Annotated in this window: 49 protein-coding genes and 1 pseudogene; 24 read left to right on the top strand and 26 right to left on the bottom strand. The window is 65.1% G+C overall.

Features of this window, described 5'->3' with window-relative positions; translation table 11 throughout:
* The first annotated feature begins 37 nt into the window (after positions 1 to 37).
* The 3 genes from MVA01S_RS06270 to MVA01S_RS06260 are packed head-to-tail and all read left to right on the top strand — an operon-like array spanning position 38 to position 4,290.
* A complete protein-coding gene (locus MVA01S_RS06270) occupies positions 38 to 799 on the top strand; it encodes an ABC transporter permease (RefSeq protein WP_255251677.1) in 762 nt (253 codons plus the stop codon).
* Between the two features lie 60 nt (positions 800 to 859).
* Complete coding sequence (locus MVA01S_RS06265) at positions 860 to 1,603, top strand: ABC transporter ATP-binding protein (RefSeq protein WP_003928501.1); 744 nt, start codon at positions 860 to 862, stop codon at positions 1,601 to 1,603.
* Entirely contained in the window at positions 1,603 to 4,290 is a 2,688-nt protein-coding gene (locus tag MVA01S_RS06260; RefSeq protein ID WP_003928500.1) for a fumarate reductase/succinate dehydrogenase flavoprotein subunit, read from the top strand. Before MVA01S_RS06265 ends, MVA01S_RS06260 begins: the two co-directional genes overlap by 1 nt.
* A 3-nt stretch (positions 4,291 to 4,293) precedes the next feature.
* Here the strand turns inward: MVA01S_RS06260 and MVA01S_RS06255 are convergent, their stop codons facing one another.
* Positions 4,294 to 4,998 carry a sensor domain-containing protein gene (locus MVA01S_RS06255; RefSeq protein WP_003928499.1) on the bottom strand — a complete coding sequence of 235 codons (705 nt, stop codon included), beginning with the start codon at positions 4,996 to 4,998 and terminating at the stop codon, positions 4,294 to 4,296.
* Positions 4,995 to 6,911: a translation elongation factor 4 gene (gene lepA / locus MVA01S_RS06250; RefSeq protein WP_081528956.1), complete on the bottom strand. Its 1,917-nt coding sequence runs from the start codon at positions 6,909 to 6,911 to the stop codon at positions 4,995 to 4,997. Before lepA ends, MVA01S_RS06255 begins: the two co-directional genes overlap by 4 nt.
* Before the next feature lie 72 nt (positions 6,912 to 6,983).
* Here lepA and MVA01S_RS06245 point away from each other — a divergent pair, with 72 nt between their 5' ends.
* A complete protein-coding gene (locus MVA01S_RS06245; protein ID WP_040539791.1) occupies positions 6,984 to 7,595 on the top strand; it encodes a type II toxin-antitoxin system PemK/MazF family toxin in 612 nt (203 codons plus the stop codon).
* 18 nt (positions 7,596 to 7,613) lie between these two features.
* Here the strand turns inward: MVA01S_RS06245 and MVA01S_RS06240 are convergent, their stop codons facing one another.
* Positions 7,614 to 8,225, bottom strand: a complete 612-nt coding sequence (locus MVA01S_RS06240) for a GNAT family N-acetyltransferase (protein ID WP_003928496.1) — start codon at positions 8,223 to 8,225, stop codon at positions 7,614 to 7,616.
* Entirely contained in the window at positions 8,225 to 8,653 is a 429-nt protein-coding gene (locus MVA01S_RS06235) for a CBS domain-containing protein (RefSeq protein WP_003928495.1), read from the bottom strand. The genes MVA01S_RS06240 and MVA01S_RS06235 overlap by 1 nt, the downstream gene beginning before the upstream one ends.
* 184 nt (positions 8,654 to 8,837) lie before the next feature.
* On the opposite strand from MVA01S_RS06235, the gene MVA01S_RS06230 reads away from it, so the two are divergent.
* Positions 8,838 to 9,698 carry a ribonuclease Z gene (locus MVA01S_RS06230; RefSeq protein ID WP_003928494.1) on the top strand — a complete coding sequence of 287 codons (861 nt, stop codon included), beginning with the start codon at positions 8,838 to 8,840 and terminating at the stop codon, positions 9,696 to 9,698.
* On the opposite strand, the gene MVA01S_RS06225 is transcribed toward MVA01S_RS06230, so the two are convergent.
* Genes MVA01S_RS06225 through MVA01S_RS06215 form a run of 3 tightly spaced genes read right to left on the bottom strand, consistent with a single transcriptional unit; the run spans position 9,682 to position 13,168 of the window.
* On the bottom strand, positions 9,682 to 10,521 hold the full coding sequence (locus tag MVA01S_RS06225; RefSeq protein WP_003928493.1) for a transglutaminase family protein: 840 nt from the start codon (positions 10,519 to 10,521) through the stop codon (positions 9,682 to 9,684). The genes MVA01S_RS06230 and MVA01S_RS06225 overlap by 17 nt on opposite strands.
* Positions 10,522 to 11,490 (bottom strand): alpha-E domain-containing protein, encoded by a 969-nt coding sequence (locus MVA01S_RS06220; RefSeq protein ID WP_003928492.1) that lies wholly within the window; start codon positions 11,488 to 11,490, stop codon positions 10,522 to 10,524.
* A 13-nt stretch (positions 11,491 to 11,503) separates the two neighbouring features.
* The gene (locus MVA01S_RS06215; protein WP_081528950.1) at positions 11,504 to 13,168 is read right to left on the bottom strand and encodes a circularly permuted type 2 ATP-grasp protein; all 1,665 of its coding nucleotides are present in this window, start codon (positions 13,166 to 13,168) and stop codon (positions 11,504 to 11,506) included.
* A 148-nt stretch (positions 13,169 to 13,316) separates the two neighbouring features.
* Here MVA01S_RS06215 and rpsT point away from each other — a divergent pair, with 148 nt between their 5' ends.
* Complete coding sequence (rpsT, locus tag MVA01S_RS06210) at positions 13,317 to 13,577, top strand: 30S ribosomal protein S20 (RefSeq protein WP_003928490.1); 261 nt, start codon at positions 13,317 to 13,319, stop codon at positions 13,575 to 13,577.
* Positions 13,578 to 14,160: 583 nt separating this feature from the next.
* Here the strand turns inward: rpsT and MVA01S_RS31255 are convergent.
* A complete protein-coding gene (locus MVA01S_RS31255) occupies positions 14,161 to 14,757 on the bottom strand; it encodes a hypothetical protein (RefSeq protein WP_144033025.1) in 597 nt (198 codons plus the stop codon).
* Positions 14,758 to 14,943: 186 nt separating this feature from the next.
* On the opposite strand from MVA01S_RS31255, the gene MVA01S_RS06205 reads away from it, so the two are divergent.
* Complete coding sequence (locus MVA01S_RS06205) at positions 14,944 to 15,720, top strand: SDR family NAD(P)-dependent oxidoreductase (RefSeq protein ID WP_003928489.1); 777 nt, start codon at positions 14,944 to 14,946, stop codon at positions 15,718 to 15,720.
* 29 nt (positions 15,721 to 15,749) lie between these two features.
* The gene (locus MVA01S_RS06200; protein ID WP_040539789.1) at positions 15,750 to 16,643 is read left to right on the top strand and encodes a mycofactocin-coupled SDR family oxidoreductase; all 894 of its coding nucleotides are present in this window, start codon (positions 15,750 to 15,752) and stop codon (positions 16,641 to 16,643) included.
* 71 nt (positions 16,644 to 16,714) lie between these two features.
* Here the strand turns inward: MVA01S_RS06200 and MVA01S_RS06195 are convergent, their stop codons facing one another.
* Positions 16,715 to 17,686 carry an NADPH:quinone oxidoreductase family protein gene (locus MVA01S_RS06195; RefSeq protein WP_003928487.1) on the bottom strand — a complete coding sequence of 324 codons (972 nt, stop codon included), beginning with the start codon at positions 17,684 to 17,686 and terminating at the stop codon, positions 16,715 to 16,717.
* Between the two features lie 64 nt (positions 17,687 to 17,750).
* On the bottom strand, positions 17,751 to 18,809 hold the full coding sequence (locus tag MVA01S_RS06190) for an LLM class flavin-dependent oxidoreductase (protein WP_003928486.1): 1,059 nt from the start codon (positions 18,807 to 18,809) through the stop codon (positions 17,751 to 17,753).
* Positions 18,810 to 18,995: 186 nt separating this feature from the next.
* On the opposite strand from MVA01S_RS06190, the gene MVA01S_RS06185 reads away from it, so the two are divergent.
* Positions 18,996 to 19,742, top strand: a complete 747-nt coding sequence (locus MVA01S_RS06185) for a TetR/AcrR family transcriptional regulator (protein WP_204249572.1) — start codon at positions 18,996 to 18,998, stop codon at positions 19,740 to 19,742.
* A 25-nt stretch (positions 19,743 to 19,767) separates the two neighbouring features.
* Here MVA01S_RS06185 and MVA01S_RS06180 read toward each other — a convergent pair whose 3' ends face one another.
* Positions 19,768 to 20,637, bottom strand: a complete 870-nt coding sequence (locus tag MVA01S_RS06180) for an SDR family NAD(P)-dependent oxidoreductase (RefSeq protein WP_003928484.1) — start codon at positions 20,635 to 20,637, stop codon at positions 19,768 to 19,770.
* An 89-nt stretch (positions 20,638 to 20,726) separates the two neighbouring features.
* Between MVA01S_RS06180 and MVA01S_RS06175 the strand changes: the two genes are divergently transcribed.
* From MVA01S_RS06175 to MVA01S_RS06165, 3 genes are read left to right on the top strand one after another with little or no spacing between them, the layout of a single operon-like run.
* Positions 20,727 to 21,920, top strand: coding sequence for an acyl-CoA dehydrogenase family protein (locus MVA01S_RS06175; RefSeq protein ID WP_003928483.1), 1,194 nt, complete (start codon positions 20,727 to 20,729; stop codon positions 21,918 to 21,920).
* Positions 21,921 to 21,949: 29 nt separating this feature from the next.
* Positions 21,950 to 22,561 carry a TetR/AcrR family transcriptional regulator gene (locus MVA01S_RS06170; RefSeq protein ID WP_040539784.1) on the top strand — a complete coding sequence of 204 codons (612 nt, stop codon included), beginning with the start codon at positions 21,950 to 21,952 and terminating at the stop codon, positions 22,559 to 22,561.
* The gene (locus tag MVA01S_RS06165; protein WP_003928481.1) at positions 22,558 to 23,580 is read left to right on the top strand and encodes an LLM class flavin-dependent oxidoreductase; all 1,023 of its coding nucleotides are present in this window, start codon (positions 22,558 to 22,560) and stop codon (positions 23,578 to 23,580) included. The genes MVA01S_RS06170 and MVA01S_RS06165 overlap by 4 nt, the downstream gene beginning before the upstream one ends.
* Before the next feature lie 27 nt (positions 23,581 to 23,607).
* Here MVA01S_RS06165 and MVA01S_RS06160 read toward each other — a convergent pair whose 3' ends face one another.
* From MVA01S_RS06160 to MVA01S_RS06150, 3 genes are all read right to left on the bottom strand, one after another.
* Entirely contained in the window at positions 23,608 to 24,801 is a 1,194-nt protein-coding gene (locus MVA01S_RS06160; RefSeq protein WP_003928480.1) for a cytochrome P450, read from the bottom strand.
* 117 nt (positions 24,802 to 24,918) lie between these two features.
* A complete protein-coding gene (locus tag MVA01S_RS06155) occupies positions 24,919 to 25,335 on the bottom strand; it encodes a nuclear transport factor 2 family protein (protein ID WP_003928479.1) in 417 nt (138 codons plus the stop codon).
* 21 nt (positions 25,336 to 25,356) lie between these two features.
* On the bottom strand, positions 25,357 to 26,871 hold the full coding sequence (locus MVA01S_RS06150; protein ID WP_110765551.1) for an aldehyde dehydrogenase family protein: 1,515 nt from the start codon (positions 26,869 to 26,871) through the stop codon (positions 25,357 to 25,359).
* 145 nt (positions 26,872 to 27,016) lie between these two features.
* On the opposite strand from MVA01S_RS06150, the gene MVA01S_RS06145 reads away from it, so the two are divergent.
* Both MVA01S_RS06145 and MVA01S_RS06140 read left to right on the top strand, forming a co-directional pair.
* Complete coding sequence (locus MVA01S_RS06145) at positions 27,017 to 28,318, top strand: acyl-CoA dehydrogenase family protein (RefSeq protein WP_003928477.1); 1,302 nt, start codon at positions 27,017 to 27,019, stop codon at positions 28,316 to 28,318.
* Positions 28,319 to 28,360: 42 nt separating this feature from the next.
* Positions 28,361 to 29,725 carry a cytochrome P450 gene (locus MVA01S_RS06140; RefSeq protein WP_003928476.1) on the top strand — a complete coding sequence of 455 codons (1,365 nt, stop codon included), beginning with the start codon at positions 28,361 to 28,363 and terminating at the stop codon, positions 29,723 to 29,725.
* Between the two features lie 274 nt (positions 29,726 to 29,999).
* On the opposite strand, the gene MVA01S_RS06135 is transcribed toward MVA01S_RS06140, so the two are convergent.
* The 6 genes from MVA01S_RS06135 to MVA01S_RS06110 are packed head-to-tail and all read right to left on the bottom strand — an operon-like array spanning position 30,000 to position 37,474.
* Entirely contained in the window at positions 30,000 to 31,511 is a 1,512-nt protein-coding gene (locus MVA01S_RS06135; protein ID WP_040539780.1) for an MCE family protein, read from the bottom strand.
* Entirely contained in the window at positions 31,512 to 32,690 is a 1,179-nt protein-coding gene (locus tag MVA01S_RS06130) for an MCE family protein (protein ID WP_237024187.1), read from the bottom strand.
* Positions 32,691 to 32,734: 44 nt separating this feature from the next.
* Positions 32,735 to 34,183 carry an MCE family protein gene (locus MVA01S_RS06125; RefSeq protein ID WP_040539777.1) on the bottom strand — a complete coding sequence of 483 codons (1,449 nt, stop codon included), beginning with the start codon at positions 34,181 to 34,183 and terminating at the stop codon, positions 32,735 to 32,737.
* Complete coding sequence (locus MVA01S_RS06120) at positions 34,180 to 35,262, bottom strand: MCE family protein (RefSeq protein ID WP_003928472.1); 1,083 nt, start codon at positions 35,260 to 35,262, stop codon at positions 34,180 to 34,182. Before MVA01S_RS06120 ends, MVA01S_RS06125 begins: the two co-directional genes overlap by 4 nt.
* Positions 35,262 to 36,290: an MCE family protein gene (locus MVA01S_RS06115; protein WP_040539775.1), complete on the bottom strand. Its 1,029-nt coding sequence runs from the start codon at positions 36,288 to 36,290 to the stop codon at positions 35,262 to 35,264. Before MVA01S_RS06115 ends, MVA01S_RS06120 begins: the two co-directional genes overlap by 1 nt.
* Positions 36,287 to 37,474: an MCE family protein gene (locus MVA01S_RS06110; protein ID WP_003928470.1), complete on the bottom strand. Its 1,188-nt coding sequence runs from the start codon at positions 37,472 to 37,474 to the stop codon at positions 36,287 to 36,289. Before MVA01S_RS06110 ends, MVA01S_RS06115 begins: the two co-directional genes overlap by 4 nt.
* 265 nt (positions 37,475 to 37,739) lie before the next feature.
* On the opposite strand from MVA01S_RS06110, the gene MVA01S_RS06105 reads away from it, so the two are divergent.
* On the top strand, positions 37,740 to 38,246 hold the full coding sequence (locus MVA01S_RS06105; RefSeq protein WP_003928469.1) for an Rv2253/PknI dimerization domain-containing protein: 507 nt from the start codon (positions 37,740 to 37,742) through the stop codon (positions 38,244 to 38,246).
* A gap of 68 nt (positions 38,247 to 38,314) precedes the next feature.
* Here the strand turns inward: MVA01S_RS06105 and MVA01S_RS31720 are convergent.
* The 4 genes and pseudogenes from MVA01S_RS31720 to MVA01S_RS06080 form a co-directional block, all read right to left on the bottom strand.
* A pseudogene (locus MVA01S_RS31720) lies at positions 38,315 to 38,996 on the bottom strand (zinc-binding dehydrogenase); the annotation flags it as partial.
* Between the two features lie 167 nt (positions 38,997 to 39,163).
* A complete protein-coding gene (locus MVA01S_RS06090) occupies positions 39,164 to 40,702 on the bottom strand; it encodes an acyl-CoA synthetase (RefSeq protein ID WP_040539772.1) in 1,539 nt (512 codons plus the stop codon).
* Positions 40,703 to 40,781: 79 nt separating this feature from the next.
* A complete protein-coding gene (locus MVA01S_RS06085; protein WP_040539770.1) occupies positions 40,782 to 41,987 on the bottom strand; it encodes a CaiB/BaiF CoA transferase family protein in 1,206 nt (401 codons plus the stop codon).
* Positions 41,984 to 43,480 (bottom strand): aldehyde dehydrogenase family protein, encoded by a 1,497-nt coding sequence (locus MVA01S_RS06080; protein ID WP_040539769.1) that lies wholly within the window; start codon positions 43,478 to 43,480, stop codon positions 41,984 to 41,986. Before MVA01S_RS06080 ends, MVA01S_RS06085 begins: the two co-directional genes overlap by 4 nt.
* A gap of 158 nt (positions 43,481 to 43,638) precedes the next feature.
* Between MVA01S_RS06080 and MVA01S_RS06075 the strand changes: the two genes are divergently transcribed.
* The 9 genes from MVA01S_RS06075 to MVA01S_RS06035 all read left to right on the top strand — a co-directional run bounded on the left by MVA01S_RS06075 (position 43,639) and on the right by MVA01S_RS06035 (position 51,808).
* Complete coding sequence (locus tag MVA01S_RS06075; RefSeq protein WP_003928465.1) at positions 43,639 to 43,881, top strand: ferredoxin; 243 nt, start codon at positions 43,639 to 43,641, stop codon at positions 43,879 to 43,881.
* A 54-nt stretch (positions 43,882 to 43,935) separates the two neighbouring features.
* On the top strand, positions 43,936 to 45,081 hold the full coding sequence (locus MVA01S_RS06070; protein ID WP_040539766.1) for an amidohydrolase family protein: 1,146 nt from the start codon (positions 43,936 to 43,938) through the stop codon (positions 45,079 to 45,081).
* Positions 45,078 to 45,518, top strand: coding sequence for a Zn-ribbon domain-containing OB-fold protein (locus tag MVA01S_RS06065; protein ID WP_040539764.1), 441 nt, complete (start codon positions 45,078 to 45,080; stop codon positions 45,516 to 45,518). The genes MVA01S_RS06070 and MVA01S_RS06065 overlap by 4 nt, the downstream gene beginning before the upstream one ends.
* A complete protein-coding gene (locus MVA01S_RS06060) occupies positions 45,515 to 46,672 on the top strand; it encodes a thiolase C-terminal domain-containing protein (RefSeq protein ID WP_003928462.1) in 1,158 nt (385 codons plus the stop codon). Before MVA01S_RS06065 ends, MVA01S_RS06060 begins: the two co-directional genes overlap by 4 nt.
* Positions 46,669 to 48,255: a FadR/GntR family transcriptional regulator gene (locus MVA01S_RS06055; RefSeq protein WP_003928461.1), complete on the top strand. Its 1,587-nt coding sequence runs from the start codon at positions 46,669 to 46,671 to the stop codon at positions 48,253 to 48,255. Before MVA01S_RS06060 ends, MVA01S_RS06055 begins: the two co-directional genes overlap by 4 nt.
* A 48-nt stretch (positions 48,256 to 48,303) precedes the next feature.
* Positions 48,304 to 49,548, top strand: a complete 1,245-nt coding sequence (locus MVA01S_RS06050) for an amidohydrolase family protein (protein ID WP_003928460.1) — start codon at positions 48,304 to 48,306, stop codon at positions 49,546 to 49,548.
* Positions 49,549 to 50,304, top strand: a complete 756-nt coding sequence (locus MVA01S_RS06045) for an SDR family NAD(P)-dependent oxidoreductase (protein WP_003928459.1) — start codon at positions 49,549 to 49,551, stop codon at positions 50,302 to 50,304.
* A 71-nt stretch (positions 50,305 to 50,375) separates the two neighbouring features.
* On the top strand, positions 50,376 to 50,726 hold the full coding sequence (locus MVA01S_RS06040) for a DUF4286 family protein (RefSeq protein WP_003928458.1): 351 nt from the start codon (positions 50,376 to 50,378) through the stop codon (positions 50,724 to 50,726).
* A 41-nt stretch (positions 50,727 to 50,767) separates the two neighbouring features.
* The gene (locus MVA01S_RS06035) at positions 50,768 to 51,808 is read left to right on the top strand and encodes a phosphotransferase family protein (RefSeq protein WP_003928457.1); all 1,041 of its coding nucleotides are present in this window, start codon (positions 50,768 to 50,770) and stop codon (positions 51,806 to 51,808) included.
* Positions 51,809 to 51,890: 82 nt separating this feature from the next.
* Here the strand turns inward: MVA01S_RS06035 and holA are convergent, their stop codons facing one another.
* Together holA and MVA01S_RS06025 are read right to left on the bottom strand one after the other, a co-directional pair.
* Positions 51,891 to 52,841: a DNA polymerase III subunit delta gene (gene holA, locus MVA01S_RS06030; RefSeq protein ID WP_174538851.1), complete on the bottom strand. Its 951-nt coding sequence runs from the start codon at positions 52,839 to 52,841 to the stop codon at positions 51,891 to 51,893.
* Between the two features lie 5 nt (positions 52,842 to 52,846).
* Positions 52,847 to 53,713, bottom strand: an 867-nt coding sequence (locus MVA01S_RS06025; RefSeq protein ID WP_169801743.1) for a ComEC/Rec2 family competence protein, incomplete at its 5' end; no start/stop codon positions are given.

Here is a 53,713-nt window from a genome sequence, read left to right as displayed (position 1 = left end):
GGCCCCGCCTGCGCGCCGCCCGCCCTGGCGGTCGTGGCTGGTCCGACTGGCCTCGGTCGCCGCGGCCATCATGCTCTGGCAGCTGCTGACCGCCAACGACGTGCGTGGCTGGCTGCGGTTCGACACGTTGCCGACCGTCACCGAGATCGTCGCCGCGTTCAGCCACCGGGCGCAGACCCCGGAGTACTGGCTGGACCTGGGACAGTCCCTGATCCGGATCCTCACCGGGTTCGCGATCGCCGCGGTCGCCGGCGTCGTCACCGGGATCCTGCTGGGCCGTTCGGCGAAGTTCGCCAACGTCTTCGGCCCGCTCACCGAACTCGCGCGGCCGATCCCGGCGATCGCCATCGTGCCGGTGGCGATCCTGTTGTTCCCGACCGACGAGGCGGGAATCGTGTTCATCACGTTCCTGGCCGCGTACTTCCCGATCATGGTCAGCACCCGGCACGCTGTTCGGGCCCTCCCGACGCTGTGGGAGGACTCGGTGCGCACCCTCGGTGGCAGCCGCTGGGACGTGATCGCGCGGGTCGTGCTGCCGGGCATCCTGCCCGGCGTGTTCGGCGGGCTGTCGGTCGGCATCGGGGTGGCCTGGATCTGCGTGATCTCCGCCGAGATGATCTCCGGGCGCCTCGGCGTCGGATACCGCACCTGGCAGGCCTACACCGTGCTCGCCTACCCCGACGTGTTCGTCGGCATCATCACCATCGGCGTGCTCGGCTTCGTCACCTCCGCAGCGGTGGAACTCGTCGGCCGCAGGGTCACCCGCTGGCTGCCCCGCGGTGAGGAGGGCTCCCGATGAGCGCTCGCGCGAAGAGGAGACGATCCCGATGAGCGCTCGCGCGAAGAGGAGACGATCCCGATGAGCGGCATGAATCTGACACTGCGAGACCTGGTGCTCAGTTACGGCGGGTCGCCGGTGGTCGACGGCCTCGACCTCGACGTCGCGCCCGGCGAGATCCTGGTGCTCACCGGCCCGTCCGGGTGCGGTAAGTCCACGGTGCTGCGCGCGCTGGCCGGCCTGCTCGCCCCGGATGCCGGTGAGGTGCTGGCCGACGGCGTGCGCGTCACCACCACCTCCAGGGACCGGGCCATGGTGTTCCAGGACAACGCGCTGCTGCCCTGGCGCACAGTGCGATCCAACGTCGAGCTGGCCCTCAAGCTGGCCGGTCGGCCGAGGCAGGGCCGCCGCGAGGAGGCGCTGAAGTGGATCGCCGACGTCGGGCTGACCGGTTTCGAGGACTACCTGCCCAAGAGCTTGTCCGGCGGCATGCGGCAACGCGTGCAGCTGGCCCGCGGACTGGCCGGGGCCCCGCGCGCGGTGATGATGGACGAACCGTTCGGCGCCCTGGACACCCAGACCCGCGCCACGATGCAGCGCCTGCTCATCGACACCTGGCGGGCCCACCCGACCACCGTGGTGTTCGTCACCCACGACGTCGACGAGGCCCTGCTGATCGGCGACCGGATCGCGGTGCTCGGGCGCGCCGGCCGGCCGCTGCGCGCGCTGCTCGACGTCCCGTCACCGCGTGACCCATCTCTGGTGCGCACCGCATTGCGCGCCGAAGTGATTGCCGCCCTCGATGATTCGGAGCTCGTTCCCTGATGCAGATCCCCTCTCTCACCGACGCCGTCCGCCTCGACTGCGACGTGCTGGTCATCGGCGGCGGCACCGCGGGCACCATGGCAGCGCTGACCGCCGCCGAGCACGGCGCCCAGGTGCTGCTGCTGGAGAAGGCCCACGTGCGGCACTCGGGTGCGCTGGCGATGGGGATGGACGGCGTGAACAACGCCGTGATCCCTGGCAAGGCCACCCCGGAGGACTACGTCGCCGAGATCACCCGCGCGAACGACGGAATCGTCAACCAGCGCACCATCTATCAGACCGCCACCCGTGGGTTCGCGATGGTCCAGCGGCTGGAACGCTACGGCGTGAAGTTCGAGAAGGACGAACATGGTGAGTATGCGGTGCGCCGCGTGCACCGCTCCGGCTCCTACGTGCTGCCGATGCCCGAAGGCAAGGACGTCAAGAAGGCCCTCTACCGCGTGCTGCGGCAGCGCGCCATGCGCGAGAAGATCCGCATCGAGAACCGGCTGGTGCCGGTGCGGGTGCTGACCGACGACACGGGCAGAGCGGTCGGCGCGGCGGCGCTCAACAGCCGCACCGGCGAGTTCGTCGTCGTGGGCGCCAAGACCGTCATCCTGGCCACCGGCGCGTGCGGGCGGCTCGGGTTGCCCGCCTCGGGTTACCTGTACGGCACCTACGAGAACCCCACCAACGCCGGTGACGGCTACTCGATGGCCTTCCACGCCGGCGCCGAACTCTCCGGCATCGAGTGCTTCCAGATCAACCCGCTGATCAAGGATTACAACGGACCCGCGTGCGCGTACGTGGCCAACCCGTTCGGCGGCTACCAGGTCAACGCGCACGGCGAGCGGTTCGTCGACTCCGACTACTGGTCGGGCCAGATGATGGCCGAGGTCAAGAACGAGATCGAGTCCGCGCGCGGCCCGATCTACCTCAAGGTCAGTCACCTGCCCGACGAGACGCTCACCGCGCTGGAGAACATCCTGCACACCACTGAGCGCCCGACCCGCGGCACGTTCCACGCCAACCGCGGCCACGACTACCGCACCCACGACATCGAGATGCACATCTCCGAGATCGGCTTGTGCAGTGGGCATTCGGCGTCCGGAGTCTGGGTGGACGAGAACGCCCGCACCACGGTGCCCGGCCTGTACGCCGCGGGCGATCTGGCCTGCGTGCCGCACAACTACATGATCGGCGCATTCGTCTACGGCGATCTGGCGGGCGCGCACGCCGCCGCGACCTCCGCCGATCTTCCTGCGCCGCAGCAGCTTCCGGAAAACCAGGTGGCGGCCGCACACGAACTGATCTACCGGCCGCTGCGCAACCCGGAGGGTCCGCCGCAGCCGCAGGTGGAGTACAAGCTGCGCCGGTTCGTCAACGACTACGTGGCACCGCCGAAGACCGCGACGAAGTTGTCGCTGGCGGTCGAGGCGTTCGACCGGATGCGCGAGGAGGTCGCCGGTATCGGTGCCACCACGCCGCACGAACTGATGCGTGCGGTCGAGGTGGCGTTCATCCGCGACTGCGCCGAGATGGCCGCGCGGTCGTCGCTGACCCGCACGGAATCGCGCTGGGGGCTGTACCACGACCGCAGCGACCTGCCCGAGCGCGACGACGTCGAATGGCGCTACCACCTGAACCTGCGCAAGACCGCCGACGGCGACATGGAGTTCCTCAAGCGTCCGGTCGCGCCGTACTTCGTGCCGGTCCCCGGCCTCGACGGGTTGCCCAGCGGGGAGACCGAACCCGTGCCGGTGGCCGAGCCCGGCCTGGTCGGCGGGCGTCCGCCGGTGTCGGAGATCTCGCGGGTGCCCGCCCCGGCAACCCAACCGCCGTCGCCGCGGATCGCGTCGGTGCTGGCCCTCGACGAGCCCTCGGTGCAGGATCTGGCGCCGTTCCTGCGCGATGACGACGCCGGGGTGCGCCGCACCGCGGTCGACGTGCTCACCGAGCATCTGTGTGACGGCTATTCCGGTCCCCTCGTCGCGGCGCTCGGCGATCCCGATGTGGAGGTGCGGCACGTCGCCGCCGACGGGATCCGGGAGCTCGTCGAGGTGCTGCCCGACCCGGAAACCATTCGCCCGTACGTCGATTCGGCTGATCCGGTGGTGCGCGGTGCGGCCACCTACGTGCTGGCCGCCCGCCGGGCCGGCGACCGCGACCGGTACCGGGTGCTCAGCGAGGACCCCGATCACCGGGTGCGGATCGAGGCGGTACGGGCGCTGGTATCGGTCGACGACGTCGACGGAGTCGCCGCCGCGCACACCGACGCCAACCGCGAGGTGCGCATCGCCGTCGCCAACGGCCTGGGCGTGCTACGTGCCGGCGCGTCGACGGTGCGCGTGCTGATCGACGACGCCGATCCGCTGGTGCGGGCCGCCGCGCTGGCGGCGATGGGTGAGATCGGCTGGGAGGACAGCGACGGCTCGGTGGTGGAGAAGGCGCTCGCGGCCTCGGCGTGGCAGATCCGTCAGGGCGCGGCCCGGGCGCTGGCCGGTGCCCCGTCCCCCGCGGCCGCGGTGCCTCCACTGTCGCAGGCGCTGGCCGACCCGCACCTCGATGTCCGCAAGGCCGCGGTGCTGAGCCTGACCCGCTGGGCGGCTTCGGAGGACACAGCCCGGCAGGCGCTGGCCGGGGCGCTCGACGACGGCGACGCTGACGTGCGCGCCTACGCGCGCCGGGCGTTGGAGTCGGCCTACTAGCAGCTACCGGGCAGACGCCTTCTCGATCATCTCGGTCAGCACCGCGGTCGCCTCGTCGTCGATGCGCTCGGCACACACCGACGCCTCGACGACCATGTTCGCCGCCGCGGCCACGGTGTGTTGACACTGCCACGGGGCCGATTCCAGCGCGGTCGAGGACTGGCTCACGACACCGCCGTCGCGGACCACGTCGCGCAGTTCCCAGTCGAACCATTCCTCGCCGTCGCTGATCGCGACCTCCCGGCCCGCGCAGTCCGCCCATTCCCGGCCCGAGCGCTCGACGAACTCCTCGGCGGCGACGGCCGAGGGCATCAGCACCACGGTCTCCTCCACCCAGTGCTCGTAGACGTCGCCCGGTTCACTGGCCAGGCGGGTGAGCACGGCGGTGTAGCCGCTGCCGGCGTACACCGGTTCCTCGGCGCTGTAGAGCGCCCCGAGGCATTCGGGGTCCGAGACGTCGGCCGAGTCGTCGGTCATCTCGGCGACTTCGTCGACGACCTCGATGTCGGGGCTGTCCAGCAGCCCGGCCAGTTCTGCGCCGTCGAGCAGGACCGCTGACAGGTCCTGCTCGGTCAGCGCCCCGTCGGCCATCGGTGATCCGGCGTCCGGACGGACCGCGGTGCCGTCCACGGTGGCGCTGCACGCCGAGGTGCCCAGTGACAACACCATCACGGTCAGAGCCGCTCCGGTGCGCCACCTCGGGGTCATTTCTTCGGCTTGTCCGCGGCGGACTCGGTGGACAGTGCGGCGACGAAGGCCTCCTGCGGGACCTCGACCCGGCCGATGGTCTTCATCCGCTTCTTGCCCTCCTTCTGCTTCTCCAGCAGTTTGCGCTTGCGGGTGATGTCACCGCCGTAGCACTTGGACAGCACATCCTTGCGGATGGCCCGGATGTTCTCGCGGGCAATGATTCTCGAACCGATCGCGGCCTGCACCGGCACCTCGAACTGCTGGCGCGGGATCAGCTCCTTGAGCTTGGTGGTCATCTTGTTGCCGTAGGCCGAAGCACTGTCCTTGTGCACGATCGCACTGAACGCGTCGACGGCCTCGCCCTGCAGCAGGATGTCGACCTTGACCAGATCGGCCTCCTGCTCGCCGGCCTCCTCGTAGTCGAGGCTGGCGTAGCCGCGGGTGCGGGACTTCAGCGAGTCGAAGAAGTCGAAGATGATCTCGCCCAACGGCATCGTGTAGCGCAGCTCGACACGTTCCGGGGACAGGTAGTCCATGCCGCCGAGCTCGCCACGCCTGGACTGGCACAGCTCCATGATGGTGCCGATGAACTCGCTGGGCGCGATCACCGTGGTCTTCACGATCGGCTCGAAGACGCTGCGCACCTTGCCTTCCGGCCAGTCCGACGGGTTGGTCACGACCAATTCGGTGCCGTCGTCCTTCACCACGCGGTAGACGACGTTCGGCGCGGTCGAGATCAGGTCGAGGTTGAACTCGCGCTCGAGACGTTCACGGGTGATCTCCATGTGCAGCAGCCCCAGGAACCCGCAGCGGAACCCGAATCCGAGCGCCACCGACGTCTCGGGCTCGTAGGTCAGCGCGGCGTCGTTGAGTTGCAGCTTGTCCAGCGCTTCGCGCAGCACCGGGTAGTCCGACCCGTCGACCGGGTAGAGGCCCGAGTACACCATCGGCCTGGGCTCGCGGTAACCGGTCAGCGCCTCCTTGGCGCCGTGCCGGGCGGTCGTCACCGTGTCGCCGACCTTGGACTGGCGCACATCCTTCACGCCCGTGATGAGGTAGCCGACCTCGCCGACGCCGAGGCCGACGGACGGCTTGGGGTCGGGCGAGACGATGCCGACCTCGAGGAGTTCGTGGGTGGCGCCGGTCGACATCATCGCGATGCGCTCGCGCGGGGTGATCTTGCCGTCCACCACGCGCACGTAGGTCACCACGCCGCGGTAGATGTCGTAGACCGAGTCGAAGATCATCGCCCGCGCCGGCGCGTCCGGGTCGCCCTGCGGCGCCGGGATCAGCCGCACCACCTGGTCGAGCAGCTCGGTCACCCCGGCCCCGGTCTTGCCGGACACCCGCAGCACATCCTCGGGTTCGCAGCCGATGATGTGGGCGATCTCGGCGGCGTACCGGTCTGGGTCGGCGGCGGGCAGGTCGATCTTGTTCAGCACCGGGATGATCGTCAGATCGCGGTCCAGCGCCAGGTACAGGTTGGCCAGCGTCTGCGCCTCGATGCCCTGGGCGGCGTCGACCAGCAGCACCGCGCCCTCGCAGGCCTCCAGCGCCCGGGACACCTCGTAGGTGAAATCGACGTGGCCGGGGGTGTCGATCAGGTGCAGGACGAACTCCTGTTCAACCCCACCTACCGTGCTGGTCCAAGGCAGGCGAACGTTCTGCGCCTTGATCGTGATCCCGCGCTCGCGCTCGATGTCCATCCGGTCCAGGTACTGCGCCCGCATGTCTCTGTCCGCGACCACGCCGGTGAGCTGCAGCATCCGGTCGGCCAGGGTGGACTTGCCATGGTCGATGTGGGCGATGATGCAGAAGTTCCTGATCTGCGCCGGCGCAGTGAACGTCTTGTCGGCGAAGCTAGCGATGGGAATCTCCTGGTGAACGCGGTGTGGCTGCCGAAACAGGCCTGTCCAGAGTATCGAGAGCAGACCTCCCCGACACAATCGAGCCGACTTCGGGGCACCTTCGGGGCACCGGGGCACCGCCTATGCTTGGCGGGTATGGCGTCCTCGTCGTCGTATGTGAAGGCGTTTCAACGTCTCTTGGTGAAAGGCACCGAGAACCTCGTGTTCAACGAGGCCCCCAAGCTCGTCCGCCAGCTGCAGAAGTCCGAAGCCCTGCAGCGGGGCATCCAGCAGGGCATCCGCATCGGTCTCGATGTGCTGTCGGGGCCGGCGGAGTCGGCCGCTCCCGCGCTGCCCGCCGGCCGGCCGGTGTCGAGCCGGTTCGTGCCGACGGCCCACCGCGCCCGCAGGGTGTCCTACGCCCCCGACCTGGACGGCCGGGCCGACCCCGGCGAGATCGTGTGGACCTGGGTGGCGTTCGAAGACGACCCCACCCGCGGCAAGGACCGTCCCGTGCTGGTCGTCGGGCGCGACCGCAGCATTCTGCTCGGGCTGATGCTCTCCAGCCGGGACCATCACCGCGACGACCCCAACTGGATCGGCATCGGCAGCGGCAGCTGGGACTACGACGGCCGGCCCAGCTGGGTCCGGCTGGACCGGGTGCTCGACGTGCCCGAAGAGGGCATCAGGCGGGAGGGCGCCGTGCTGGCCCGCGAGGTCTTCGACGTCGTCGCGGCGCGCTTGCGCTCCGACTACTCCTGGAGCTGAGCCGCGGCTCGACTCCCATTAGGACGCGTTGCGCCACATCGGCCATATTCGCGGCCCGCCCCCGGGAATCGTGAGCTCTGCCGTGACGTCGAAGCCGAACCGCAGGTAGTACGGCAGGTTCGACTCCTTGGTGGACTCCAGATAGGCCGGCGCACCCTCGGCGTCGCAGCGGTCCAGCCGGGACCGCAGCAAAGCGTGCGCGAGGCCGGTGCCGCGCATGTCGGGGTCGCTGCCGATCACCCCCAGATACCAGTGGGGTTCCTCCGGGTGGTGACGCTTCATCACGTCGACCATCTCCTGGCCGCGGCCCATGTGACGCCCGACCGCCAGCAGCATCGCCGGCAGCATCCGCAGTTCCTCGCGCGGCGTCTGCTTCCACCGGCCGGGCGGATCCCACAGCGCCGCGGCGCCGACGGTGCCGTTGCGCGCCGCGATCTCGACCGCGTCGCCGGCCAGGAAGTGGTGCCGGGTCATCGCGGCGAAGATACGGGGCAACGCCCTGGCCCGCCGGGCGTCGTCGGGGATCATCCACGCCATCACCGGATCGTCGTGGAACGCCCGGCCGAGCACGCGCGCCAGCGCCTTCACGTCCGGCTTCCCCGCGCAGCGGACCTCGACGTCTGCCGGCATCAACCCTGGGTGATGTAGGCCTGGAGGTGCTCGTGCTCGCGCTCGAGTTCTTCCATCCTGGTCTTGACGACGTCGCCGATGCTGACGATCCCGGTCAGCCGGCCGTCGACCACCACCGGGACGTGCCGCACCCGGTTGTTGGTCATCAACGCGCTCAGGCTGTCCACCGAGTCCTCCGGAGTGCACGTGGCCACCAGCGTCGTCATGATCTCCGACACCGGCCGGCGCAACAGGTCGGCGCCGACGTCGTGGAGCTTACGCACGACGTCGCGCTCGGAGACGATGCCGAGCAGGCCGTCGGGTGAGACCACCACCATTGCGCCGATGTTGTGCACGGACAGTTCGGTCAGCAGGCCGGCCACCGACGTCTCAGGCGTGATGGTGGCGACCGCCGCGCCCTTGTTCCGCAGCACATCGGAAATCCGCATCGACTACCCCCTGGTGATGTAGCTCACACACCAGGCTACCCGCTGGCGGGCGCTTTCGAAGCGGTTCCGCGTGTCCGGTCCGGGCCGCCAAGTGCATGACGAAATATATTCCGAGGCAACATGTTTCACTCAGGATCGGCGATTGCCGACCGCCCGTCACCGGCCGCGGGTAGGTTTTGGCGGCATGATCGAAGTGACGCTGCTGGGCACCGGAAGCCCCATCCCCGACGCCCGACGCGCCGGTCCGTCCACGCTGGTACGCGCCGGCGGGCAGGCATTCCTGATCGACTGCGGCCGCGGCGTCCTGCAGCGCACCGCCGCGATCGGGGTCGGCGCCGACCAGATCACCGCGCTGCTGCTGACCCACCTGCACAGCGACCACATCACCGACCTGGGCGACGTGCTGATCAGCCGCTGGGTGTCCAACTTCGCCCCGGATCTCCCGCCGCTGCCGATCATCGGGCCGCCCGGGACCGCCGAGGTCGTCGACCACGTGCTCAAGGCGCTGCGCCTGGACATCGGGTACCGCATGGCCCACCACGCCGATCTGACCGAACCACCACAGGTCGAGGTCGAGGAGGTGACCGCGGGCGTCGTCTGGGGTCGCGACGAGGTCCGGATCAGCGTCGGCCCGACCAACCACCGGCCGGTGGCGCCGACGATCGGCTTCCGCATCGAACACCGCGGCGCCTCCGTGGCGCTGGCCGGGGACACGGTGCCGTGCGTGGGGCTCGACGAACTGGCCGCCGGCGCAGGAGCGTTGGTGCACACCGTGGTTCGCCCGGATCTGATCCACGCGCTACCGGTGCAGCGCATCCGGGACATCTGCGGCTACCACTCGTCGGTGGAGGAGGCCGCGCAGACCGCGACGCGCGCCGGGGTCGGCATCCTGATCCTCACCCACTACGTGCCGGCCCTGCAGCCCGGCCAGGAGGACGAGTGGCGGGCGCTGGCCGCGTCGAAGTTCGACCGGCAGATCGAGCTCGGCGACGACCTGCACCGCGTGGAGGTCCATCCCGGCGTGTGCGCTAAGCCAACCGGGTGATCTCGACGATGACGTCCAGGTCGGTGGAGCCCTCACCCGAGTAGATGCCCTTGAGCGGGGTGACGTCGGCGTAGTCACGGCCGACGCCGACGCTGATGTACTGCTCGTTGATGTCGGCGTCGTTGGTGGGGTCGTAATGCCACCACTCCCCCGTCCAGGCCTGCACCCAGGCGTGGCTCTGCCCGTCCACGGTGACACCCACCTCCGCGTCCCGGTGGGGGTGCAGGTATCCCGACACGTAGCGGGACGGAATTGCCATGCTGCGCAACAACATCAACGTCAAATGGGCGAAATCCTGACACACCCCCTTACCTTCGCGCAGTGCGTCGACCCCCGACGTGTGCACCCCGGTCGTCCCCGGGACGTACTGCAACTCGCCCTGCACCCAGCGGGCGGCCTCGATGACCGCCTCGGCCGGTTCGTAGTACTTCGCGATGCGCCGCCCGACCCGTTCGATGCGCTTGCTCGCAGGCACGTAATGCGTCGGGGCGACCATCTCGTCGTACCTGTCGATGACCGCCTCCGACACCAGGTCGGCCCAGGTGACCTTGGTCTGCGGTTTCTCCGGGATGTCCGTCTCGACCACCGAGGACGCGGTGACCTCCAGCTCGGTGTGCGGGGCGTGCAGGTCGAACGCGGTCACCGCGGTGCCCCAGTAGTCGACGTAGCGGTAGGAGCGGGTCGCCGGCACCGTCTCGACCCGGTTGAGGATCACGTTCTGCCGGGAATCCGAGCGCGGCGTCAGCCGCGCCTCGTTGAACGACGCCGTGACCGGTGACTTGTAGGCATAGCCCGTCGAGTGCACCACACGCATGCGCCACATCTAGATTTCCCCTTCTTCGATCACCAACGAATTGCGTCCGGCGTCCGTCCACGCCACCCACGGTGCAGAGTGGAAGTACTGCAGCGCCAACGCCTCTCCGACGTCGAAGCACGTCTCCTGCAGGTCGGCCAGCCGCTCCTCCAGCGAGTCGAGCAGCACCCCGGGCTGGAGGAACTCCAACTCGCTGCGCGCCCGACCGAGCAGGCGCTGCGCCTCGGCGGTGGCGCCGAGCCGACTGTGCGGACGGTTCATCAGCTCGTCGAGGCTGTGCTCGGCCAGCCGCAGCGAGAAGAAGATCGACCGCGGGAAACGCCGGTCCAGCAGCATGAACTCGACCACCCGGCCGGCGTCGAGCACGCCGCGGTAGGTCCTCAGGTAGGTGTCGTGCGCGCCGGCGGAACGCAGGAGGGTGACCCACGCCGGCGACGACGCGCTGTCACCCACCCGCGACAGCAGCAGGCGCACGGTCATGTCCACCCGCTCCAGCGCACGCCCGAGCACCATGAACCGGTATCCGTCGTCGCGGCTGAGGGTGGAATCGGCCAGCCCCGCGAACATCGCCGCGCGGCCCTCGACGAAGGACAGGAACTCGTGCGGCCCCAGGCGCTTGGCGGCGCGTTCCCTCTCGGCCAGCGCATTGTAGGTGGTGTTCAGACACTCCCAGATCTCGGTCGAGGTGACTTCCCTTGCACCGCGGGCATTTTCGCGCGCTGCCGAGATCGACTCGACGATCGAGCCCTCGGTGCCGCGGCTGAACGCGACGAGGTCGGTCAGCGACCACACGTCCAGTGCCGCGTCGGGCGGCTCGATACCCAGCACCCGCAGCAGGGTCCGCGAGGCCTGATCGGGGTCCACACTCGATTCCTCGAGAAGCTGGTGCACCGTCACGTCCAGGATCCGGGCGGTGTCGTCGGCCCGCTCGACGTAGCGGCCGATCCAGTACAGCGATTCCGCGTTCCGCGCCAACATTTCGAATCGCCCCCTACTGCTGCTGCTGGTCTTGGGTGTGCTCGGCTTTGCCGTTCTTGGTGGCGTTCTTGCTCGCGGCCGCCTTCGGCAGCGAGCGCACCACCTCGGCCGCCCCGAGTTCGCGGTCGGCCACCGACGTGCGCGAGGCCAGCACCCAGGTGTCTTTCGACCCGCCGCCCTGGCTGGAGTTCACCACCAAGGATCCCTCGGGCAGCGCGACGCGGGTCAGCCCGCCCGGCAGCACCCACACGTCGTCGCCGTCGTTGACGGCGAACGGACGCAGGTCGACGTGGCGGGGCGCCAGCGTGTCGCCGATCTGGGTGGGCACCGTGGACAGCTGCATCACCGGCTGCGCGATCCAGCCGCGCGGGTCGGCGACGATCTTCTTGGTGATCGTGGCCAGCTCCTTCTCGGAGGCCTCCGGGCCGAACACGATGCCGTAGCCGCCCGAACCCTCCACCGGTTTGATCACCAGTTCGTCGATGCGGTCGAGTACCTCCTCGCGTTCCTCGTCGAGCCAGCAGCGGAACGTGTCGACGTTGGCCAGCAGCGGCTTCTCGCCCAGGTAGTACTCGATGATCGTCGGCACGTAGGTGTAGACGAGCTTGTCGTCGCCGACGCCGTTGCCGACCGCGCTGGAGATCACCACGTTGCCGGCGCGCGCGGCGTTGAGGATCCCGGCGACCCCGAGCACCGAATCCGGCTTGAACTGCATCGGGTCCAGGTAGTCGTCGTCGATGCGCCGGTAGATCACGTCGACCTGACGCTCGCCCTCGGTGGTGCGCATGTAGACGGCGTTGTCGCGGCAGAACAGGTCGCGGCCTTCCACCAGCTCGACGCCCATCTGCCGGGCCAGCAGCGAGTGCTCGAAGTAGGCCGAGTTGTAGACACCCGGCGTCAGCACCACGACCGTCGGGTCGGCGACGTTGTTGGCCGCGGCGTTGCGCAGCGCCCGCAACAGGTGCGACGAGTAGTCACCGACCGCGCGCACCCGGTGGGTGGCGAACAGGTTCGGGAACACCCGCGCCATGGTGCGGCGGTTCTCCATCACGTAGGAGACCCCCGACGGTGAGCGCAGGTTGTCCTCCAGCACCCGGAAGTTGCCCTGCTCGTCGCGGATCAGGTCGATGCCGGCGACGTGGATGCGCACCCCGTTGGGGGGGACGATGCCGACGGCCTCGCGATGGAAGTGCTCGCACGAGGTGACCAGGCGGCGCGGGATGACGCCGTCGCGCAGGATCTCCTGGTCGCCGTAGATGTCGTGGAGATACATCTCCAGCGCCTGCACCCGTTGCCGGATGCCGCGCTCCAGCCGGGTCCATTCCGCGGCCGAGATCACCCTCGGCACCAGATCGAGCGGGAACGGCCGTTCCTGTCCCGACAGCGAGAACGTGATGCCCTGGTCGATGAACGCACGGTCCAGCGCCTCGGAGCGGGCATGCAGGTCGCCGACGTCGGCCGGGGCGAGCTCCTTGTGGATGCCCTTGTAGGGGCCGCGGACGTTGCCCTGGGCGTCGAACATCTCGTCGAACGCCTTGGCATACGAGCCGAGCTTGTTGTAGCCACCGAAGATGCCGTCGTGCCGCTTCGCCGGTTTCGTGGCGGTACGGGTCGTTCGCACCGTTTCGGTCGCCAAGATGTCACCTACTCTTTCCCTATGTGAGCATTCGATTGTCATGCTGCAGCATCGCGGCCATTTCGGCAGGCCAGCGGAGCTCGCTTTGGGACATCTACCCGCTCGCTGCTACCCTGAACAGTCGCTGCCCCAGGACGGGCGCCCCAAGACTCAGAAGTAACCCCGTCGAGATTTAGAAGGAATAACACGCGTGGCCAACATCAAGTCGCAGCAGAAGCGGATCCTCACCAACGAGCGCCGCAGACTGCGCAACAAGTCGGTGAAGTCGTCGCTGCACACGGCGGTCCGCGGATTCCGCGCGGCTGTCGAGTCGGGTGACAAGGAGAAGGCCGGCGAGCTGCTGACCGCCACCAGCCGGAAGCTGGACAAGGCTGCCAGCAAGGGCGTTATCCACAAGAACCAGGCCGCCAACCGCAAGTCGGCGCTGGCCCGGGCGCTCAACAAGATCTGACGGTCCCCCAGTCCGAGGTCGTTGGCCGGCGTGGTGGCTCGTCTTGATGGCATCGACGTCCTCGGCGGTCTCCACGAACGCGGCCTGAACGAAGCGACCGACGTCCTTCAGTAGGCCCCGACCCACTGGCCGGCGCCAGGCGCCACGGTGGGTTGCATCACTCCCGCTGCCCAAAGCGGATTGGGTCCTCTGCGGCACGTCTCCCGGTTCGCCGACACCCATGTGTTGGCCAGTGCCGACGACGGCCGTCTGGCGGCCTCGAGGGACTGGGTCGTCGTGGCATTCGTCTGCCCCACCGGATCTTGGGCTCGGCATCCTCCATCCGGTGCGTCGTATCGCATGTTTCTTTGCCCTGGGCCTTGGCTCAGCCCCTGGTGTCCCGAACCGGTTGATCCGGGTGGGTGGTGAAGACGCGATAGGTCTGGTTGCTATGCAGTTGCCGACAAGTTCCACCAGATGCCGGTATTCCTGATTCCCCTGGTGGCCGGTCGCCCAGCATAAGAGCCTGCCGGAGCACTCTCCCCCGATGTGGGCATCGGCACACCGCGGGCGTCGTTTCAAGAAGGCATATCGCGAGCGGGTCTCAAAAGCCTGGCGTCGAGACGCATGCGCTCAATGTCCGGAGCGTTGCGCCCGCATCCTCGCTACCGGAGCGCTCTATACGGAGATTCTCCTGCGCCACCCTCGGATTGCGCTGCACCCGTCCCAGGGTTTCCACGGCATCCACAACGTCAACGTGAACGCCGGCCACACCGAGCGCATGCAATTTGTAGGTGCAAGCAGCACTGCTCAGTCGATGGTGCACCGGTTCTAGGCAGCGCCGCAGTTCAGGGGGTCGCTCACCTCCCCATACCGTGATCTCAGCTGTTCGACGCCGGAGAGCATTGCGGACGGTGCGTCGAACCCGTTCGTCTGCCGCATACAGGTCTGCCGACACGCTCAACGCCGCCGGGCGTCGCTCGGGTCCCGACAGGCCAGATTCCAGGTCGACAGCTTTCGCGCCGAGGACGTGCAGTGGCCGAACATCGTCAGGGCACGCCGCGACGAACACGGTGACATCCCAGCCGTTGAAGGCACGATCGAACAACCAACCCCCGGCACAACTCACGGCCCCTGCCACGCTGCCGGCCATCACATCGAGTCGGTATCTTTCGTCACCGGTGTCTTCATCGGCCGCCACGATGATCTCCCTGTTTAGTCGTATGCCTAATACGCACGGTAGTGACGCCGCAGTCGTGAAGCAAGACCCGCTACGTCTAAATAGTTGACTCGGTCGGATATCTTCGCTTAGCTGAGCCAAGAATTGATCGGGACCTTGCCCGATGCCTCGCGTACCTGCACGACAACGAATGTGAGTGGAGTTCCAATGCCCGCGAAACGCCCCGCAGAGCTGCTCGATATGACCGGCAAGGTCGCCGTGATCACCGGGGGAAGCAGGGGTATCGGCCGCGCCGTGGCCGAAGGATTCGCGATGGCGGGAGCGGATGTCGTCATCGCCAGCCGAAAGCTCGAAAACTGTGAGCTGGCAGCAAAAGAAATTGAGGCGGTGAGCCATCGGCGTGCCCTCCCCGTCGGCTGCCACGTCGGCAGGTGGGAGGACGCCGAGGTGCTCCTCGAGACGGTCTACCGCGAGTACGGCCGATGCGACGTGCTGGTCAACAACGCCGGAATGTCTCCGGTCTACGACGCGCTCACGTCGGTCACACAGGAGCTTTACGACAAAGTCCATGCCGTCAACGCTCGCGGGCCATTCCGCCTCGCTGCTCTGTTCGGATCACGCATGGCCGAGGGCGGAGGCGGCTCGATCATCAACGTCACGACTGCCGGCACGCTGCGTCCGGACGCCGCAGACCTCCCCTACGTCATGGCGAAGGCGGGATTGAATGCGCTCACGCTCGGGTTGGCCGGCGCGTGGGCTCCCAGGGTGCGTGCCAACCTCGTCATGCCGGGCGCGTTCGACACCGACATTTCCAAGGGATGGGGTCCCGATGCGCACGCCGCGGTGGCCGCGATGAATCCGATGAAACGGATAGGGGTTCCGGACGACATGGTCGGTCTCTGCGTTTTCCTGGCCAGTGGCGCAGCGAGCTATATCAACGGGGCCCAAATCCTCGTCGACGGCGGACTGTTCCGCTCATTGTGAGCGGTCGACCCGATTCCACAGGAGTTTTCATGACTGGACGCATGGCGGGGAAGGTCTCGTTCATCACCGGCGCAGGCCGCGGTCAAGGTCGCGCTCACGCGGCGCTGCAGGCGCGGGAAGGCGCCGACATCATCGCCGTCGACATCTGCGAGGACATCGAGTCGAATCCGTACCCGATGGCCAGCTGGGAAGACCTCGCCGAAACCAAGCGCCTTGTCGAGGAACAGGGCCGCACCTGCGTCGCCCTCAAGGCCGACGTTCGCAAGCGCGAGCAACTCTCCGAAGCCTTGGGTGAGGGCCTGGCGGAATTGGGTGGCCTGACGACGGTCATGGCCAACGCGGGAATACTGCCCATGGCGATGGGAGACCCCCAACCGATGGACTTCCAGGACGCGGTCGACGTCGACCTCATCGGCGTCATGAACACAGTCGCGGTGTCCGTGCCGCACTTGATCCCGGCCGGAAGCGGTGCGTCGATCATCATCACCGGATCAACCGCCGCGTTGATTCCCGGAACCATCTCCTCGGGAGCGGATCCTCGCACCATCATGGGCCCGGGCGGATCAGGCTACAGCTGGTCTAAGCAGGCACTGGTGGGATACACGCAACAGATGGCATTACATCTTGCGCACACCGGAATTCGCGTCAACATCGTGCATCCAACCAACTGCAACACCCACCTGATGAACAACGACGGAATCTACTCGGTCTTCCGACCCGACATGGAAGGCCCCGTCACCAAGGCCGACTTCCGGCCGGCGGCGGAGTTCCACCACGCTCTTGCCACACCCTGGATCGAGCCCGAGGACGTGGCCGAACTCGTCCTGTTCCTCGCCTCCGACGCATCGAAGTACATGACGGGGGCGAGCATTCCGATCGATGCAGGATGCATGATCAAGTGGCCCAACGGCCCTGGCAAATGACGTGAGGGACCCGGACGTACTGACGGTGCGCGCTTCACACCCGCCGCTGTCCAAACCTGGGTCCTCTCCCCTCAGACCTCGATGATGACCTTGCCCAAAGCTTTCCGATCGGCAACGTGGCGCAGCGCCGTCGCGGTATCGCTCAAGGAAAACCGAGCGCCGATGTGGGGGCGGAGCTTACCTTCGGCGAAGAGTTGTCGCAGTTCCTCGTCGTCACGGACAACCTCATCGGGATAATCTGCGGCAAAGGATCGGATCTCCATGCCACGGATCGTGATTCCCTTGAGGAGAACCAGATTGAGCGGAACGGCCGGGATCGCGCCGGCGGCGTAACCCAGCGTGACGAAAACCCCCTGACGCCCCAGGCCTCGCAGCGCGGGCAGCGAATACTGTCCGCCGACGGGATCGACGACGATCTGGGCACCGGCATTGCAGGTGATCTCCTTGATTCGCTCCCGCAGATCTTCACGGTCGTAGTCGACACCCGCTTCGGCGCCGCGCTCGCGGCACAAATCGAGCTTGTGTCGGCCCGAGGCGGCAGCCAATACCCTTCCCCCGAAAAGCTGTGCGATGTCCACCGCGGCGAGCCCGACGCCCCCCGCCGCGGCGAGGACGACCACCCAATCACCCTTTCGAACCGGAGCGATCGTGCGCAATGTGTAATACGCGGTCCGATAGGTGACGCCGAATGCGGCGGCTTCGGCGAAGTCGATCCCGTCCGGAATCGGCGTCACCCCCCGCGCATCGACCACCGCCTGTTCGGCGAACGCGCCGACGAACGCGGCTGCCGAAACACGTTCCCCAACGCGGTATCCGACACCCTCACCAACGGCCAGCACCTCACCAGCCATCTCGCTACCCGGACTGAACGGCGGCGGCACCTTGACCTGATAGTTGCCGCCGATCAGCAGCACGTCCGGATAGTTGACGGCGGCGGCGCGCACCCTGATGACCACCTGACCCGGGCCCGGCGTGAGATCGGGCAATTCATCCAGCACCAAGTTCTCAGGCCCGCCATATTCGCGACACACGACCGCCTTCATTCGCCGTCCTTTCGACCGCGTTGGGACGTACGGAATCGACACGGACGTTCGACGCCCGCCGTGCTCAGCCTTTCAGATCCGGAAGCACCTTGTCCGCAAACAGCTTGAGCTGCTCGTAGACCAGCTCGTAGGGCATCCCGCCCCAGCTGAAGTTGGCGAGCATCTCGTAATCGCCGACCATCTCCTTGCGGACGCGGTGATGCTCAACTAGTTCCTCCGGGCTGCCGATCATGTTGCCCGAGATGTAATCGCGGTAGGCCTTGTCCGGACCGCCCGCCGCGGCGGCCGCCTCACCCATGACGGTCCAGGCGGCATACGACGGCAGGTCCTTGAAGTGATCGCTCATGAACTCGTAATGGTCGGCGACGGTCGAGAACATCTTCGCGAAGTAGTTGTCGGTGTAATCGGCGACCCGCTGTTTGTCGTCGAAGCAGCACACGAAGTCGGAAATGATGAACGGTGGTGCAGTGGTGTTGTGCAACGACTCGAATTGCTGCCGGTACTGGGTGATCTCGGGTATCGCGTTGCGCCAGTCCCCCTGAGAGAAGCGCAGCGCCTTGAGACCGTATCGGGCGGCCACGTCGACCGAACTCGGCGACATCGTCACCATGATGGTCCGGCCCTTGAAGGACTTGAACGGTCGCGGACGGATCTCGGTGCGGGGAATCTTGTACCACTTAGTATCTGCTTCGACGATACCGGTCTCGATACCCTCCATGATGATCAGTGCCGCCTCGTCGAACATCTCGCGAGAGTCGGCGAGTTCAACCCCGAACGACCGGAATTCCCGGCGGGCAGCACCGCGGCCCATGCCCAGGATGAAGCGGCCTTCGGACAGGATGTCGAGTTGGATCGCCTGCTCCACCACGCGCAACGGGTTGTTCCACGGCAGGATGACGGCGGCGGAGACCAGGTCGATCGTCGTGGTCTTGGCGGCGATCCAGGCAAGCAGCTGGAAGGGATCGGGGCAGGCCCCGTAGTCGGTGAAGTGGTGTTCGACCGGCCCGACATAGTCGAAGCCCATGGCCTCGGCTTCGACCGCGAGCTTCGCCTCCTTCATGAAGCTCTCGACGTCGGGCACGCCGTGGAGGTTCTGATAGCCCAGATGCATGCCGACCTTCATGGTCTCTCCAGTTCTCTCGTAGCGGCCGCCGAGCGCGGCTTCGACAGAAGCTAATTGTTACCTCTTGCGTTTCTTTTATCCAGCGATTGGCGATTTTCCTGCTAAAAAGTCTCCGCCATCGGTTTAAATCCTCTTCGGATCACCACACGCTGGACTACAGGAAGAGCGGGCATGGAAGATCTAGTCGTGATCGAACGCACCGGCGCGACCGGCCGCCGCCCCGGGCGGCCGACATTGAGCAATGAGCAGCTGCTTGACACTGCTCTGGATCTCTTCCTGGAGAATGGATTCGAGCGCACGAGCATTGAGGCGATCGCGGCGGCGGCCGGCATGGCCAAGCGCACCGTGTACGCCCGCTACGGCGATAAGACGACCTTGTTCAAGGCAGCACTGACCCGCGCCATCGAAGAGTGGATCGTGCCGGTGGAGCAGCTTGAGGCTGCCGAGACCGACGATTTCGAAGGCACCCTCCTCGCGATCGGACGAATCCTCGTCGCCAACGTGTTGCGCCCCGGCGGCCTGCGCCTGTTGCGTCTGACCAACACCGTCTCGGCTCACATGCCGGAGATCGGGGCGTTCAACGTCGAGAAGGGCACCGAACCAACCCGGGCCTATCTCACCGACTTGTTCCGGCGACGACTCGGCCCCGGCGGGGTCTCGACCAAGGATGCCGAGTTGGCGGCAGAGGCGTTCATCGATCTCGTTCCCGGGGGCCCCGCCAACGCGAGCGCTCGAGGCGTGGTGTTCAACGACGAGGACGTCGACCGGCATACGCGGTACTGCGTGGGACTGTTTCTGCACGGCGTGCTACCGCGCGATGAGCACACGTTGGCCGTCGAGGAGCAGAACCGCCGGCTGAAGACGGCGATCACAGATGCACTGGACGACCTCGATCGGGCCCGTGACCGACTCAACCACGAGGACTCCCATTAGTCTCATCGGACGTCGGTGACATGTATCATGATCGTGAAATCGGTTGCCAGATAGGCGATCCGCGTTCAGCCCGCATCGACGGGACCACCCTTCCATCCACGTCGGTGACGCCATATTCCGCAGCGAGCTCGGCGGTGATGAAGGTGCCGCCGGAATGCCGCATCACGTCCGGGTCGGCAGCCAACGCCGCGATAACCCGGCCCGGAAACTCGGGCGAACATCCACCCACGGGATTCGTCCCCGCCTGACTCGTCATCGCCGGGTTGGCCGCCAGATTACGTTGGGCCCGTTCGGTGTACGTGAGGCCCTGCCAGAGTGACAGCGAGGCGATGTCATGCGGCTGGAGTTCGACGGCCATGTCCCGCGCCATCCGGTCAACCGCGGTCTTGCACATCCCGAAGACGACGCCGTAGGTGTAGGTCACGCCGGTGTATCCCGAGATGGCGACGATGAGCCCCGCCCGGTTCGGCACCATGATCCGGGCCGCGTGCCAGGCTGCGACGTAGGCCGAGCGGACCCCCACATCGACCATGGTCCAGTAATCAAGCGATTTCTCCCAGAAGGGTTTTTCATCGGTGAGGTCCTCGGGGAGCGCGAACGCGTTGTTGACGAGGAGGTCGAGCCGCCCGTGGTCGCGGCGCACCCGGTCGAACAACGCGGCGACCTGGTCATCGTCAGCGTGATCCACCTGGACGGCCACCCCATGCCCGCCTCGCCGGTCGACCTCGACCGCGGTCTCACCGATTGTGCCGGGAAGCTCGTGTGTACCTGCGGCAGCGGTACGTCCGGTGACGTAGACGGTGGCGCCCTGTGCGCCGAGCGCCTCGGCGATACCCTTGCCGATCCCCCGGCTGGCGCCCGTCACCACTGCGACTTTGCCTGTCAGCGTTGCCATCCAACATCTCCGTTCGAAGTTCGCTTGCCCCGGGCGCAACCATCTCTGTAATGTCCAGTTTAGGCATTCGACTAACCCGAGGAGATGTTATGACGGTTGCGGATCGGGTTTCGGCCCCAGGCGGGTCGGGCACGGCGGTGGTGGACGCGGCACGAGAATTCGTTCCGCGTATCCGCGATCTCGCGCGTCAGATGGAGCAGAACCGCCGCCTGGACGACCAACTCGTCGAGGACATGGAGGCGGCCGGGCTGTTCTCGGTGGCGGTGCCGAAGCTCTGGGGTGGTTGCGGATTGGGACCACACGAACTCAACAAGGTGGTCGAACTCATCGCCACCGCGGACATTTCCACGGCGTGGGTCACCGGTTTCTACAACTTCCACAACTGGTTTCTGTGCCGCTATCCGCGCGAGGTCCAAGAGGAGTTGTTCGCCGACCGGGCATCGGTGCGCTGCGCCGCAATCCTCTCCTCTCCCGGCACGGCCGAACGGGCCGGCGGAAAGCTGCGAGTCAACGGTCGCTGGGGCTATGCGACCGGCATCCTGCACGCCTCCCATGCGATGGTGCCTGTCATCGTCGACAACGACATGTCCTGGGTGATCGTGCCGCGTGACCAACTCGAACTCATCGACGACTGGGACGTGGCCGCGATGGCTGCGACCGGCAGCGTCACCATCGTCGCGAAGGACGTCGTCATCCCGGACACCTGGGCGCTGCCGTTCGGAAAGATGATGTCGGCGACTGACCACGAGGGCACCTTTCACGAAGAGGAGGCCATGCGACTTCCCTTCTCGGTGATGACAACCGCGATCTCGTCGCTCTACGTCGGCGCGCTCGATGCCGCAGTCGAGATATCGCGACAGAAGATGGGAACGGCGTCGGGGATCAACAGCGCGCCGCGCAACGAGCGGCCGATGGCGCGGATACGTTGGGTCAACGCGTTCCAGACGGCGCGGATGATGCACCTGGCCCGCGACGCGGCCATCGATGACGCCCTCGCGGTCGCTCGCCGCGGAGTCCCGCAGACGCTCGAAGAAGAGGCGATGAACGGACTGTATGGCGTCACGATCCTGCGAACGGTCCGGGACTCATTACGTGAACTCGTCGACGGCAACGGGTCGAGTGGCTACCGCTCCGACAACCACCTGCGCAGGATGTCGCAGGACATCGCGATGATCTCGACGCACGCCGTGCACGGGGAGTACGACGTGATGATGGACCGGCATGCCCGCTGGCTGCTGGGGATGGGACTCGCGCCCGGCGACCCCGGCGCGCGAATGACATGATCGTTCACACGGTGGGTTACGTTGCTCGAATGCCACCGAAACGGCCCACCGGAGCGGACGAGCCCGACGCGCGGACGGCACTGCTCGATGCTGTCGAACGGCTTATGCTCGCCGAGGGTTACGCCGCGGTGACATCGCGCAGGGTGGCCGCCGAGGCTGATGTCAATCCGGGCCTCGTGTACTACTACTTCGGTCCGATGGACAACCTTTTCATCGAGGTTTTCCGGCGGAGTGCGGCCCGGATGCTCGGCCGCCAGGCGGAAGCGCTGGCCTCCGATCAGCCGTTGTGGGCGCTGTGGGACCTGATTCGCGAGCAATCCAACACCACGCTGAACCTCGAGTTCCTCGCGCTCGGGAATCACCGTCAGGCCGTCAAGGACGAGATGAAGGAATTCTCGCTCCGGTTCCGCCGGATTCAGTTCGACGGTCTGTCGGAGATCCTGGACCGGTACGAGATCGACACCACGGAGTGGCCGCCCGAAGCGGTGATGTTGTTCATGGACGGCGTCGGCCGCTTCATGGGGGAAGAGCGGACATACGGCCTCAGCCTCGGCCACGACCACGCGACCCGCGTCATGGACAGGCTGATCAGCCAATTCGAGGGAAAACGGCGCGGCGGTCGGCGTCGAGGCCGCCGATGACATTGCAGTTCGGGCTCCTGTGGCCGTTTCGGAATCCCGGTTCCGTTGCGTGGGACGAGTTCTACCGATCCCATCTCGACCTCATCGTGGAATCGGAACGGCTGGGCTTCGACGAGGCCTGGCTCACCGAGCACCATTTCATCGATGACGGCTACTCGCCGTCGCTTTTTCCGATCGGCGCCGCCATCGCCGCCCGCACCGAGTGGATCCGCATCGGGACGTTCCTGTTGCTGCTGCCGTTGCACAACCCCGTCCGGGTCGCCGAAGACACTGCAACGCTTGACATCATCTCCGGTGGTCGTTTCGACCTCGGCGTCGGCCTGGGCTACCGGCCCGGGGAGTTCGACGATCAGGGAATTCCAGCACGCGAACGGGCCGGCCGCATGCAGGAGAACCTGCCTATCCTCCGGCGGCTCCTGTCAGGCGAAAACGTCACGATCGACGGAAAGTACAACAGGCTGAACGACATCCGGATATCTCCGCCTGCAATACAGGAGCCGCATCCCCCGATTTGGGTCGGGGGAACCGCGCCGAAGGCGATCCAACGCGCCGCCGACATGGGTATGCACTTCCTCAGTGGCGGACCGGGATCGGCCGCGGTCTACGACGATGCGCTGCGCGCTAACGGTCGCGATCCCAGCGACTTCCATGTGGCCGCCACCCTGCCGACCTATGTCGCGCCCACGAGGCAGCAGGCCTGGGAGATCGCGGCTGAATCCTTGCGTTACATGACCGCGGGCTACCTTCGATGGAATGCGGAGGCCACCGGCGCATCGACCGGCGATGTGCCCACACTGCCTTCCGTCGAAGAGATCGTGCGCAGGCAATCGATGGATTTCTTCGGAGGGGACATGCTGGTAGGCAGTCCGCAGGACGTCATCGAGAAGATCGAGAAGTACCGCTCTGGTGCGCGGCTGACGCATCTGGTCGCGGGCATGGCGCTGCCGGGCATGCAACCCGAGGAGATCCGGAGCGGAATGGAGCTGTTCGCTCGGGAGGTCATCCCCCACTTCCGCTAACCGACGTCGCGGTACTAGGTCGACTGTTCAGATGAAGACCGGTAGCGAATCCCAGCCACGCAACGCCGGCGACGATGCCATCCGGGCATTGTCGACGTCGATCTCCCAATCCGGGAAGCGCTTCAGAATCTCTTCGAGCGCGATCCGGCCTTCCAGTCGCGCGAGCGCAGCCCCCAGGCAGTAGTGCGGGCCCAGGCTGAACGACAGGTGCTTGACATTCTCGCGATGGATGTCGAAGCGGTCACCATCCGGGAAACGCCGATCGTCGTGATTGGCGGCACCCATGAGATACAGCATGACGCTACCTTCGGGCACAGTCTGCCCGTGGAAGTCGACATCGGCGGTGACGTACCGGGCAAACTGTTGTGCGGGCGATTCCAGGCGCAGCACCTCCTCGATAGCCCTGGGAATCAACGACGGATCCTCGGCGAGCTGGCGACGCTGGTCAGGGTGATCGCCCAGCGTCTTACCGCTCCAGCCGATCAAGTGACCGGTCGTTTCAGCGCCGGCGCTCGACAGAAGCGTTGTGTACGTGAGCACTTCGTCACGGGTCAGTCGGCGGAACGACCCGTCTTCCTCTTCCAGCTGCGCATTCAGCAGATCGGTCATCAGATCGTCCGAGGGATGCTCGGCGCGCCAGTCGATGTATTCGGCATAGTTCGAACCGTCGGCGAAGTTCTCCTCCGGCTTCAGATGTTCGCCCGGCGCGGTCCGCAGAGAGGCATCCGTCGACTGCCGATGAGTGTCCTGATCGGACTCGGGAATGCCGAGCAGCATCCCGATCGTGCGCATCGGGACCTGAGCGCCCAGATCCGCTATGAAATCGAACTTCTCGTTACCCACAACGGCATCCAGGCTCCGTGCGCAGAAGTCGCGGACCTTGTCTTCGAGTTCGGCGACCCGACGCGGTGTGAACACACCGTGCAGGACCCTGCGATACCTGGTGTGAATCGGTGGATCCTGGAAGATGAACATGCTCGGCGGCATCTCCAGATTCGCGCGGATGAAGTCGAGGATCGAGCCGCGGCCTGAGATGAAGGTCTTGTGCTCGGTGAGCACCCGCTCGACGTCGTCTGCACGGCTCACGGCGAAGAAATCGTGGCGCTCGTTGTAATACAGCGGCGCCTCCTCCCTCAACCGCCGATAGACGGGGTAGGGATCAGCGTCGATGTCGGTATCGAATGGGTCGTAATAGACATCGCTGGGGCTCGCGACCGTCACGGTCGACCTCCTCTGTTTAGTCATCCGACTAAGACAGACCATACCGAGTGGCGAATCACTCAGGCAAGACCCGTGAGTGGGCTGGACAGATCTCTTTGTGTCAACACCGAGTACCGGCTACACACCCTGCACCGGCTCGGTGAAGCCGATGAACTTGACGGGATTCAAATACTCCTTGTACAGCGCGATCTTGGCTCCCTCGAAGCGGAAGACTGTGATGTAAGTATTTCGGTAAATCCTGCTGCTCCCCCGCTGCGGGCACTCACTGTGATACTCCGCGACCACCGCGTCGCCGCGGACGTCGTACCACTCGTCGTAGGTGAAGTTCATCCGGTCGAACATCGCTGGGACGGAATTACGCAGCTGGGCAACGATCGCGGGCCGCCCTCGCGTCGGCGGTAGGTCTTCGACGAAAGGCAGCACCATGACGGCATCCGCGGCGAGATGTCCCTCCACTCGGTCGAAGTCCAGATCGCCTATTCCGTCGAGAAATTCGCGCACAACGCGGACTCGCTCCCCAAACGTCGAGGGCATCTCGACTCCCCTTCTCACGCCTCAAACACCTGGAACGATCGCGGCGAAGGCTTTGCGTTCGAGGTACTCCTCGAGTGCCACCACGCCCTCCGCAACCGTGACCCCCTGTTCCTCGGCGTACCCGAACCGGCTCTCGGGACCAAGGTGACTACCCCCGTTGATACTCATCCGTCCGGTCCGGACCCGGCGCGCAACGGCAACCGCGCGCTGATAGCCACCGAACACCACCCCGGACGGACCACTGCCGCAGCGATTCGCGATTCGCGCCGCATCCTCGTCGTCGCCATAAGGGATCACGACGAGCACCGGACCGCACACGTCCACCATCTCGCTATCTGGATCGATGCCAGTGAGCATGGTGGGCTCGTAGAAGTATCCGGGCCGCACCACGTGACCGCCGGTCACCAACGTCGCGCCGGCAGCGATCGCCCGCTTCACCATGCCGTCGACCTCGTCACGTCGCCCGTCACTGATCAGCGGCCCCATCCACGTTCGCGAATCAGCAGGGTCGCCGTACTGCACCGCCGCCAGACTCTTTCCGACGGCGATAACCACCTCGTCGCTGTGCCCGCGCGGCACGAGAAGACGCGATATCGGCGCCGATCCCTGTCCGGCGTTCGAAGTCGTCATGAGTGCGACCTGAGCCGCGCAGACCGAGAAGTCAGCATCATCGAGAACGATCGCGGCCGACTTCCGTTCCGCTGTGCAGGAAATCCGCTTGGCGGTGCCACCGGCCGCTGCCATGAACCGGCGCGCGGCCGAGATCGAGCCGGTGAAATGGACGGCGTCGATGTCCCGATCGGCCGCGAGCACTCGGTCCACTGCGGGATCCAACGAGCTCAGCACGTTCACAACGCCGGCCGGGATATCGGTGCAGCCTGCGATCAACTCGCCGAGTGTAAGGGTGGTCAACGCGGTGTCGGACGCGCCTTTGAGCACTACGGTGCAACCGGCGGCGAGCGCAGGACCGAGAGCGGACAGTGCCATTCGCATCGGGTGACTGGCACCGATGACTATCGCGACCACGCCGGCCGGCCCCTTCTCGACCCAACGCCGCTCCGTCCGACCCATGCTCATTACCTCACCGAGCTGCTCGGTCATCGGGTAGGACTTCAGAGACTCGCCATGATGGCGGACCATGCCGATCGGCGCATCCAGGTATGGGCCTTCAGTGAGGCGCCAGGTGGCGCCCGTCTCTGCGACGGTCAGTTGTCGAAGATCCTCCCGGTTTTCGACAAGGGCAGCGTGCAGCTGGTTCAGGCAACGCACTCGCAACGCCACATCCGTCGACCAGGACGATGTGTCAAAACAGCGCCGTGCAGCCGCGACCGCCCGCGCGGCGTCCCCGACGGTGCAGTCCGGCGCAAAGCCCAGAATCTTACCGGTCGCGGGGTTGACGGACGGCAGTAGCTGCGCACTCTCCGCTTCGACCAACTCGCCATCGATCAACATGCGTCGATCGATCCGTCGGCCCGAGCCCTGGTTTTCCCGCAAGCTTAAGGCTGCTGCGGGCGTCGTCACCGCCTGAGGTGGCATGGCGCCTCCCGCGATAGAAAATAGTTGACTAGGTCTGTTATACCCCACTACCTTGTCGAAGAGGCCGGTATCCGCCGCAAGCCCAGCATGCGCTGATCCGATACTGACCACATTCGCTTTCGTAAACCGTTGCGCAGGAGGCGGGATGGCCTGGGATTTCAAGACGGACGCCGAATATCAGGAGCTATTGGACTGGGTCGAAGACTTCGTCCGTGACGAAGTGGAGCCGCTGGACCTGGTGTGGCCGGGCCAGGAGTTCGTTCCGCTCAACCAGGCCCGGCGCAAAGCGATCGACCCCCTCAAAGACCAGGTGCGCAGCAAGGGGCTGTGGGCGACCCATCTGGGCCCTGAACTCGGCGGCCAAGGGTACGGGCAACTCAAGCTGGCTCTGCTGAACGAGATCTTGGGTCGCTCGATGTGGGCGCCGATAGTGTTCGGATGCCAGGCTCCCGACACGGGCAACGCCGAGATCATCGCGCACTACGGCACCGACGACCAGAAAAGCCGTTATTTGCAACCGCTGCTCGACGGCGAACTTTTTTCGAGCTATTCGATGACCGAGCCCCAAGCAGGAGCGGACCCCACCCGCTTTCAGACGCGGGCCCATCGTGAGGGTTCCGACTGGGTGATCAACGGATGGAAGTTTTTCTCCTCCAACGCCAAGACGGCCTCTTTCCTGATCGTCATGGTGGTCACCAATCCGGACGTCAGTCCTTATCAGGGGATGTCGATGTTCCTGGTGCCGACGGACACGCCCGGAGTGAAGATCGAGCGAAACGTCGGGTTGTACGGTGAGCCCGAGAACGAGGGCTCTCATGCTCTGATCCACTACGACAACGTCCGAGTGCCCGCTGAGGCATTGCTGGGCGGCGAAGGTCAGGCCTTCGCGATAGCGCAGACCCGCCTTGGCGGCGGACGAATTCACCACGCGATGCGCACCATCGGCATGGCGCGACAGGCTCTCGACATGATGTGCGAGCGTGCGCTCAGCCGGGAAACCAGCGGAAGCCGGCTGTCTGACAAGCAATTCGTGCAGGGGTTCATCTCGGACTCGTATGCCCAACTCATGCAGTTCCGGCTGTTCGTGCTCTACACCGCCTGGGAGATCGACGAGTTCAACGATTACAAGAAGGTGCGCAAGGACATCTCCGCGGTGAAGGCGACAATGCCCACCGTGCTGCACGACATCGCTTGGCGAGCAATGCAAGTGCATGGCGCTCTGGGTGTGTCCAATGAGATGCCGTTGTTCAAGATGATCCATGGCGCTGCGGCGATGGGCCTGGTGGACGGCCCTACCGAGGTACACAAGACCACAGTCGCCCGCCAGGTGCTGAGGGACTACGACACCGCCGAAGGGATGTGGCCGAGTCAATGGCTCCCCGCAAAGCGCGACGCCGCCCGGTCGAAACTTGCAGAGTTTCTCGAACTCGAGGTCGGCAACCAGTGACAGCCCGGGACGTGAGCGCGATACAAACACGAGGAGCACACCGTGACCATTGAGGACGTCGTGGACGACGATCAGCGCAAGCGACCGCAAATCGAATTCGACAGGCACAGTCCGGAGTTTCGGGAGCGGTTTCAGGAAATCGCCGAGACGATGCACGAAAAGTGCCCGGTCGCCTGGAACGACACCTACGGCGGCTATTGGGTGGCGGGCGGCAGTGATGCGGTATTTGAACTCGCACGTTGCCCCCACATGGTCAACGAACATGATGTCGACGGCACGAGACGCGGATACACGGGCATCTCGATTCCGGCCCCTGCCGAAGCGGCAGGCGTTCGCGGCGGGTTTCTCGAAATGGACGGTGATGAGCACCGTACCTACCGCACCGTCATCAATCCGTACTTGTCACCGGCGGCGGTGAAACGGTGGCAGCCGTTCATCGACGAAGTCGTGCGTGCGTGCCTCGACGAGAAGATCGAGGGTGGCGAAATCGACTTCGTGGATGACCTCGCCAACGTGGTACCTGCCGTGATCACGCTCGCCATGCTGGGCATCCCGATTCAGAAGTGGTCCATGTACAGCGACCCCGTACACGCGTTCGTCTACACGAAACCGGATTCGCCGGATCGGTCGCGCGTCATGGAGGGCTACATGACGATGGGAATCGACCTGATGAACACCCTGGCCGAGATCCGCGACAACCCCCGGCCGGGTCTCATCGCGGCCCTGGCTCAGACACGGATCGATGGCGAGGTACCGCCCGACATGGACCTGTTGGGCGTCTTGAACCTGCTGATCGGCGGCGGCTTCGACACCACGACAGCCTTGACGGCGCATTCACTGGAGTGGCTTTCCGAGAATCCGTCCGAGCGCGCTCGGCTCATTCGCGATCTCGACGTCATGCTGGACGGGGCTACCGAGGAGTTCCTTCGGTTCTACACGCCGGCGCCCGGCGACGGGCGCACCATGGACACCGATATCGAGTTGATGGGAGTGAACTTCAAGGAGGGCGATCGGGTCTACATTTCGTGGGCGTTCGCGAATCGCGATCCGGAGTTGTTCGAACAGCCGGATCGGATCATTTTGGACCGCAGGAAGAACCGTCACTTTGCGTTCGGTCTCGGTCCACACCGGTGCATCGGTTCGAACGTCGCGAGGGTTGTTTTCAAGTCGATGCTCACCGGCGTGTTGGAGCGGATACCGGACTACCGTTGCGACCCCGAGCGCGCGGTCCATTACGAGACCATCGGAGTGATCCAGGGAATGCGTCACCTCCCGGCGACATTCACACCGGGTAACAAGATAGGTGCCGGGCTTGACGAAACGCTCGCCCGGTTGCAGCGCATCTGCGATGAACAGGGTCTGGCCCGCCCCATCACCGAATTCAAGGGGCAGGCCGTTATCGACTGAACCGATCGGCTCAGATCACGCGTGACTCGTGGCCGAGTTGATAGCGATCATGAAGTAGCCGCTTGTAGAGCTTCCCGTTGGGATCCCGATGATCCCTCCCTCGAGATGGCTAGCCGCTAGCATACGACTGCGCGCACTATTTATTGGAACCGTGTCGATCGTCAGTATCGCTCGCCAATCCGCGCGGAGCAGCGAGCGAAGATGAGCGGCGTTGTGCACGCGGTGAAGTGATACGAACTGGCGACCGGGTCGGCACTGAAGGTACGCCGCCTCCCTAGATCGGAAGCAGGTCTTTCCAGGTTCTCGGCGTCTGCGTAATGACCAGGTCAGTCTGTCGATAGACCTCTCCACCTTGTCCCACGTACTGGCCGGTGCGCGGGTCATATCCGGTCACCGCCACCGAAGGGCTGCTCTCGGATCCGCCTGTGCCGAATGAGCTCGGCGCAACGGGCACCGCACCGATCCCAGAAGCCGGTGGCGGAGTCCCGGGCAGCGGCCCATCGAGGACGGTGTTCTCGTTTCCGACCCTGTCATCGACCGGAACGCCCTGGGCCACCAGGTTCGGGTCGAACGGATATGGACCGAGGGCATTCTGGCGCTGCGCCAGCGGCTGAAAAGGACTGTCGCTCACGCAGTCCTGCACGGTTGCCGCCCTCTTCCCCGGCACCGCCATACACGGGTAGTTGCGCGCCCCGCGGACTGCGATCGGGGAATCCTGAGGCAGCTTGCAGTACAGGCCATCCGGGGTATCCACTTCGGTCAGATCAGCCGGAGACCGCCATGACGATGGCGGCAGAAAACCGACGGTGCATGCCGGCGGATCGCTCATCGTCAAACTGAAATCACCAACACTCACACCCGTGGGATTGCTTGACGGCATCCCGAACGTCTGAAGTTGGCCGACATAGTTCGGCAGCAACACCAAGAGCTGCTCGATCGAGGGGTTGTACGTCACGCCGATCTGTCCGACGGTGGTGAGATTTGCGAGCAACACCGGCAGGGTGGGTTTCACCTCGTCGAGGAGTCTCGCCGTCTCGTCGAAGGCCCCAGGCCCGTCACGCAGCAGACTGCGAATCTCGGGATCATTGGTCACCAACTGTCCCGTCACCGCGGCGAGACTGTGCGCCCACTGCCTTATCGAGTCCGCATTCGCTGCCTGCGAATCCAACAGCGGCACCGCGTCTTCGATGAGATTTTGCGTCTGCGCACTGACACCGCCGAAGTCCTCGCTGAGCGTGGCCGCCGAGTCCAAAAGCGACCCGAAGTCGGCTCCGCTTCCGTCGAGCCCCTGATAAGACTCGTCCAGCAGATCGCTGAGTCTTTCCTCGGGAATGCTGGCGACCAGCTTGCCGACCTGGTCCAGCATGGGCCCGACCTGTTGCGGAAGGGCCGTGTCTCGCATCGAGATCACCGAGCCGTCCTCCAGATACGGTCCTCCGTCGATGCGCGGCTGCAAATCCACGTACTGCTCGCCGACTGCCGAAACACTTCGCACCTGAGCCTGCAGGTCGGCCGGGATTCGGGGTGAAGTATCCAGAACGAGCGTCGCCTGAGCACCCGCGCTGGTTGGTACCACTTCGGTCACCTTGCCGATCTGTACGCCCCGGACGGTCACATTGCCGAACCGGTACAAGCCGGCTGAGGCGGGCAACTCCAACGTGACCGTGTAGCGCCCAAATCCTAGGAGTGTCGGGACCTGCAGGTACGAAACGAACATGACACTCATGGCGACTATCGATGCAAGCGTGAAGATGATCAGCTGAGCTCGGACAAATCGCGTCAGCAACTAGCCACCCCCGTTCGTCGACGCACCGGCCGGTCCCGGCACTTGCCCACCTGCTTCGGGCGGAGCCGCCGGATCCGAACCCGACTGCGGCAGCGTTACTTCCGTGTCCAGCGGTGGCAGTGCGGGCCCGAACCCGAGGGGATCATTCGTATAGTTCAGGTAGCCCGGCTCACCGGGCGCCGGCGTCAGCGTCGCACCGTCTTGCGCCCAACGAGTACCGAGCAGCAGGCCCCTCTTCAACCGTGGAACGGTGATGTCGAACTCGGCGAACAGGTTGACGTAGTCGCCTCGGACAGCGCGGTCGATGAAGTTCTGCGTGAACGGAACGGTCGTCGCATAGGCCAGCACCGCATCCAAGCCCGGTCCAACATCGACGAGCGATCGCAGCGTAGGTCCGAGGTTCTCGAGATTTCTCACCAAGTCCGCCTGCGTGTCGTCCACGAGGGTGTTCGCTATGTCGCTGAACGTTCCGAACTTCTCCAGTGCCTCGGTGAGCCGAGGGCGCTCCCGAACCAGGACATCCAGAGCAGCTGGAATCTTCTGCAGCGCGCGCTCGACCACCTCACGCTGACCGGAAATCGTTGCCGCCAGCCGGTTCAAGCTCTCTATTGTAGAGACGATGTCGTCGCGTTGCGCGTCGATCGTACCCACAAAGGTATTCAGCCGAGTGAGGAGACTGCGAATGCGGTCTTCGCGCCCGGACAGGACATCGTTGACGTTGTGGATGATGTCGCCGATCTGCCCGAGACCGCCGCCGTTGACGACGGCCGATAGCGCCGACAGGGTCCGCTCGGTGGAGGGATAAGTCGACGATCTACTCAGCGGGATGGTTGCCCCGGGTTCGACACGTCCAATTGGCGCCTGACCCGGGGGCACATTGAGCTGCAGATGCATCGAACCCAAGAGGCTGGTCTGTCCCACCGAGGCAACGACGTTGGCCGGCAACACGACGCCGGGTTCCAGCGACACCTCGACGTCGGCGTGCCAGTTCCTGACCGACATCCTCCCGACGCTCCCGACGACCACATCGTTGATCATTACGGGCGAGTTGGATTCCAGTGTCGACACATTCGCGATCTCGACATGGTAAGTGGTCGCGCCGTGACCACGGCCTGCGCTGCCGGGCAGCGGCAACGAGTTCAGCCCGTCGAACGCGCACCCGCTCACCGCGAGCGCCACGCTTGCACTGATGAGGAACACACGTCGAACAACAGTCGAGTCGTTTATGGTAGCGACCTCTCTGCGGGAAGGAGCATGTCCTGCAGCGTCGGCGACGGCGCGGCGGGAATCATCTCAGCAGCGCCGGGCAGCGCCGTTTCGAGAACGGTTCTCCCCGTGGTCGGAAGGTCGCCCGGAGACGCTCCTGGCGGTGGTATGCCAGGTGCGCGACCTGTGAATGGTGGCGGCGCCGCAGGAGCAGCAGCCTGCCCGGGGTTGGCCGCAACGCCCGACGGCCCATAGGCGGATAGCCCCAAGGGCGCTTCGAGCGGCCCCGGAGCGGGGCCTGCACCACCGGGGGCCAACGCCGGATCCGAGTAGACGACGTTTCGCGGGGAAGGCATCAAGACCGGATTCACCGGGAATGGAAGGTAATTGAAGTTCATCTGACGTGCCGCGGGTCCAAGATACTGCGCGCAGAGTTTCGCTGTTTCAGCGGACGTGGCGTTATCCGTCGCACCGATGACGCCGCACCAGAATTGCATCGGATTCGAGAAGTTGTTGAGAGCGAAGCTGCCCAGGATGGAGCCCGTGTCGGGGTTGTAGCTATTGACGGTATTGCCGAAGGCGTTCGGCGCCACATGCAAGACGTTCTCCAGATCGGTCTTGTGATCGACAAGGTTCTGGGTGACATTTCCCAAGCGGCGAATGTGATCGGCGGTCTGGTCCCGGCTGCCGGCGATGAAGCGCTGCACATCACCGACCGCGGAGGAAAGATTCGTCAAGGTCGCATCCAGGTCAGGAGTGCTGTCCTCCAACACGCTGGACAAGGTGGCCAGCCGATTCTGGAACGACACGATCTGTGTGTTGCTGTCGCGAAGCGCCGTGACGAACACCTGAAGGTTCTTGATGATGTCGGCGATACTGCCACCGCCGTCAGCGACGATGCGTGCCATTTCGGACAGCTGTGTGATCATCTGCCGGAGTTTGCCCCCGTTGCCATCCATCGCGTCGGCTGCACTCTCGATGAACCGGCCGACCGAGGTGTTCGATGTATCGTCGCTGGGCCCCAGATCCGTGGCGAGCCTGGTCAGTTGCTCCTTCACCTCATCCCACTCGACCGGAACGGCGGTCCGCTCCAGCGGAATGACCGCCCCGTCAGCCAGAATCGATCCACTTGACTCGTAAGCCGGCGTCAGTTGGACATACCGGGCTGCGACCAGATTCGGTGCAACGATCACTGCTTTCGCATCGGCGGGGATCGACACGCCGTGCTCCACGTTCAGTGTCATCTTGACCTGCGTGCCCTGGACCTCGACGCTTTCGATGGTTCCGACATTCACACCGGCAACGCGCACGTCGTCGCCCGCGTATACCGAGGCCGCCGATGCGAAATAGGCGGTGTACCTCGTGGGCGCGAAAAATTCGTGGCGCATCAGGAAAGCCGCGCCGCCACCGACCAGTGCGACCAGTGCGACGGCAACCGCCACCCTCAACCACGTGCGTCGTGTCATCGTGATCCTCCTGGAATCCCGTTGTAGGGGAAGGGAAGCTCCGCACGAGGTCCTGCACCGTCGGGGGGCCGGCCGGCATCGACACCTCTTCTGAAGCCGAACGCATAATCGAGGAACGGTTGCAGCAGCTGCGCCTGGGCCAGGTTCGGAACATATGCGTTGTAATAGAACCCGCTCGAGACCGTCTCAGCCTGTGTCAGTTGATATTTTGCGAATCCTGGTAACGCTTTGGCGAGGTTGTCACGGTTCTTCTCGAGCATGGCGACGACTGAGTTCAGCTGCTCCAGCGCGGGAGCCAACTCCTTTTCATTGTCGGCAATCAAGCCGGACAGCTCTCCAGCCAACCCGGACGTGCTCACCAGCAGTTGCGCGATCGCGCGCCGTCGCTCAACCAGCACACCGAGGAGATCGTCGGCATTGAGAATGAGCGTGCTGACCTGCTGGCTCCGCTCCGACAGGATCCCGGTGATATCGCCGGCGCTCTCGAAGAGGTCGCCCAGGGTGTCGTTGCGGCGGTTGATGGACAGCGACAGTCGAGTCAGCCCGTCGAACGTCGGTCCCAGCTGCGGCGCGATCTGATCGATGGTGTCCGACAACGTGTCCAACGACCGATTGAGTGCGGTGGTGTCCGTACCTGCGGTGTTCGTGGTGAGATCACTTGTCGCTTCGGTCAGTGAGTACGGCGAGGACGTGCGCGAGACCGGGATGGTGTCCGAGGACGACAACCGCCCGGCCCCGGCTGAGCTCATGGTCAGCACGCGCTGGCCGAGTAGCGAGCCGGTACGAATGTGGGCTGAACTCTCTGACCCGAGCGTCACATTGGCCCTGACGGTGAAGCGCACCAAGGCCTTACCTCTGTCCAATTCGACGCTGGACACCGATCCGGATGCAACTCCGGAGACCATGACCAGATCACCGGTCCGCAGGCCCCCAGCTTCGGTGAAGGTTGCGCTGTATGTCAGCGACCCCGCCCACGAAAGGATGCGCTCAGGCGCAAGCCCGACGCCGATGACCAGTACCACCAGCACGACCCCGATGAATCCGTATCGCATCAGATGGGTTCCGCGGTATTTCAGCATTACGGCTCGGCGCACCTTCCGCTTGTCTGCTTGAACCAGGGCCAAACCGTTGTGCGCCCCTGCAGGTCCGTCGCGCGGAAGGTGACGCCGCAGAGGTAGTAGTTGATGAAACTGCCGTAAGAACCCAGCCGCATGAGTTTCCGGTAGTTTGCCGGCGCCCTCTGCAGAGCCAGGTCGAGGGTGTCTTTGTCGCCATCCAGTAACGGCGCCAGCCGGCCCAGCTGCGTCACCGACTCCGCGAGCGGTGGCCGCGTGGTGTCCAGCAGATCGGCCAGAGATTCGGTTCCACTACTCAGTGCCGAGATCGCGGTGCCGATCGGATCGCGATCTGCCGACAGACCGGTGATGAGTTTCTCCAGTTGGTCGACCGATGCAGAGAACTTATCCCCGTCCTTGGCCAGTGTGGCGACCACCGTGTTCAGGTTGTCGATCAGTTGCTCGACGACCTGACTGTTGTCGGCGAGCGCAGTCGAGAACGACGAGGTGTGTGACAACAGCGACTCGAGCGGACCGCCCTGCCCCTGGAACACGTGAAGTAGCGAGTTCGTCAGCGCGTTCACGTCCTGGGGATTCAACCCTTGGATAAGCGGTTTCAGGCCGCCCAGCAGTAGATCCAGGTCCAGGGCCGGCTTTGTGCGCTCAGTCGGTATCGTCGACCCCGCAGGGAGGATTCGGGTCGACCCCGGTCCGTCGACCAACTCCAGGTAGCGGTCCCCGACCAGGTTGAGATAGCGCACCTCGACGGTGGTGCCGGTCGTGAGCATGATGTCGCGGTCGGCATCAAACTTGACCATGACCTTCAAATCCGACTGAAGTGCAATGTCGTTCACGGTACCGACGCGGATGCCCGCGATGCGTACAGAATCCCCCGGTTTGAGGCTGGAGGCGTCGGCGAAGTCTGCCGTGTAGCTCGCCGTGGGTCCGGTTCGGGATTGGCTGAACACGTTGAAGAGGAACCAGAACAGCACCAGCATCACCGCCGCAAAAGCCCCGAATTTGGCGGCCGCAGCACGTTCACGACGGGTCACCCGGTTGGCCCGATCTGTGCAGAGTTGCGTGGCGGCCCTGAGATGGACCCGAACAGCAACTGTTTGAGCCCGTCCGCGTTCAATACGATCCCGTGGTTTCCGTACTGGGTGGACTGGACACCGATGTCGGTGATCAGTTGCGGCGTGCGGTATCCGGGCGGGGTGTCGGGCAGAGCGAAGCAATGGGGGCCGCCGGTGGCCGCCACCTTGGGGAGATTCTCGGGGTACCGGTATCTCTCGGCACCCAGGGTGAGTCCGAACGAGGTCAGGACGCCGGGGACCACCGACGGAGGCACGTTCGCCATCCGCTCGAGGCCCTGGAGGGCACAGGTGAGCCCGGTGTTGTACTCGTTCGTCAGATCGGTGGTCGGGACCAACAGCTGTAATACATCGGTCAACGCGGCCCGGTTGGATCCGATGACGTCGCTACCGGTGTCTGCCAAGCCGATCGCACTGATCAGGAATGTGTCGAGATCGGATTGCACTTCGACGATGCTCTCGCTAATTCTCGTGGCACTGTCCACGATGCCCAGCAAGTCCGGTGCTGCGTCAGCGTAAGCACTCAGGACCTCTGGCATCACCTCGATGTCGTGGCTGAGCGAGGGCAGGCTCGGCTCGATCTCGGCCAGGTACGCATCGAAGTCAACCAGCGCCTGACCGAATCTCTCGCCCCGTCCGTCGAAAGCTGTGGCGATAGCCCCGAGGGTCTGGCTGAGTTTCGCCGGTTCGACCTTCGACAGAACCGAGGTGAGCCGCTCGAACACTGTGTTGATTTCGACGGTCACGTTCTCGGAATTCAGTACCTGCCCAGCTTCCAGCGTTTCTGCCGATGGTTCCCTCGGCGGCACGAGTGAGACGGACTTGGCGCCAAATACCGTTGTGGAGTCGATGCTTACGCGCGTATCGGCTGGAATCAAGTGTGCCCACGCGGCATCGATCGCCAGGTGAATCGCCGCTTGGCCGTCCGGCATGCTCTCGATCGCGGAGACTTTCCCCACCTGGACGCCGTGGAACTTCACCTTCGCGTCGGGATTCAAGACCAGACCGGCTCGCGGGGAGAGCACCATCGCAGGCACGCTGTCTGTTGCCCCACCGCGGAACAGGAACGCGGCGCCGGCGCCAAGCGCAGCGATCACCGCGACGAAGGTCAGCCCGAGCAAGGGTCGCACGACTGCGCTGTTCATGCGAGGCTTCGCCGCTGTGTGAACGAGGTGCCCTCGGCCTGCCCGCAGCGGAGTGGGAATCGAGCACTTGCACCCCCGAGCACTGGTACCGACTCAGCGAGCCTGAGCCACGCGTACGCGACGTCGGGCATCTTCACACCCTCACCTCCGAGCCTGGCAAGCCGCCGAATCGAACTTTTTGATACAAGCCCATAACGCGGACCGAGTCAACTATTTTAGAGTTGCGCGCGAACAGTCGTCGCGGATCATCTCGGATGGAGAGGCAATGCGCGTACTTGCACTGGCGTCGATGACGGTTGTCATTGCGCTGGTTCACATCTCCTGCCCTCCGACAGTCCGCGCGGACACCGCCGGAGCGCTCAACGGGACCTACCGGGCGTCGTCGTTGGGTTTCCAAGCCAAAACCAACTCACGCTTCGAACAACAGGCGACTGTCAGAAGCACCTGGACAATTCAGACCACGTGCAGTCTGGCCGACTTGTGCGCCGGTACGGTGACCAGCGATCAGGGATGGACCGCCGAAGTCCGCAACATGGCCGGGCAGTGGTTCGTGAGGCGGACTCTGCCGGACTGGATGAAGTGTCCTGACGGCGTCACCACTTATCCCGGCCAGCAGATATTCAAGTTCTACCCCGTCGACGAGGAAGGGCAGGCGGTCAGGAACTCGCAGACGTGGGCAGGCTGGGACGAAACCACCGGAGTCAGCGGTGCCTGCGGCCGCAATCTGCAAACTCAGATCACGATGCCGTTCAGACTCGACCAGACCGCCTGAGTAGGGCAGCCTGACTCATTCCTGTCGCACGTCTGATGCTCAGATTTCACAAGGGGCGCAGCTCAGATGCCGCGCCTCCCCAGACCACGAAGCGCGGCCAGGGAATAGGGTCCGCCGACTGGATCGATGACTATCTGAGCGCCACCCTTGCCGGTGATCTCCTTGATCCGCTCGCGCAGATCCTCACGGTCGTAGTCCCGCACGCCTCGGCGCCGCGCTCACGGCACAGGTCGAGCTTGGCCTGGCCGGAGGCCGCCGCCAAGACCCTGCCTCCGAGCAGCTTCCCGATGTCCACCGCTGCGAGGCCGATACCCCCGCTGCCCCGAGCACGACCACCCAGTCGCCCGGTCGCACCGGGGGCACGGTGCGCAACGCCGTAGTAGGCGGTGCGATAGGTGACGCCGAATGCGGCCACCTCTGCGTAGTCGATACCGTCCGGTATCGGTGACACTGCACGGGCATCGACGACAGCCTGCTCGGCGAACGCACCAACGAAAGTCGCCGCGGACACCCGAGCACCCGGCCGGTAGTTCACACCGTCACCCACGGCGAGCACCTCACCGGCCATCTCGCTACCCGGACTGAACGGTGGCGGTACCTCGACCTGATACCTGCCGCCGATCAACCGGGCATCCGGATAGTGACCGCAGCGGCGCGCACCCGTATCACGAGCTCGCCCGGATCCGCTGTCAGATCGGGTAATTTATCGATCACGAGATCTTCGGGTTCGCCATATTCCCGGCACACGATGCCTTCATCGGTCGCCGACTCACCTACCGCCTCAGCCTTCAGGTCCGGGAGCACCTTGTCTGCGAACAGCTTCAGTTGCTCATACACAAGCTCATAGGGCATTCCACCCCAGCTGAAGTTCGCCGGCATCTCGTAGTCGCCAACCGGGCGAGTTCTCGGTCGCACGCTCAGTTCACGCGTGACTCGTGATCTGCCCAATAGCGCTCCCGAACCAACCGTTTGTACAGTTTGCCGTTGGGATCCCGGGGTAGGGCGTCGACGAAGTCGACGGTCCGCGGGCACTTGTAGGCGGCCAACTCCGCGCGGCAGAACGCGATCAGTTCGGATTTCAGACTGACCGTAGGCTTTGCCCACTCTGCCAGCTGGACAACAGCTTTGACGGCTTCGCCCATCTCCTCGTCGGGTACACCGATGACTGCGACATCGACGACTGCCGGGTGGCCAAGGAGGAGGTTTTCGGTTTCTTGTGGGTAGATGTTCACGCCGCCGGAGATGATCATGTGGGCCTGACGGTCGGTCAGGTACAGATATCCCTCCTCGTCGAGGAAGCCCATGTCACCCAGCGTCCGCCAGCCTTTGTCGTTGGTTACCGACCGAGTCCTGAGGTTGTCGTTGTGGTATTCGAAGGGCCGGCCGCCGGAGAAGTAGACCACCCCCACTTCCCGGGCCTCTAACTCCTGGCCGTCCGGGCCGACGACGTGACAGTCCTCTATGGGCTTGCCCACCGAGCCTGGATGGCGCAGCCACTCCTGTGCCGAGATGTAGGTCGCGCCCAGATCCTCGGTTCCCGAGTAGTACTCGTCGATGATCGGTCCCCACCACTGGAGCATCTGCTGTTTGACCGCGATCGAGCAGGGCGCGCCGGTGTGCAACACTCTGCGCAGAGTGGACACGTCGTAGCCCGCGCGAACATCGTCGGGCAACCGGAGCATGCGCACGAACATCGTCGGTACGAACTGCGCATCGGTGATCCGGTATCGCTCGATAAGCTCGAGGCACTCGCGGGGATCAAATTTCTCCATCACCACCACGGTTCCACCTACTCGATGCCAGGACATCGAGCCGACCAGCGGAGCAGAGTGATACAACGGAGCCGGACATAGGTACACCGAGCCAGCACCGCTGCCATCGGTCATGCCGGCGGCGATCTGGGCGGGTACCGAGGACGGATCGCCAAATGCGTTGCAGGGCAGTGGTTTACGCACGCCTTTCGGGAAGCCCGTGGTGCCCGACGAGTACAGCATCTCGCGGCCTTCACGCTCCCCCTGCACCGGGCCGGCGGGCGAGGACGCCAAAACGTCGTCGTAGTGCACGAACCCCCGCAGGTGGCCACCGGCCGAGACGCGGACCGGGATCCTGGAGACGTCGAGGCCCGCCGCCACCGCGGCCAGGTCGGCACTGCACACCAGCGCGGTGGCCCGACAATCATCCAGAACATACTGGACCTCGCGTGATCGCAGGTGGCTGTTGATCGCGGTGTAGTACAAGCCGGCACGCTGCGCCGCCCACGCCACCTCGAGGAAGGCGCGCTCGTTGCCCATCAGCAGCGCTACATGATCGCCGGCTCGAAGACCCTGTTGCCGGAGCGCGGTCGCGAACCGTCTCGACCGGTCGTCGAGCTGGCCATAGGTGACCGTCTCGCCGCTATGCGCCATGACGATGGCCAGTGCCTCAGGAGTCACCGCGGCATGCCAATCCGGTGACATCCGCCTGGGCTGCCGATCGGCAGTGCGGTTCGGAATCATATCGCTTTCCAATCCTCCTTCCGATTCTGCATCCAGATCGTCAGGTGACGGCGCCCTGCGCCTTCAATTCGATGATCTGGTCCCAGTCCAGACCCAGCCCTGCGAGGATCTCGTCGGTCTGCTCCGCGAACTTCGGCGCCGGTCCGACGTTCGGCGCGGTGACGTCGAACTGCACCGGATTGGTCACCAGTTCCAGTTCGCCTGTCCGCACGAGGTACTCATTGGCCCGGACCTGAACGTCCCGCGCGACCTGGAGGGTGTCCTGCACCGGCGCCCACGGACCGGCCAAGGTCGCGAACCGTTCGGACCATTCGACCAGCGTTCGGGTCGCCATGGCCTTCGCCAGGATGTCCGCGGCCACCGGTGTATTTGCCGCGATGGACTCGGCGGTGCCGAACCGCGGGTCGTCGGCGAGTTCGGGCATGTCCATGTGCCGACACACGTCCGCCCAGAACTTCGTCGGTTGCATCATCACGAACGAGATGTATCGGTTGTCGGCCGTCGGATAGAGGCCGACCAGCGGGTTGTTCGGCGACCGGTTCGCGTTGGCAGGTTGGGCGACCAGGCGTTGGCCCAGGTGGTTGGTGAGGGAGATGGTGTGCCCCATCGCCCAGACGCCGCTGCTCAGCAGCGAGACGTCGATCACCGACGGCTCACCGGTACGCTCGCGCTTGAGCAGCGCCGCCGCGACCCCGCCGGCCAGGTTGGTCCCGGAGATCGTGTCCCCGTATGCGGGGCCTGGGAGGCTGATCAAACCGTCGATCTCCGGCGGGGTGACCGTCGCGGCCGCGCCCGCACGGCACCAGAACGCGGTCATGTCGTAGCCGCCCTTGTCGGCTTCGGGCCCACGCGGCCCGAACGCGCTGCCCCTGGCGTAAATGATCGCTGGATTGACCGCGCGGATGTCGTCGACGTCGATGCCGAGCTTCGTCCGCGCCTGCGGGAGGAAGCTGGTCAGGAAGACATCCGAACTCCTCGCCAGGTCGTAGAGCACCTCGCGGCCTACCGGGACCGACATGTCCAGTCCGATGCTCCGCTTGCCGCGGTTGGCGTTGTCGACGTTGGGATTCGGCTCTCCGTCGACGACCAGCGCACCGACCTGGCGCAGTCCGCGCTGCGGGTCACCCGTCACCGCATGCTCGACCTTCGTCACGTCGGCACCCCACTCGGCCAACACCGCACCGGCCGTCGGCACGAACCCGTACATGGCGACTTCCAGAACCCGGATGCCCTCCAAAGGCTTCACTGGACGGCCGCCGCGAAGGTCTTGCGCTCCAGGAACTCCTCGAGACCGGCGACACCGAGTTCGCGGCCGATGCCGGACTGCTTGTAACCGCCGAACGGACAGTCCGGGCCCGAGTAGTCGCCGCCGTTGATACTCAGTGTCCCCGTGCGGATCCGCCGCGCTACGGCGACCGCCCGTTTCTCGTCACCGAACACGCCCCCGGAGAGTCCGTAGATCGAGTCGTTGGCGATCCGGACCGCGTCGTCGTCATCGTGGTAGGGAAGGACGACCAATACCGGCCCGAACACCTCCTCCTGCGCGATCTCGCTGAGCGGGTCGACATCCGTCAGCAACGTGGGTTCGTAGAAGTAGCCGGGGTCCACCTTTTTTCCGCCGGTAACCAGGGTGGCGCCCTCGGAGATCGCTCGCGCCACCATGCTGTCGACCTTCTCGCGTTGCCGCTCGCTGATCAATGGGCCCATGTAGTTGGCGGGATCGGCCGGGTCCCCGTAGGCCACCATGGCGAAGTTCTGCGCGAGCATCTCGACGGTTTCGTCGTGATGTTTCCGCGGCACAAGCATCCGGGTCATCAGGGCGCAGCCCTGTCCCGCATGCGAAGTGGTCATGAACGCTGCCATCATTGCGGCACTGGCGAAGTCGGCGTCGTCGAGCACGATCATCGCCGACTTTCCGCCGAGTTCCAGGAACACCTTCTTGAGGGTTTCACTGCCTGCCGCCATTATTCGGCGACCGGTCGCGGTGGAACCGGTGAAAGTCACCATATCCACGTCGGGACTTTCCGTCAGCACCACGCCGACCTGCGGATCCGCGCCGCTGATGACATTGACGACGCCCGGCGGAATTTCGGTGTGCTCGCGGATGAGCTCGCCGATGGCCAGCGTGACCAGTGGCGTGTCCGGCGCACCCTTGAGTACCACCGTGCAGCCCGCTGCCAATGCGGGAGCGAGTTTGGCCAGCGCGAGTTGGTTCGGATAGTTGTAAGCGATGATCGCAGCGACGACGCCGGCTGCTTCCTTTTCCACCCAGCGGTGATGCCGCTGTCCCCTGCTCTCGACGGTGCCGAGGTCTTCGACGAACGAATACTTCTTGAGCAGGTCGGTGTAGTATCCGACCACTCCGATCGGATTCTCCAGCTGCGGACCTTCGGTCAGCATTCGGGTCGCGCCCGTCTCGGCGATCGTCAACTCCCTGAGCTCTTCACGGTGGTCCAGCAACGCCTTGTGCAGCTGCTCGAGGCATCGCGTACGCAGCCCTACATCGGTCGGCCAATCGGTCTCATCGAAGGCTCGTCGGGCGGCCAAAACGGCGCTTGCGGCATCCGCCGCAGACGCGTCTGGCGCATACCCGATCACCCGACCGTTTGCCGGGTTGATCGACGGGTACACCTGCCCGCCCTCCGCCGGAGCCAATCGGCCGTCGATGAGCAGTCTCCGGTCGGCTGTCCCCCTCAGCGAGGTGCCTGGTCCGGTATCGGTCGCGTGCTGAGCTGGCATCGATGCCTCCCACCGTCTTGGCTCCGTCAGAGGCGCGAAAGCGCGCCCCAGCCATAGCGAGGCGACGATAACACGGAAATAGTTGACTAGGTCGTCTGTCTGCGTTTAGCTGCACACAGGACGCGTATTCGTCGGCGCTCATTCCCGGAGGAAGATTCGTGAAGGTCCACGTAGATTCGGCCCGCTGCCAGGGGCACACGCTGTGCGCGATGATCGCACCCGACATGTTCACGCTCAGCGAAGTCGACGGTAGCGCGTCCGCCGTCACGACCCTGGCACCGGCGGATCGCGAAAAGTTCGTGATCGAAGCTGCGCAATCGTGTCCAGAGCAGGCCATCGTCCTCGACCACATCGCCGATGAGGCGACGTCGCAGCTCGGCGGCCAACGAGCCATACAGTAGAGAACTGACGGAGCGAACGACACCGGCCCGACCTTCGAGTTGCGAGGAATTTCGATGGCTGCAATTCATACCGCGAAGCGCACAATTCCCGTGGAGCACATCCATGTGCGCTGCGTCGACTCCGACGTCCATCCAGTTCCCCGCATCGGGGAACTGACGCCCTACATCCCGGAGCCGTGGCGCAGCAAGTACTTCCTCAGCCGCCCCGTCGGCGAACAGATCTACTACGACGCACCTGATTACGCGCACGCCCGCGCGATGCGGGTGGACACATTCCCCGCTGACGGTGAGTTCGCCGGCAGTGATCCCGATCTGGCTTTCAGGCAACTGATCCTGGAAGCCGGCGCCGACATCGCGATTCTGGAGCCGATCCACGGCACTTGTCGACTGACCGAGGCGACCGCTGCGATCTGCTCCGCCCACAACACCTGGCAAGCCAACCACTGGCTCGATGATCACAACAACTGGCATCAGCGCTGGCGGGGTTCGATCTGCCTGGCGATCGAGGAGCCCGACGCGTGCGTTCGCGAAATTGAACAATGGGCCGGACACCCGTACATGGCGCAGATCCTCATCAACGCCGAGCCTCGGCCGTCCTGGGGACATCCCAAGTACGACCCGATCTGGTCCGCAGCCACTAAACACGACATCACTGTCAGCTGCCACCTGGGCCGCGGCAACTACGACGAGCTCCCCATGCCGCCGGTCGGCCTCCCCAGCTACAACCACGATTTCATGGTGACGTACTCACTCCTGGCCGCCAACCAGGTGATGAGCCTGATCTTCGACGGGGTGTTCGACCGCTTCCCGACCCTGCGTATCGTCTTCATCGAACACGCCTTCAGCTGGATCCTGCCGCTGATGTGGCGCATGGACGCCATCTACGAGGCTCGGAAATCCTGGATGGACATCAAGCGTAAGCCGAGCGAATACGTCAAGGACCACATCAAGTTCACCACCCAGCCACTGGACTACCCCGAGGACAAAACCGAACTGATGCGCGCATTCGAATGGATGGAGTGCGACAAAATCCTGTTGTACAGCTCGGATTACCCGCACTGGACGTTCGACGATCCACGTTGGCTCGTCAAGCACCTGCCCGAATACGCCCGCGAGAACGTGATGTTCCGCAACGGGATCGCGACCTACCACCTGCCCGAGACCGTCCCGGCGCTCGAGGGTCAGGTACGCGTGCTGTGAGCGACACCGAGACGCCGAGTGACCCTCGGCCGGTACCGGCCCTTGACGATGTCAGTGGCTTCTTCTGGAATGCTGCCGCGGAGCATCGTCTCGTGATCCAGCGCTGCAACGCATGCGCAAAGCTGCAGTATCCGCCCGAAATGTGCTGCAGCCATTGCCAATCGCAGGAGTGTGAACCCGCGCAAGTGAGCGGGCGTGGCGTGATCTATTCCTACGCGAAGGTTGACCGGCCGTTACACGCCGGGTTCGTTGACGCACTTCCGTACCTCGTCGCCCTCGTCGAACTCGACGAGCAGCCCGAACTGCGGATCCTGACGAATCTGGTCGATGTGGCCGAAGGAACTACGCTGTCGTGCGGCATGGCCGTCGAGGTGGTGTACGAACAGCGGGGCGCAGTGACGTTGCCGCAGTTCAGATTGTCTGAGGAAATCCGATGACCTCCTTGACACGCCCGGTCGCTGTCGTCGGCGTTGGATACTCGGACCTCAGCCGCAAGGGCGAACCTCACCCGAACTCACTCGCGGTCGCCGCGGCCAAGGCGGCATTATCGGATGCCGGCCTGCGCTCGGCCGATGTCGACGGCATATTCGAGTACAAGTTCGGTCCAGAGTCCCCCGGCGCGCAGGATATGGCTCGGCTGCTCGGCGTGCCTGATCTGGCCGCCTTCGCCGACATCATGGCCTCCAACCCGTCGGGGCTCGGCGGGGCGTTAGCCGGGGTGATGGCCGTCGCGGCCGGCGCCTGCGAAACGGCGCTCGTCTTCCGATGTCTGACGCGGGCCGCCGGCCACCAGGGGGGTGTGGCCAGCGGACCCGACGAAATCAGCGGACGCGATCAATTCCTCACTCCCTACGGCTATCTCGGCGGCATCCTGGTCAACCTGGCGATGAAGAAGCGCCGATGGATAGATGAGTACAGCCGGCCTGAGGACGATTTCGGTCGGATCGCTGTCAACGCGCGTCGGTGGTCTGCGCTCAACCCCCGTGCTGTGCTGCGGGACGCACTGACCATGGACGACTATCTGTCATCACGGATGGTCGTCGATCCGCTTCGTGTGCTCGACTGCGACTATCCGGTGAACGGCGCAGTAGCCACTGTCATCACGACCGCCGAACGTGCGAACGACCTGCGCCAGCCCGCTGTGCTGGTCGATGCGATGGCATACGCGACCGGGCGGGGCGCAGATTGGGTATTCGACGTCGACTTCCTCTACGGAGGCATGTTCAACTGCGCTGAGCGCCTCTGGCGGCGCTCGTCGCTGACCCTCGATGATGTCGACGTGGCCGAGGTGTACGACGGTTTCACGCCCGTGACCGTCGCGTGGATCGAAGCACTCGGCGCCTGCGGTCGAGGCGAGTTCGGCGATTGGGTGGGCGATGGCAGCCGGCTGGCCCCCGGCGGCGACTTTCCGCTCAACACCGCCGGCGGCCAGCTCGCGGAGGGGCGTCTGCACGGGATCGGCTTTCTCAACGAAGCGGTCCTTCAGCTACGAGGCCAGTGCGAGAACCGGCAGGTCCAGGACGCGCGTGTCGCGCTGGTCGCCAGCGGCGTCTACCCACAATGCGGAGCGATGGTATTGACTGCGGTATGACCGAAAACCAGGACGCGCAAGCCAATGGCGCCGTCGCACCCAGCCAGGCGGACGGTGGCGGTGCCGTCTGGCGTGCGCTGCCGCGGCGCAACACCCAGAAAGTCTCCCACCTACTTGCCGGTGACCTCCGGCGACAGATCCTCACCGGTGAGCTTGCTGCAAACCATCGGCTGCCGCCCGAGGCGGAGTTCACCGCGCAACTACAGATCTCCCGTGACACGCTGCGCGAAGCGCTACGCATTCTCGAGTCCCAACAACTTGTCGAAATCAAGCGCGGACGGGGTGGCGGCGCGGTGGTCCGCCGGCCCGGCCTGGATGCGGTTGCCCGCTATGTCGCTCTGCTCTTACAGCTGCGCAATACCACCCTCGCTCATTTGGAAGAGGTCCGGACGGTCGTCGAACCGCCTGCCGCCGAACTACTCGCGGTGCGGGCCGGATTCGATGACATCGAGACCCTCGTCGAACTCCACGACGCTGAGCGGGCAGCCGACGATCCCCTGTCGTTCGTCACCGCGATGTCTGCCTTCGACCAAGCCGTAATCGAGCTGTCCGGCAACCGCACCCTTGCCGTGATCGCCGGAGTCTTCCGTGACATCTATGCCGGCCAGCTCTACTCCTCGATCGGTAGCACCGACACCTCGTCAGCGGAACAGATCGCCCGGCGCGTGGTGGTCAGTCATAGCGCCTTCCTGGACGCCGCGAGACGCGGCGACGGATCGCTGGCGCAAAACACTTGGAGTGATTACCTTTACACCACCAACCGACTGCTGGTCAGCCGCAACTTCAGCCGCCAGCCGATCGACGTGGCACCACTCTGGCGAGCCCAAGCCGGCCACGACAGCGGAGAGTCGGCACCCCGCCGCGCCTCGGTGGTAGCCACCGAGATCAGAACCCGCATCGCCGAGGGGCGTCTCGGTGAGGGTGACCGGCTGCCGCCACTGGCCGAGCTCGCCGTCGAATTCGACATATCGCGGCCGACACTCCGCGAGGCCTTACGGATCCTCGAAATGGAATTCCTGCTCAACCTGCGCACCGGTGACCGGTCCGGGGCGACAATCCGCACGCCTACCACTCGCGTCGCATCCCAACTCGCCGGCATTGTGCTGGAAGCGCGGGGCACCACCCTCGCCGATTTCTACCGCGCACTTCGACTCATCGAACCATCGATCATGGGCCTGGCCGCGTCGCGAATCGGCACCAAACAGCTCAGCGCAGTGAAACGGGCGGGCATCGAACTCGCCGAATGTTGCGACGACACTGGGCGCTTCGTCACGGCCTACCGGGACGCGGAGATGCTTGTCTTCTCGGCAGTCAAGAACCCCGCCCTGACCGTGATCGCCGAAATCCTGCACTGGGTCCGGATTGCCATCGAGCCGGGTGTCGCCGCCGACGTCAAGGACATACCGGGGGTGACTCGAACCAACCGCCGCGCCCAACGCCTCTTCGGCCAGTTCGTCGATGCCGCAGCAGAGCACGATCCCGCTCGCGCCACCGCGGTCTGGACGAAGGCGCTCAATGCCAACGCGGCATGGGCCGAGGAGTCGGAGTTCAGCCGCCGGCTGGTGCTCGATCTGATGGGGTGATCTGCACGCTTCGTACCTTGCGAAGCGCGAGAGAAATCAAGGAGAGAGATGAACGTCGATGATCTGATCCTGGTGAGTGTCGACGATCATGTGATCGAACCGGCCCACATGTTCGAGGGACGGGTGGCAAAGCGATACGCGGACAAGGCCCCTCGTTTCGTCCGCCGCGAAAACGGCACGATGGCCTGGGTTTACGAAGGCCAGGAGATCCTCAACCCTGCGCTCAACGCTGTGGCGGGACGACCGCCGAGCGAGTTCGGCATGGAACCCACTACGATCGAGGAGATTCGCCCGGGTTGCTATAGCATCGACGCCCGGGTCAAGGACATGAGCGCCAACGGCGTGCTCGGTTCGATGTGCTTCCCGTCCTTTCCTCGGTTCTGCGGTCAACTGTTCATGCAGACCGCGGACAAGGCGCAAGCTGCGGAGATGGTGCGGGCCTACAACGACTGGCACATCGAGGACTGGGCCGGGACCCATCCCGGACGGATCATTCCGTTGGGCCTGCCCATGATGTGGGATCCCGTGGGTACCGCCGCCGAGGTACGGCGCCTCGCCGCGAAAGGGTGTCACGCCGTGACCTTCTCGTCCAGCCCCTACGACCTGGGCCTGCCGAGCATCTACGACGAGCACTGGGATCCGTTCTGGGAGGCCTGCGCCGACGAGGGCACCGTCGTGTGCATCCATCTCGGGTCGAATTCGGCACCGCCCATGACATCACCGGACGCGCCCATCGAGCTCATCTACACCCTTTCGCCCATCGGATTGTTCTCCGCCGCAGCCGATCTGTTGTGGAGTCCGGTCTTCCGCAAGTTCCCCTCGCTTCGCATTGCACTGTCAGAGGGTGGCACGGGATGGTTGCCGTACTTCTGCGAGCGGGTGGACTACATCTACAAGCACACGCAGCATTGGAGCGGAATGGATCTCGGGGACCGCCTACCGTCCGAGATCTTCAAGGAGCAGGTTATCTTCTGCTTCATCGATGATCTCGTGGGCGTCGAGAACCGCCACCACCTGAACATCGACAACATCACCTGGGAGTGCGACTACCCGCACTCGGACACCACGTGGCCGCACGCTCCCGAGATCCTGATGAAGTCGCTCGTCGATGTCCCCGACGACGAGATCAACAAGATCACCCACCTCAACGCGATGCGACACTTCCGCTACGACCCCTTCGCGCACATCGCACGTGAGCGGGCCACGGTGGGAGCGTTGCGCGCGCAGGTCTCCGACTGGGATATCAGCGTCAGATCGGTGGGGAACCTGCGCCCTGCCGAGCGGGCCTTCTAGATGCGACTGCGTGACAAGGTCGTCGTCATCACGGGATCGGGCAGCGGAATAGGCGAGGCGTGTGCGCACAGGTTCACCGCTGAGGGTGCAAAAGTTGTTGTCACCGATCAGAACCCGGACGGAGTGGATCGAGTCAGCCGAGCCGTCGGCACCGTCGGAGTGGTGTGTGACATCACCGTTGAGGACAATGTCCGCGCTGTCGCCGAGCTGGCACGTCGAACCTACGGCGAGATCGACATCTGGTTCAGCAACGCGGGGTACACCGGTCCGGCGCAACACGACACCATCCCTGATGACGGGCTCTGGGACGTCAGCTGGCGACTGCATGTGATGTCGTACGTGTACGCGGTCCGCGAAGTGCTGCCTGCAATGCTCGAACGCGGCGACGGTTACCTGCTGCACACCGCGTCGCTCGTGGCGTTGGCGCTGCACCCCGACAAGCCGGCGTACTCGGTGAGCAAGAAGGCGGCGCTGGGGTTTTCCGAGTGGCTGGCGGCCACCTATCGCCCGCGAGGCATCAAGGTTTCCTGCTTCTGCCCTGGCCCGATGCTGACACCCATGCTGGTGGCCAATGGGATACCGGAAGGTCACCCGATACTGCAGAGCGCCGCGACTCCGGAACAGGTCGCCGAGCGCCTGGTCGCGGCGATCGACGCGGAACGTTTCCTCATTCTCGACTCAGCGCAGGGCCAGGACCTGTTGTCCGCGAAAGCGACCGATTACGAGCAGTGGATCTCGACAATGGAACGTAAATAGTTGACTCGGTCGTGGATATCGACTTACATCGGTAGCGACCTGCGCGAACAGCCGCCTGATGAAGGAGCTCCATGGCCGACAAGTTCATCCAGATCGTCTTCTCGAATCCGTTGGACGGCAAGGACGACGAATTCAATGACTGGTACGACAACGTCCACATACCGGACTTGCTCTCGATCCCCGGCATGCTGTCGGCGCAGCGTTATAACCTCAAAGACGCGCAGATCTACCACGCGGAAGGCTCCACGGCGCCCGCGCATCGCTACGCGGTCATCTACGAGATGGAAGGCGATGTCAACGCCATCCTGGGCAAAATTCAAGAGGGTGTGGCCGCCGGGCAGATCACCATGGCCGACTGCCTCGACATGTCCAGCTGGCAACTGTCGTTCTGGACTGCTCGTAGCTCCGAAGTCAATGCCTGACAAACAGTCCCGACACGTCAACTAGTGGGAGCGCACACATCGTGAACAACAACCTCGACATTCCCCGCTTGAGCCGATGGCTCGACGAACAAGACGTGGCAGGAAACGGTGAACTGGCCGCACTGCACCCGCTGGCGGGCGGGTCACAGAATGCGCTGTACATCATCGAGCGGGGCGATGACCGCATGGTCATGCGCATGCCTGGTGAGCGCGCCGACGAGCGACGCTTGGCCGACCTGCTTCGCGAGATCCGGTTGGTGCGTGCCCTGGCGGGCACCGACGTCCCCCACGCCGAATTGATTGCCGCCGATGAATCAGGGGAAGTGCTGGGCAGACCGTTCTTTGTCATGGCAGAGGTCGACGGGTGGAGCCCGATGGACAGGGGCTGGCCCGCGCCGTTCGACGCCGACCTCGACGCACGACGCGGCTTGGCGTTCCAGTTGATCGAGGGTGCCGCGAAACTGGCCCGGGTGGATTGGCGCGCACAAGGTTTGGAGGGCTTCGGTCGGCCTGACGGATTCCACGATCGTCAGGTGGACCGCTGGCTGAAGTTCCTGGCGGGTTTCCAGGTTCGTGAGCTGCCCGGCCTGGACGTCGCTGCCGACTGGCTTCGCGCCAACCGGCCGGACCAGTTCACGCCGGGCATCATGCACGGCGACTACCAGTTCGCCAACGTGATGTATGCCCACGGTGCGCCCGCACGGCTGGCGGCGTTGGTCGACTGGGAGATGACCACCATCGGCGACCCGCTGCTCGACCTCGCCTGGGCGGTCCTCGGCTATGACGGCGAAGAACCGAAGACCGACTTCTACCTGTCCATGGAGGGCATGCCACCGCGCAGCGAATTGCTGGAGCACTACGAGAACATCAGTGGCCTGTCGACCGACAACCTCGACTATTACCTGGTGCTGGCCAACTTCAAGATTGGCATCGTGCTGGAACGCACCTACGCACGCAACGTGGCGACTCCAGACGGGGACCGCGAGGTCGCCGATGCGTTCGGGTCGATGGTTCTGCAGTCGACCAGCACTGCTGCCGAGATGGCGACATCATTGGGCGGCAAGGCCGTTCACGTGCGGTAGGCGGACTTCCCGTCGCGCACTTCGGGCTGTTACCACGACTTCTACGACGACCTGACCTTCAGTCGATGGCATCCCGTGTTCTCTAGTCGCTGACCAGCTCGGCGACTGAGCGGACTGCTTTCTCCAGCGCGTAGTCGGCGTCGGCGGCGGCGCCTTTGACGTCGGCGTTCAGCGCGGCCACCAACCGCATCGCCTCGGCCACCGTGTCGCGCGACCAGCGTCGCGCCTGCTTCTGCGCCTTCTGCACCCGCCACGGCGGCATCCCGATTTCGCCGGCGATCTGGAAGTGGTTCCCCGACATCGGCCCCACCCGTGCGATCGTGTGCACGGCCTCGGCCAACGCATCGGCCAGCACCACATGCGGCTCCCCCGCGATCATCGCCCAGCGCAGCGCCTCGGCAGCACCCGCCACGTCCCCGGCGACCGCCTTGTCGGCGATGTCGAACCCCTTCACTTCGGCCTTACCCGAGTGGTAGCGGCGCACCGCGGCCGCGTCGATCGCGCCGCCCGTGTCGGCAACCAGCTGGGAACACGCCGCGGCCAGCTCCCGGATGTCGGAACCGATCGCGTCGAGCACCGCGGTGACGGTGTCGTCGTCGACCTTGACGCGCAGCGCCTTGAACTCGCGGCGGACGAAGTCGGCCCGCTCGGCCGGCTTGGCGATGCGCGCACACGGGTGCACCTGCGCGCCCAGCTTCTTCAGGTGATCGGCCAGCGCCTTGGCCCGCCCACCGCCGGAGTGCACCACCACCAGCAGCGTGCCGGCGGGCAGGTCGGCGGCCGCGTCCTGGATCAGCGCCACCGCGTCCTTGCCGGCCTCGGCGGCTGACTCCAGCACGACAACCCGCTCGTCGGCGAACAGCGACGGGCTGAGCAGCTCGGCGAGCTCGCTGACGCTGACCTCACCGGCCCGGAGCCGGTCCACAGGCACGTCGGTGGTGCCCGCCGCGGTCCTGGCCGCGCGCAGCACTCCGGCGACGGCCCGTTCGACCAGAAGTTCCTCGTCACCCAGAACCAGGTGCACGCCCGTCATCTGACTCACCGCACGATGGTGCCACGTCGCCCCGACACCGCCCAATGCCACACCAGGGCCACCACGGCAGCGACCACCGCCACGCTCAGCACCCCGGCGACCCCGGACGGCACGGTGACCGAGGCCGCGGGCAACTGCGCGGAGCGCCGGGCCACCTCCAGCAGCCACCACACCTCCGGCCCGGTGAAACGGATCAACAACTCCGCCCCCGCAGGCCACAGCGCGCTCAGCGCCGCCGCCGCGGTACCCAGCACGGTGATCGGCGGAATCACCGGTGCCACCACCAGATTCGCGATCACTGCGACCAGACTCACCGAACCCGAGACACCGGCCACCAGCGGCGCGGTGACCAACTGAGCGGCCAGCGCCACACTGACCGCGTCGGCCAGCGGCCGGGGCCAGCCCCGCCCGGTCAGCCGCTTCGACCACGCCGGGGCCAGCACCACCAACGCCGCGGTGGCCGACGCCGACAACGCGAACCCGACGTCGACGGCGAGCCTGGGCGCGCCGATCATCAACCCGATCACGGTGGCCGCCAGTGCGGGCATGGCCTGTCGGCGCCGGTGCGCCAGCACGGCCAACAGCGTGATGGCGCCCATCACCGCAGCCCGCAACACGCTGGGCGACGGCTGTACGACCACCACGAACGCGATCAGCGTCAGCGCCGCCAGCCCGACCGCGGCCCGCGGTCCGATCAGCACCGCCGACAGGAGCACCGCACCGCACACGATCGTCACGTTCGCGCCCGAGACCGCGGTCAGGTGGGCCAGGCCGGACGCGCGGAAGTCGGCCGCCGTCTGCGCCGGGACCGCCGACATGTCGCCGAGCACGAGCGCGGGCAGCATCGCCGCCTGCTCGGGCGGCAGCGCCAG

Source organism: Mycolicibacterium vaccae NBRC 14118 = CIP 105934, assembly GCF_001552715.1.
GTDB classification, from domain to species: Bacteria; Actinomycetota; Actinomycetes; order Mycobacteriales; family Mycobacteriaceae; genus Mycobacterium; species Mycobacterium vaccae.
The sequence above is the reverse complement of the archived record's forward strand: the minus strand, read 5'-3'. Positions and strand labels throughout refer to the sequence as shown.

Excerpts from the sequence above, each read along its gene's own strand:
- MVA01S_RS06040 (WP_003928458.1), top strand. The coding sequence starts at position 50,376 with ATGGCCGACAAGTTCATCCAGATCGTCTTCTCGAATCCGTTGGACGGC.
- MVA01S_RS06235 (WP_003928495.1), bottom strand. The coding sequence starts at position 8,653 with ATGCGGATTTCCGATGTGCTGCGGAACAAGGGCGCGGCGGTCGCCACC.
- MVA01S_RS06120 (WP_003928472.1), bottom strand. The coding sequence starts at position 35,262 with ATGCTGAAATACCGCGGAACCCATCTGATGCGATACGGATTCATCGGG.
- MVA01S_RS06195 (WP_003928487.1), bottom strand. The coding sequence starts at position 17,686 with ATGAAGGCGGTCGTGTGTCGCGAATATGGCGGGCCTGAGAACTTGGTG.
- MVA01S_RS06165 (WP_003928481.1), top strand. The coding sequence starts at position 22,558 with ATGACATTGCAGTTCGGGCTCCTGTGGCCGTTTCGGAATCCCGGTTCC.
- MVA01S_RS06080 (WP_040539769.1), bottom strand. The coding sequence starts at position 43,480 with ATGCCAGCTCAGCACGCGACCGATACCGGACCAGGCACCTCGCTGAGG.
- MVA01S_RS06180 (WP_003928484.1), bottom strand. The coding sequence starts at position 20,637 with ATGGCAACGCTGACAGGCAAAGTCGCAGTGGTGACGGGCGCCAGCCGG.
- MVA01S_RS06070 (WP_040539766.1), top strand. The coding sequence starts at position 43,936 with ATGGCTGCAATTCATACCGCGAAGCGCACAATTCCCGTGGAGCACATC.
- MVA01S_RS06190 (WP_003928486.1), bottom strand. The coding sequence starts at position 18,809 with ATGAAGGTCGGCATGCATCTGGGCTATCAGAACCTCCACGGCGTGCCC.
- MVA01S_RS06245 (WP_040539791.1), top strand. The coding sequence starts at position 6,984 with ATGGCGTCCTCGTCGTCGTATGTGAAGGCGTTTCAACGTCTCTTGGTG.
- MVA01S_RS06220 (WP_003928492.1), bottom strand. The coding sequence starts at position 11,490 with ATGTTGGCGCGGAACGCGGAATCGCTGTACTGGATCGGCCGCTACGTC.
- MVA01S_RS06215 (WP_081528950.1), bottom strand. The coding sequence starts at position 13,168 with ATGACAATCGAATGCTCACATAGGGAAAGAGTAGGTGACATCTTGGCG.
- MVA01S_RS06260 (WP_003928500.1), top strand. The coding sequence starts at position 1,603 with ATGCAGATCCCCTCTCTCACCGACGCCGTCCGCCTCGACTGCGACGTG.
- MVA01S_RS06225 (WP_003928493.1), bottom strand. The coding sequence starts at position 10,521 with ATGTGGCGCATGCGTGTGGTGCACTCGACGGGCTATGCCTACAAGTCA.
- MVA01S_RS06240 (WP_003928496.1), bottom strand. The coding sequence starts at position 8,225 with ATGCCGGCAGACGTCGAGGTCCGCTGCGCGGGGAAGCCGGACGTGAAG.
- MVA01S_RS06265 (WP_003928501.1), top strand. The coding sequence starts at position 860 with ATGAGCGGCATGAATCTGACACTGCGAGACCTGGTGCTCAGTTACGGC.
- MVA01S_RS06170 (WP_040539784.1), top strand. The coding sequence starts at position 21,950 with ATGCCACCGAAACGGCCCACCGGAGCGGACGAGCCCGACGCGCGGACG.
- MVA01S_RS06110 (WP_003928470.1), bottom strand. The coding sequence starts at position 37,474 with ATGAACAGCGCAGTCGTGCGACCCTTGCTCGGGCTGACCTTCGTCGCG.
- MVA01S_RS06255 (WP_003928499.1), bottom strand. The coding sequence starts at position 4,998 with ATGACCCCGAGGTGGCGCACCGGAGCGGCTCTGACCGTGATGGTGTTG.
- MVA01S_RS06060 (WP_003928462.1), top strand. The coding sequence starts at position 45,515 with ATGACCTCCTTGACACGCCCGGTCGCTGTCGTCGGCGTTGGATACTCG.
- MVA01S_RS06125 (WP_040539777.1), bottom strand. The coding sequence starts at position 34,183 with ATGACACGACGCACGTGGTTGAGGGTGGCGGTTGCCGTCGCACTGGTC.
- MVA01S_RS06150 (WP_110765551.1), bottom strand. The coding sequence starts at position 26,871 with ATGCCACCTCAGGCGGTGACGACGCCCGCAGCAGCCTTAAGCTTGCGG.
- MVA01S_RS06200 (WP_040539789.1), top strand. The coding sequence starts at position 15,750 with ATGACTGGACGCATGGCGGGGAAGGTCTCGTTCATCACCGGCGCAGGC.
- MVA01S_RS06145 (WP_003928477.1), top strand. The coding sequence starts at position 27,017 with ATGGCCTGGGATTTCAAGACGGACGCCGAATATCAGGAGCTATTGGAC.
- MVA01S_RS06105 (WP_003928469.1), top strand. The coding sequence starts at position 37,740 with ATGCGCGTACTTGCACTGGCGTCGATGACGGTTGTCATTGCGCTGGTT.
- holA (WP_174538851.1), bottom strand. The coding sequence starts at position 52,841 with ATGACGGGCGTGCACCTGGTTCTGGGTGACGAGGAACTTCTGGTCGAA.
- MVA01S_RS06155 (WP_003928479.1), bottom strand. The coding sequence starts at position 25,335 with ATGCCCTCGACGTTTGGGGAGCGAGTCCGCGTTGTGCGCGAATTTCTC.
- MVA01S_RS06230 (WP_003928494.1), top strand. The coding sequence starts at position 8,838 with ATGATCGAAGTGACGCTGCTGGGCACCGGAAGCCCCATCCCCGACGCC.
- MVA01S_RS06050 (WP_003928460.1), top strand. The coding sequence starts at position 48,304 with ATGAACGTCGATGATCTGATCCTGGTGAGTGTCGACGATCATGTGATC.
- MVA01S_RS06055 (WP_003928461.1), top strand. The coding sequence starts at position 46,669 with ATGACCGAAAACCAGGACGCGCAAGCCAATGGCGCCGTCGCACCCAGC.
- MVA01S_RS06205 (WP_003928489.1), top strand. The coding sequence starts at position 14,944 with ATGCCCGCGAAACGCCCCGCAGAGCTGCTCGATATGACCGGCAAGGTC.
- MVA01S_RS06090 (WP_040539772.1), bottom strand. The coding sequence starts at position 40,702 with ATGTCACCGGATTGGCATGCCGCGGTGACTCCTGAGGCACTGGCCATC.
- MVA01S_RS06045 (WP_003928459.1), top strand. The coding sequence starts at position 49,549 with ATGCGACTGCGTGACAAGGTCGTCGTCATCACGGGATCGGGCAGCGGA.
- MVA01S_RS06175 (WP_003928483.1), top strand. The coding sequence starts at position 20,727 with ATGACGGTTGCGGATCGGGTTTCGGCCCCAGGCGGGTCGGGCACGGCG.